Here is a 56,311-nt window from a genome sequence, read left to right on the forward strand (position 1 = left end):
CCCCCCCCCCCCCCCCCCCCCCCCCCCCCCGAGCCCGTCGAGCGAGCGACGCGGAGCGGAAAGATCACGAAGTTGCCCGAGCCCGCGCCGACTGGTCGTAGGGTGGGCCCGTGAGCCCAGCGCAGCCGAACGGCGAGACCGAGTTGACCCGCGGTCGCCACCAGTTCGAGACCCTCTCCTCCCAGGACGTCTACGTCGGCAAGATCCTGGCGTTGCGCGCCGACGAGGTCGCCATGCCCGGCGGCGGGCGGGCCCGCCGCGAGGTCGTCGAGCACCTCGGCGCCGTGGCCGTCGTCGCGCTGGACGAGGACGACCAGGTCGTCCTGATCCACCAGTACCGCTACCCGCTGGGGCGGCGGCTCTGGGAGTTGCCGGCCGGCCTGCTCGACGTGGCGGGGGAGGCCCCGGTGCGCACCGCTCAGCGCGAGCTGGCCGAGGAGGTCGGGCTCGCGGCCGAGGAGTGGTCCGTCCTGGTGGACGTCGCCTCGTCCCCGGGGTTCACCGACCAGAGCGAGCGGGTGTTCCTGGCGCGTTCGCTCAGCGAGGTGGGACGTCCGGCCGCGGAGGGGGATGAGGAGGCGGACCTGGTGATCCGGCGCGTCCCCTTCGACGCGGCGGTGCGGATGGCGCTGGACGGCGAGATCGTGAACGCGGCCGCCGTCGCGGGCCTGCTGGCCGCGCAGGCGGTGCGTGCGGGAACCGCGACGCTTCGGCAGGCGTCGGCGCCGTGGCTCGACCGCCCGACCCGGCTGAGCCAGCGGCTGCACGGTTAGTCCGCGACCGGTGGGGCGCCGCGAACCCGCCGCGGTGGGCGGCTCGCGCCCTCAGGAGGTCAGCGCGCGGCCGTGCGCATCGGTGCTCTCGGTGCTGAGCAGGACGATGCCGTCGACCACGCACCAGATCATGGCGGCGAGGCTGCCCAGTCCGCAGGTGAGCAGGCCGCCGAGGGTGAACAGCAGCAGCTGGCCGACCGCGATCCCGGTGTGGCCCGTGTAGAACCGCCCGATGCCGAACGGCAGCAGGATCTGCAGCAGTCCCGCCGCGAGCCGGGACTTGTCCGACCACACCTGCGGTTGCTGGGGGTGCGGCATCGGGCCCGGCGGCATCGGTCCTGGCGGCATCGGGCCCGCCGCGGACGGGGCGTGCGGTGCCGCGCGGTTCATCGGCCGCGGGTGCGGGAGGTCGGTGAACAGGTCCGCCAGGTCGTTCCAGGTGAGCGAGCGGGTGGCTCGGTCGACCCGTTCCTCGTACTCGCTCAAGCTCAGCCTGCTCAGCGAGTAGTGCTCGCCGAGCGCTTGGATGGCCTGCGCGCGCTCGTGGTCGCCGATGCGCAGCTGGCCGGAATCGTACGGTGAACTCACATTGATCAGATTAGTCGAACCGGGTTCCGGAGCGCTGGGAAACGGCGGGAGAACTGACGTGCGTTCGGAGCAATTCACCTTGGTCCGTTCTCCGCTCCCCGATGCGAACGATCGCGTCCCGGGGGCGAGCCCTAAGCTGCGGCCCGATCGTCCGCGCGCAGAGGAGTGGCTGTGAAGGCCTTCGAGGACCTCCCGGGAGGAGTGGCCACCGCGTGCGCCGGTTTCCTGGACCACTTGGCGGTGGAACGGGGAAGCGCGCGCAGCACGTTGGACTCGTATTCGCGCGATTTGCGCCGTTACGGGAAATACCTGGCCGAGGCCGGGGTGCGGACCCTGCGCGAAGTCGGTGCCGGGCACCTCGCCTCCTTCACCGCCGAACTGCGGGAGGGGACGGCGGAGCACGCACCGCTGGCCCCCTCCTCGGCGGCGCGGGCCCTGGTCGCGGTGCGCGGACTGCACCGGTTCGCGCACGCGGAGGGCTGGGTCGAGACCGACGTGGCCCGCGAGGTCTCCCCGCCCAGTCCGGCGCGGCGGTTGCCGAAGGCCCTGCCGGTGGCCGAGGTGCTCCGCCTGCTCGACGGCGCGGACGGCCGGGACGTGCGCGGGCTGCGAGACCGGGCGCTGCTGGAGCTGCTGTACTCCACGGGCGCCCGGATCTCGGAGGCCGTGGGGCTCGACGTGGACGACCTCGACTCCGACGAGCGCACCGCGCTGCTGCGCGGCAAGGGCGGGCGGCAGCGGCTGGTGCCGATCGGACGCCCGGCGCTGGAGGCGGTGCAGGCCTACCTGGTGCGCGGTCGGCCGGTGCTGGCGACCCGAGGCCGGGGCAGCGCGGCGGTGTTCCTGAACTCGCACGGCGGCCGGTTGTCCCGGCAGAGCGCCTGGAACGCGCTGAAATCCGCCGCGGAAAGGGCGGGGATCGCCGGTTCGGTCTCCCCGCACGTCCTGCGCCATTCCTTCGCCACGCATCTGCTGGAGGGCGGCGCGGATGTCCGGGTCGTGCAGGAATTGCTCGGTCACGCCTCGGTCACCACGACGCAGGTCTACACGCTGGTGACGGTGAACACGCTGCGCGAGGTCTACGCGACGGCCCATCCGCGGGCGCTCCGGGGCGATACTTGAACCCGATGGAGTGGGGCGGCGCGCAATTCGCACGTGCACGGCGAGGCGCGTTGCCGCAGGTAGTGAACGCCACTTAGGCTGCGCTCGATCGGTAAGATCGTCGTCGCCAGACAAGGAGTCCTAGCGCCATGTCGACACCGCAGCCCTCCGCCGAAGGGCGGTCCCGGGGCGCGGTCGACCTGAGCATCGCCCCGCACAAGCCCGCCGCCTCGGGAACCGAGGCCGAGCTGTCGCCGGATGGCAACATCGGCCCGACCGGCCGCCCGCGCAAGCACATCCCGGAACCGCCGCTGCTGGACCGGCACGGGCCCGCCTCGGTGCTGGCCATGTGCAACCAGAAGGGCGGCGTCGGCAAGACGACGTCGACGATCAACCTGGGCGCCGCGCTCGCCGAGTACGGGCGCCGGGTGCTGCTGGTGGACTTCGACCCGCAGGGCGCGCTCTCGGTCGGCCTGGGCGTGCAGCCGCACCAGCTGGATCAAACGATCTACAACGTCATCATGGAGCGGGGGGTCGACGTCCGGGACGTGGTGATGCGGACCAGCGTCGAGGGCATGGACCTGCTGCCGAGCAACATCGACCTGTCGGCCGCCGAGGTGCAGCTGGTCGCCGAGGTGGGGCGCGAGCAGACCCTGCAGCGGGTGCTGTTCCCGGCGATGAAGGAGTACGACTTCGTCCTGGTGGACTGCCAGCCCTCGCTCGGCCTGCTCACGGTGAACGCCCTGGCGGCCGCGGACGGTGTGATCATTCCGCTGGAGTGCGAGTTCTTCAGCTTGCGCGGGGTGGCGCTGCTGATCGACACGATCGAGAAGGTGCAGGAGCGGCTGAACCCGAAGCTGGAGATCAGCGGCATCCTGGCCACCATGTTCGACCCGCGCACGCTGCACTCCCGCGAGGTGATGGCGCGGGTGGTGGAGGCCTTCGGCGACGTGGTCTTCGACAGCGTCATCAACCGCACGGTGCGGTTCCCGGAGACCACGGTGGCGGGGGAGCCGATCACGCGCTGGGCGCCGCGATCCGCCGGTGCGCAGGCGTACCGCTCGCTGGCTCGCGAGGTGATCGCGCGGTGAACGCTCCCGTGCGGCGGGGGAGGGCCGCGTGAGGCGTCGCGCCGAGCTGCCGGGAGCTTCGGAGCTGTTCCGCACCACCGCCGCGCCCGCCGCCGGGCCGCCCGCGCGGCCCGGTCCGGAGGAGCCCCGGGGCGACGCGCGCTCGAGGTCGGGGTCGGGGCGCCGCAAGCACGATGCGAAAATCACCGTGTACGTCTCCGATGAGGAGTTGCTGGCGTTGGAACAGGCCCGGCTCGCGCTGCGCGCTGAGCACGGCATCGCGGTGGATCGTGGCAGGGTCGTTCGTGAAGGGGTGGCCATGCTGCTCGCGGATCTCGATGCGCGCGGTGCGGATTCGGCTTTGGTGCGCGGCTTGCGGCAGGAGGAAGGCGAGTGACCGACTCCGCGTCCGGCGGGGTCGATGCGGTTCCGGTTCTTGAGCAGCCCGCTGCCGACCAGGCGGGCTCCGAACCCGCGCGCACCGGCTTCACCGTGCGGCTGGACAACTTCGAGGGCCCGTTCGACCTGCTGCTGCAACTGATCTCGCAGCACCAGCTCGACGTCACCGAGGTCGCGCTGCACAAGGTCACCGACGAGTTCATCTCGTACATCAAGGCGCTCGGGGAGGGGTGGGACCTCGACGAGACCACCGAGTTCCTGGTCGTCGCCGCGACGCTGCTGGATTTGAAGGCCGCCCGGTTGCTGCCCGCGGCCGAGGTGGAGGACGAGGAGGACCTGGCGCTGCTGGAGGCGCGGGACCTGCTGTTCGCGCGGCTGTTGCAGTACCGGGCGTACAAGCAGGTCGCCGCGCTGTTCGGCGAGCTGGAGGCGGGAGCCCTGCGGCGGTATCCCCGTTCGGTGGCCCTGGAGCCCCGGTTCGAGGGCCTGCTGCCCGAGGTGATGATCGGAGTGGGCCCGCAGCGGCTGGCCGAGATCGCCGCAGCGGTGTTCCGGCCCAAGCCGCCTCCCGAGGTGTCGCTGGACCACATCCACCAGCACCAGGTCTCGGTGCGCGCGCACGCGGCGGTGCTGCGGGTGCGGTTGGCGGAGCTGGGGGTGGCGGACTTCTCGACGCTGGTGGCCGACTGCGAGCACACCGTGGAGATCGTGGCGCGGTTCCTGGCGCTGCTGGAGCTGTTCCGGGAGAAGGTGCTCGCGTTCGAGCAGGAGGATCCGCTGGGGGACCTGGTCGTGCGATGGGTCGGCGGCAGCCTCGACGAAGCGCGGGCCGCGGCCGAGAGCGACCGGCGCAGCGCGAACGACGAGGAATACGGGTGAGGGAAGTGCACGAGGACGCGTCCGGTGAGGCGGCCGAGGTCGAGCGGGGCCGGGAGGCTCAGGCGGTTCCGGACTCCGAGGGGAGAGCGGAGCCGCGGGAGTCCCAGGAGCCGCGGGAGTCCCAGGAGCCGCGGGAGCCCCAGGAGGTGCCGGAGCCCCAGGAGGCCGGGCCCGGTGCCGGAGAGGTGCCGGAGTCCGCCGAGCGGGCACCGGCGGAATCCGGCGCGCGGACGCCGCCGGACCTGACCTCGGACGCGGCCCTGGACTCGGCGCTGGAGGCGTTGTTGCTGGTGGTGGACGTCCCGGCCGGGGAGGAGCTGCTGGCCGACACGCTGGACCAGCCGGTCGCCCGGATCCGCGACGCGCTGCGGCGGCTCGCGGCCGGGTACGAGGAGTCCGCCCGCGGGATCGACCTGCGGCGGGTCGGTGAGGGCTGGCGGTTCTACACCCGCGAGGTCTACGCGCCTTACGTGGAGCGCTACCTGCTGGACGGGCAGCGGGCCAAGCTGACCAGAGCCGCGCTGGAGACCCTCGCGGTGATCTCCTACCGGCAGCCGGTGACGCGCGCGCGGGTCGCCGCGGTACGCGGTGTCAACGTCGACGGCGTCATCCGTACCCTGGTGGGGCGCGGCCTCGTGGAAGAGGCCGGTACCGACCCGGAGACCGGCGGGTACCTGTACTGCACGACGGAGCTGTTCCTGGAGCGGCTCGGATTGTCGTCGCTGAAGGAACTGCCGCCGTTGGCTCCCCTGTTGCCTGAAGTGGATACGATCGACGATGTCTGAACACCGCGCCCCGGCTTCTTCGTCCGCTGCGGACGCGCAGCCGGAGGGCATCCGGCTGCAGAAGGTGCTCTCCCGGGCGGGCGTGGCGTCGCGCCGCGCCGCCGAGGGAATGATCACCCAGGGCCGCATCGAGGTGGACGGCGAGGTCGTCACCGAGCTCGGGCGCCGGGTGGACCCGGAGCGCTCGGTGATCCACGTGGACGGCACCCGGGTCGTGGTGAACGACGACGTGCAGCACCTGATGCTGAACAAGCCGACGGGCATCCTCTGCTCCATGTCCGATGACCAGGGTCGGCCGTGCATCGGCGACTACCTGCGGGAGCGGGACGGCAAGCTGTTCCACGTGGGTCGGCTGGACGTCGACACCGAGGGCCTGCTGCTGATCACGAACGACGGCGAGCTGGCGCACCGGCTGATGCACCCCTCGTACCAGGTCCTCAAGACCTACCTCGCCGAGGTGCCGGGTCCGATCGCGAAGGACCTGGGCAAGCAGCTGCGGCAGGGCGTGATGCTGGACGACGGTCCGGTGAAGCTGGACCGGTTCAGCCTGGTGGACGTCAACCAGGGGCGCGCGCTGGTCGAGCTGGTGCTGCACGAGGGCCGCAAGCACGTGGTGCGGCGGTTGCTGGAGCACGCCGGCCACCCGGTGCAGCGTCTGGTGCGCACCGCGATCGGTGAGGTGCGGCTGAACAACGAGCGTCCCGGCGCGATCCGCAAGCTGGATCGCAAGGAGGTCGGCTCGCTCTACCGCGCCGTCGGCATGTGATCTTCGAAAGCGCCGCGCGACCGGGGGCGTTTTCGCGTGCGTCGTTCAGTGATCGCGATTGCTTCAGTGTCGAGTGAAATTAATCGGTGAAGGCCGGAACACCGAACAGGCCGGGAACCCGCGAGGGGTTCCCGGCCTGATGTCGTGGGGAGTTCGGCCGTCAGGCCTTGGCCACCTTGTTGCGGGAGACCAGCCGCCGCGTCACCGGCTCGACGACGCGCGCCGCCACCGGGCCCAGGATCGCCATCAGCAGCACGTAGGCCGTCGCCAGGGCCGCCAGCTCCCCGGAGACCGCACCGGAGCTCACCGCGAGCCCGGCGATGACGATGGAGAACTCGCCGCGGGCCACCAGCGCCGCGCCGGCGCGCGCCCGGCCCATCTTGCCGATGCCCTGCGAACGGGCCGCGAACCAGCCGGTTCCGATCTTCGTGACAGCGGTGACGATGGCCAGCAGCAGCGCGAAGCCCAGCACCGGCGGGATCTTGGACGGATCCGTGTTGAGCCCGAACACCACGAAGAAGACCGCGGCGAACAGGTCGCGCAGCGGTTCGAGCATCCGGGTGGCGTTCTGCGCGGTGGATCCCGAGATCGCGATGCCCAGCAGGAACGACCCGACCGCGGCCGAGACCTGGAGCTCGGACGCGATCCCGGCGACCAGCAGGGCCGAGCCCAGCAGCCGCAGCAGGAAGACCTCGGGATCAGGGCTGTCGATCAGCGCGGAGACGTAGCGGCCGAACTTCAGCGCCACCACGAGCACGATCGAGATGACGATCAGCGAGATGCCGACGGCCGTCAACCCGCCGAGCAGGCTCACCCCGCCGAGAACCGCGGTGAGGATCGGCAGGTAGACGGCCATCGCCAGGTCCTCGAAGACCAGGATCGACAGCACCACCGGAGTTTCGCGGTTACCGAGCCGCCCCAGGTCGCCCAGGACCTTCGCGATGATTCCGGATGAAGAGATGTAAGTGACGCCAGCCATGGTCAAGGCACCGATGGGGCCCCAGCCCAGCATGAAGGCGACGATCGCGCCGGGTGCCGCGTTGAGCACCAGGTCGACCAGACCCGCCAGCCAGGAGCGCCGGAGTCCCGTGACGAGTTCGCCCGCCGAGTACTCCAGCCCCAGCAGGAGCAAGAGCAGCACCACGCCGATTTCGGAGGCCAGGTGCGTGAACGGTTCGATTCCGTGCAGCGGTATTAAGCCGCCGGTTCCGAACGCGATCCCGCCCACGAGGTACAGCGGGATCGGGGAGATGCCGATTTTCCAGGCAAGGCGGCCGAGTACACCGAGACCGAAGAACACCGCTCCCAGTTCGATGAGGGAGATCGCCGTGTCGTGCAACAGTGTTTCCTCTCGCCCTGTCCGAGTACCTGTTCAGTTGTTCCCCGCACTTGGGCGCACGGGGTCTCGCGCCCGGGAGCGGGGCTCCTGGGCGCTGAGTGCGGACGACCTTGTCCTCCGGGGCGTCAGCCCCGTTCGAGGATTTCGCTCGCGGCCCGGAGGCCTTCAGCGGTGCCGACCACGACCACCAGGTCGCCGGCGCTGAACTCGAAGTCGGGACGCGGCGACGGGTGCACGGTCCCTCCGCGGACGACGGCGACGGTCGACGCCGTCGTGCGGGTGCGCATCTCGGTGTCGCCGAGGGTGCGCCCGTCGTACGGCGAGCCCTCGTTCACCGGGAGCTGCCAGGTGTTGATCCCGGCGACCTCTCGGTGCTGCTCGCTCAGGCGCGCCACCAGCTGAGGGGCGCCGAGGAGGTTCGCGAGGGTGTTGGTCTCCTCGGCGGTGAGACCGGCCGAGGCGGCGACCTTGTCCGGGTCGTCGCTGCCCGAGACGATCAGCTCGAAGCGTCCGTCGCGGTACGTGATCACACCGATCCTGTGCCCGGAACGCGTGTTGAAGTCCTGTTGGGTCCCGAGTCCCGGAAGCGGGGTCACTGTGACGTCCACGTGTTCGAGCCTAATACACGAACTGCTGCCTTCGTGCTGCGCCTCGGACGAACCGGTGACTTTTGGACACGATGGCGGGAGTCGGACGCACCGGGTCAGCGGTGTGCCGCCGTTCGTGGACCAAGTGGGGGTCCGATCGGTGGAGCAGGCACAATGAGTGGTTGGTCCGGCGGTTCCTCGGCCGGTGGCGACTAAGGAGGAGACTCGACGTGGCAGACGCCGAGCTTCGTGGGGTGGTGGCCCTCGACGGCCCCTCGGGTACCGGGAAGTCCACCGTGGCCCGAAAGCTGGCGGCGGCGCTGTCGGCGTCGTACCTCGACACCGGCGCGATGTACCGGGCCGTGACGCTCGCGGTGCTGCGCGCCGGGATCGAGCTCGCGGACGAGGCGGCGGTGGCCGCGCAGGCCGCGGCCTCGCTGCCGGTGATGGGCACGGACCCGGAGCTGCCGACGGTGGTGCTGGGCGGCGAGGACGTCTCGCGGGAGATCCGCGGCCCGGAGGTCACCGGTGCCGTCTCGGCCGTCTCGGCGGTGGCGCGGGTGCGCGAGCTGCTGGTCGAGGAGCAGCGCAGGATCATCCGGGAAGCGCTGGCGGCGCCGGGCGGCGTGGTCGTGGAAGGACGCGACATCGGCACGGTCGTGGCCAGGGACGCGGAGCTGAAGGTGTACCTGACCGCTTCCTCGGAGGCCCGCGCGCGGCGCCGCAGCGATCAGGACGTGGCCGCTGGGCGTTCCGCCGATCTGGCCCGGACCCACGCCGACGTGCAGCGGCGGGACGCGTTCGACTCGGGCCGCGCGGTGTCGCCGCTGCGGATGGCCGAGGACGCGGTGGAGCTGGACACGACCGAGCTGGACGTGGCGGGCGTGCTGGCGCGGCTGGGTTCGATGGTGCGGGCGCGGGGGCTCGCCGCCGGCGTGGAGCCGACGCGGTGAGCGGGCTGGATCTGCCGGAGGGCGCGTCGCGCCGGTTGCAGCGGGCGGCCCGGTGGATCGGGCCCTTCGTGGTGCGGTTGCCGTACCGGTTGCGCGTGCACCACCGGGAGCGCGTGCCGGAGAGCGGGCCGCTGGTGCTGGTGGCCAACCACAGTTCGCTGATGGACGGGCCGGTGCTGTTCGCTACTGTGCCGCGCTCCTCGGTGTTCCTGATCAAGCAGGAGATGTTCCGCGGTCTGCTGGGCCGGGTGCTGCGCGGCATCGGGCAGATCCCGGTGCGCCGGGGCGAGCCGGACCGGACTCCGCTGCTGGCGGCGGTGCGGGTGCTGCGCGCGGGCGGGCTCGTCGGGGTGTTCCCGGAGGGGACTCGCGGTGCGGGTGAGGTGGACAGCGCGCAGCACGGGGCGGCGTGGCTGGCGCGCAGCTCGGGGGCGCGGGTGCTGCCGGTGGCGTGCCGGGGCACGCGCCGTCCCGTCGGACGGGGCCGTAGGCTTCGTCCCAGGGTGGACGTGCTGTTCGGCGAGCCGGTGGTGGTGGCGGCGGCCAAGGGGCGCGCCGGGTTGACGGCAGCGACCGAGCAGGTCCGCGACGAGCTGGTGGGGCTGATCGCCGAACTGGACGGGCTGATCGCCGGGACCACCGGAAATGACGACGTGAGAGGGAAACGAGCGTGACCGAGGAGTCGGTGGGCCGCCCGGACGATGCGGGTGCACCGCTGGACGGCGGCCTGGACGGGACGTGGTCGGACGAGGCCGAGTGGTCTGAGTTCGACGGTGTCGAGGGTGATGAGGACAGCGCCGAGGGCGGTCCGCAGCCGGTGCTGGCGGTGGTCGGCAGGCCCAACGTGGGCAAGTCGACGCTGGTGAACCGGCTGCTCGGGCGCCGGGAGGCGGTCGTGCAGGACATGCCGGGCGTGACCCGGGACCGGGTCGCCTACGACGCGCTGTGGAACGGCCGCCGGTTCACGGTGGTGGACACGGGTGGCTGGGAGCCGAGCGCGAAGGGGCTGCAGGCCTCGGTGGCGGCCCAGGCGGAGATGGCGATGTCCACGGCGGACGCGGTGCTGCTGGTGGTGGACGCCCAGGTCGGGGCGACGGCGACGGACGAGGCCGTGGCCCGGGTGCTGCGCCGGTCGAAGCGGCCGGTGCTGCTGGCGGCGAACAAGGTCGACGACGAGCGGATCCTCGCGGACGCGTCGACGCTGTGGTCGCTCGGGCTGGGTGAGCCGCGGCCGATCAGCGGTCTGCACGGGCGCGGGTCGGGTGACCTGCTGGACGCGGTGCTGGACGTGTTCCCGGACGTGCCGCACGAGCAGTTCGGCACCACCGGAGGGCCGCGCCGGGTGGCGCTGGTGGGCAAGCCGAACGTCGGCAAGTCGAGCCTGCTGAACCGGTTGACCGGTGAGCAGCGCGCGGTGGTGGACGACGTCGCGGGCACCACGGTGGACCCGGTGGACTCGCTGGTGGAGCTCGACGGCGAGGTGTGGCGGTTCGTGGACACCGCCGGGCTGCGCAAGCGGGTGCGCACGGCGAGCGGCACGGAGTACTACGCCTCGTTGCGGACGAAGGCGGCGATCGAGGCGGCTGAGGTGGCGGTGGTGCTCATCGACGCCTCCGAGCCGTTGACCGAGCAGGACCTGCGGGTGATCGGGATGGTCATCGAAGCGGGCCGGGCGCTGGTGCTGGTGTGCAACAAGTGGGATCTGGTCGACGACGACCGCAGGCGGAAGCTCGACAAGGAGCTGGACCGCGAGATGATCCGGGCTCGCTGGGCCGAGCGGGTGAACGTGTCGGCGGAGACGGGTCGTTCGGTGGCGAAGCTGGCGCCGGCGCTGCGGACCGCGCTGGAGTCCTGGGACACCCGCGTGCCGACCGGCAGGCTCAACGCTTGGCTGTCGGACCTGGTTTCGGCGAGTCCGCCGCCGGTGCGCGGCGGCAAGCAGCCGAAGATCCTGTTCGCGACGCAGGCGCACCCGCGTCCGCCGACGCTGGTGCTGTTCACGACCGGTTTCCTGGAGGCCGGGTACCGGCGGTTCGTGGAGCGCCGGTTCCGCGAGGAGTTCGGGTTCACCGGAAGCCCGGTGCGGATCTCGGTGCGGGTGCGGGAGCGCAAGGACGGGCGCAAGGCGCGCCGCTGAACGGACGAGCGGTCGGGTACTGCACGCAGACCAAGATTGCGTTGCCGATAGCCTTCGGTCAGCCCTGTGCGCGAGGGAGGTGACCGGGGGTGCGTGTGGACTCCGCCGCGGATGGTTCCGCGGCGCGGCCGATCCGCTTGGTGCTGGCCGACGACGAGGTGATGTTGCGGCGCGGCCTGCGGGTGCTGCTGGAGCACGCCGGCCTGATCAAGGTCGTCGCCGAGGCGGGCACGGGTGATGAGCTGCTGTCGGTGGTGCGCACGCATCAGCCGGACGTGGCGCTGATCGACGTGCAGATGCCGGGCAAGGACGGGTTGGCCGCGTTGCGGGAGCTGCGCGGTCTGCCGCGTCCGCCGGTGTCGGCGGTGTTGACGACGTTCGATCTGGACGACTACGTGGCCGAGGCGTTGCGCTCGGGGGCGCACGGTTTCCTGCTGAAGGACGCGGAGCCGGACGCCTTGGTGCGCGCGGTGCAGGACCTGGCCGCCGGTGGTGCGGTGCTGGACCCGCGGATCGCGGTGCGGTTGTTGCCCCGATTCCGCTCGTTGAGCGATTCGGCGCACGAGGTGCGGCTGGTGCGGACGTTGTCGGCGCGGGAGCGTCAGGTGCTGGAGCTGCTGGGCGCGGGTCGTTCCAACGCGCACATCGGGGAGCAGCTGGGGTTGACCGAGGCGACGGTGAAGAGCTACGTCTCGACGGTGTTGAGCAAGCTGGGGGCGGAGAACCGCGTGCAGGCCGCGTTGATCGCGCAGCGGGTAGCGGGGACGGGTGAGGGCGAGCGGCGTTGACCGCGTCGGCCCTGCTCGGTTCGCGGCGGGTGCTGCTGGACCTGTTCGCGGTCCTGGTGCCGGCGGGCATGGTGCTGCTGGCGCAGAACGGTTCGCCGTGGCCCTTGGCGACGGGACTGCTGGCGTGCGCCGGGCTGGTGGTGCGGCGCTGGTCGCCGAAGTCGGCGCTGCTGCTGTGCCTGCCGGGGTTGGCGGGTGGTCTGGGCTGGGCCGCGGCGTTCGTCGCGCTGTTCCGGTTGGGGCGGGCGTCCGCGCACACCTGGTGGCTGGTGGCCTGGGTGTCGCTGGCGGCGTCGAGCGCGCTGGCGCCGGTGCTGATCTGGCAGTCGCTGCCCGCGAAGGACGTCGCGTTGACGGTGGCGGTGTCCTTCATCGCGGCGGGCAGCCCGGCGGTGATCGGCACGTTGATCGAGACCCGGGCGGAGCTGACCGAGAGCGTGGCGCGGTTGCGGGAGGCGACCGAGGCGGAGCTGTCGGCCAAGCAGGAGACGGCTCGGGCGGAGGAGCGCGCCCGGATCGCGCGCGAGATCCACGACGCGGTGGGGCATCACGTCACGCTGATCGCGGTGGAGGCGGCGGCGTTGGGCGCGGGCAGCGCGGAGCCGGAGGTGCGGGAGTCGGCGTCGCGGGTGCGGGTGCTGGCCAAGGAGGCGTTGGCGGAGATGCGCTCCGCGTTGGGCCTGGTCTCCGAGGAGCAGGGTTCTGCTGGGGTGCGGGCGATTCCGGAGCTGGTGGCGCGGGCGCGGGAGTCGGGGATGCGGGTGCGGCTGCGGGATGAGCGCCCGGAGGCGGTGCGTCCGGCTCCGGGGGTGGCTCGCGCGGCCTACCGGGTGGTGCAGGAGGCGCTGACGAACGCCTCGAAGCACGCCTCGGGCGCGGAGGTGCTGGTGGAGTTGTCGGTGGAGGCCGAGCGGCTGCGGGTCGTGGTGCGCAACGGTGCTCCGGTGGTGAGCGATCGCGCGGCGGGGATCGACGGCGCGTGGGACGCGGGCCGGGGTGGATCGGGCTTGCCGGGCTTGGCCGAGCGGGTGCGGATGCTGGGGGGCGGCCTCCGGTCGGGCCCGTGCGGTGAGGGTTTCGAGCTGAGCGCGGAGTTGCCGCTGTCGCCGTCCTGATCGGGCGGGAGCGGACCGGCCGCTCCCGCCCGACGGGGCCGGGGTGGTCAGGGCTGGGGCAGGCCGAGGGACGCGCGCAGGAATTCGACCTGGAGCAGCAGCAGGTTCTCGGAGGTCGTCTCGTCGGTGGGCATGTGGCTGACCCCGGGCAGCGACAGCAGGGTGTGCGGTCGGGCGGCGGCCTGCAGGGCCGCCGAGAGCCGCAGCGAATGCGCGGGGAAGACGTTGTCGTCGACGGTCCCGTGCAGCAGCAGCAGCGGCCTGCGCAGGTTCGCGGCGTCGTCGGCGAGGGAGCTGGCCGCGTAGTCCCGCGGGTTGCTGGCGGGGGTGCCGAGGTAGCGCTCGGTGTAGTGGGTGTCGTAGAGCCGCCAGTCGGTGACGGGGGCTCCGGCGATGGCGGCGTGGAACACGTCGGGGCGGCGCAGCACGGCGAGCGCGGCGAGGTAGCCGCCGAAGGACCAGCCGCGGATGGCGACCCGGTCCAGGTCGAGCTCGGGGCGCTGTTCGGCGAGGGCGTGCAGGGCGTCGACCTGGTCCTGCAGCGGGGGTTCGGCGAGGTCGCCGCTGATCGCGCGGTCCCAGGCGGGGCCGCGCCCGGTCATGCCGCGCCCGTCGACGACGACGACCGCGTAGCCCTGATCGGCGAACCACTGGGAGGTGAGGTAGCCCTGCTGGCGGGCGAGGACGCGCTGCGCCTGCGGCCCGCCGTAGGGGTCGAGCAGCACCGGCAGCGGGCCGTCGTCGGCGGTGTGGCCGTGCGGCAGCAGCAGCGCGGTGCGCAGCGCGCGGTCACCGAGGCGCAGCAGCTCGACGTTCGGAACCAGCGCCGGGGTCTCGGGGCGGGAGCTGATCTCGCCGACCACCTGGTCGCCGCTGACGACCTGGAACCGGGTGTGCGGGGAGCCGAGGCCGGAGTGCGCGTGCAGCGCGGTGCCGCCGCTGCGGACGGCTTGGTGCACGCCGGGTTCGGTGCTGATCCGCTCGGCGCCGTCGGCGGTGCAGCGGTAGAGGTGGATCTCGGCGGGGTCGTCGGCGGAGGCGGAGACGAGGACGTCTTCGCCGATGTCGATGATCGAGCGCAGTTGCAGCGATGCCGGGGTCCACGGGGTGTTGCCGACGAACAGGCGGTAGCTGTCGCCGTCGACGCCGATCCGCACGAGGTCGCCGCCGGGGTGCCAGGCGGGCCAGCCGGCCTTGATCTCGATCCAGTGCTCGTCGGTGTCGCGGTGCACCTCGCGGGTGGCGCCGGTGGCGGGGTCGACGGCCAGCACGAGCTGGGTGCGCTGGTCCCGGCTCTGCACCGCGATCAGCGGCGGGCCGTGCCGCGACCAGTGCGCGGTGACGAGGTAGGGATGCGCGGTGCGGTCCCACTCGACGGGAACGGGTGCGGTGTCGATGCCGAGCACGACCAGCCCGACGTCGGCGTTGGCGGTGCCCGCGGAGGGGTAGCGCAGGGTGCGCGGGGGTTTCGCCGGGTCGGCGGGGTCGGCGAGGTACCAGTGCTGCACGGGGGCTTCGTCGACGCGGGTGGCGAGCACGGCGGTGCCCTCGGGCGACCACCAGTGGCCTCGGTAGCGGGCCATCTCCTCGGCGGCGATGAACTCGGCGGCGCCCCAGGTGATCGTGTCGGTGTCGGGCTCGGCTAGCGCGCGGTCGCCGCTGCCGTCGGTGCCGATCAGGCGCAGCGAGGTGCCGGAGAGGTAGGCGATCCAGCGGCCGTGCGGGTCGGGACGCGGGTCGGCGACGGGTTGCCGCGCGGGCAGCTCCCGCACCTCGCCGGTGCGCAGGTCGGCGTGGAACAACCGGCCGGAGACGGTGAAGGCGACCTGGTCGCCGCTGGTGTCCGTGGCGTAGCCGGTGATCCCCGTGGCGCGTTCCCGCGAGCGCTCGCGCCGGGCCTGCTCCTCGTCGGAGACCGCGTCGTCCGCGAGCAGGGTCCGCGGGTCGGCCACCGGGGTTTCGCCGCGATCGGCGTCCCAGCGCCAGAGGGCGTTGCTGCGGTCGGTTCCGCTGGCGGAGCGCAGGAACAGGACGGTCTTCCCGTCGGGGGTGATGGTGAAGGTGCGCGGCACGCCGAGGGTGAATCCCTGGGTGCGCGCGCTGTGGCGGGGGAACGAGGACACGGACGGCATACCTGCACTTTGCCAGCTTTCGGGGCGTTCGCGGCAGCCAGGTCGCGTGGCGTGTCGGTCCTTGACAGCACGCGTTGATCGCGGGCAGCGTTCACCCCGGGTATTCGGTCGATTCCGGTGCGTGTCGAGGAGGCGGCGTGGCGGTCCGCTGGTCCCGGGTGCGGGGTTTGCTGTTCGTGCTGCCGATGCTGCTGGTGGCCGGGGTTCCCGGCGCGGCGGCCGGCTCGCACGGGTCCAGCGACGCGACCTACTTCAACGACGCGGCGTTCCCGGCGGCGGATCCGTTCGTGCTGCGCGATCCGGGCAGCGGCGACTACTTCGCCTACTCGACCGGCGGCGCGGATCCGGGTTTCGAGTTCGCGATCTACCGCTCGCCGGACCTGGTGACGTGGCGGCGGCTGCCCGGTGGGGCGCTGCCGGTCGGTGCCCGGCACGAGTGGGGCCGGGACTGGTTCTGGGCGCCGGAGGTCTACCACAACCCGGCGACGGGCCGGTACTTCCTGTTCTACTCGGCGCGGTTGCGGGAGGGGGTCGCCGAGCACTTCGGTCACGCCGACTTCGAGGAGCCCAGCAAGGTGGGCGTGGCCGTGGCCGATTCCCCGGCGGGCCCGTTCCGCGACATCGCGCCGGGGCCGATCGACTACTACCCGTACGACCCGGACTACCACGACGTGAACCTGCTCATGGACGCCGAGCAGAAGAAGCCGCCGGAGACCCTGGAGGAGGGGCTCACCGCGCCGCTGGGCACCTACGTCCCCCACATCGATCCGAACGTGGTCTTCGACGAGGGCCGGATCTACCTGTTCTTCTCCCGCAACGCCTACCGGAACTGGGTGTGGGACCGGGAGCTGGGCAAGTACGTGGAGGAGTCCAACATCTGCGCGGTGGAGCTGACCCGCGACTGGTGGGACGACCCGGCGGGCGCGACGATGCCGCGGATCGCACCGTCCTACGTGGACGCGAACCGCGATCCGGGGGACTCGCCGGGGGTGCGCAAGGACGGTTTCACGCGGATCCTCGACTACGGATCGGATCCGCAGCCGTGGGAGAACGCGCACGTCCACGACTACGAGGAGTCCGGCGGGGCGCGGAAGGACCGGCGTTGGGCGGAGGGCTCCACGGTGGTGCGGGCGGCCACCGAGGACGGTCGGGCCCGGTACTACCTGACGTACTCGGCGAACAACTTCGCGAGCGCGAACTACGGGGTGGGCTACGCGGTCGCCGACCACCCGCTCGGGCCGTGGCGCAAGAGCCCGGCGAACCCGGTGCTCGCCCAGCGCCCGCGCCAGCACCTGTTCTCCACCGGGCACGGCAGCGTGATCGCCTCGCCGGACGAGCGGGAGCTGTACTACGTCCACCACGGGCGGTCGTCGGCGGAGAGCGAACGGCGGCTGCACACCTCCCGGTTGCGCCTGGACCCGGACCGGGACCGGCTGCGCATCGACGGCACCACCCGCGACCGGCCGGTGCCGTCCGGGGTCGCGCCGTACTCGCTGATCGCGGACCGGACCGAGGTGGGGATGGCCGGTGGGCGCGGCGAGATCGGGTGGCGGGTGGGCACCGCTTCGGGATCGGCGCTGCCGCTGGAGAATCCGTTGAACCGGGTGTGGCCGCGCGTCGCGCCGGGCAGCGGGCTGCGGGTGCGGGCCGAGCCGGACGGGGCGGTGCTGCTGGGCCGGCCGGCGGCGGGAGCGCGGCTGTCGCTGGAGTACCAGCGGCGGCGCGCGGACGGCTCCTACGCGACGGTGCACCAGGGCGGGGACCCGGTGGCGATCAGCGTTCCGGTCGTGCCGCGGTGAAGGCCCGCTGCGCGGAGCGCCCTGGGGCGGGCCGGGTTATCAGCGACGGTGTTAAGAACGTCAGATCGAGTGTGAGGCGCTGACGGCCCGGGTCGTGCGCGGAGGCGGACCGCGGCCGGGCGGTCAGCTCATCGCGACCAGCTGCACCTCGGAGTGCTCCCGCATCGATTCCACCAGCGCCGCGTCGAGCTCACCGGCCAGCAGCACGTGGTCGAAGTCCGAGACGGGCACCAGCCGGTGCAGCGCGGCCCGTCCGACCTTGCTGGCGTCCATCATCAGCACCCGGGTGCTGGCGCACCGGATCATCGCGCGCTTCACCAGCACGATCTCCTGCTCCTGGTGGAAGGTCATCTCGGCGTTCATCGCCGAGGTGGACAGGAACATCAGGTCCACCGACAGGCCCTCGATCATCTCCTGGCAGGGCAGGCCGATGTAGGAGTCGTGGGTGCGGGAGTACTCCCCGCCGATGCTGATCAACCGCACGTCGGTCGTCTCGCGCAGCACCTCGTGCACCTGCCGGTAGTTGCTGACCACGGTCAGCGGGCCGACGTCGACGAGCAGCCGGGCCAGCGCGAGCGCGGTGGTGGAGTCGTCCAGCAGCACCGACATGCCCGGTGAGATCAGCGGGAGCGCGGCGGCGGCCAGCGCCTCCTTCTCCCGGGTGTGGGTGTGCAGCCGGAAGTCCGAGCTGCTCTCGAACACCGTGGAGGGCTGCGCCGAGACGCCGCCGTGGAACTTGCGCAGCAGGCCCCGGCTGACCAGGTCGTCGATGTCCCGGTGCACCGTCATCAGGCTGACCCCGGTCAGCGTCGACAGCTCGGCCGCGCTGGCGAAACCGCCCTCCAGAACGTGATCGACGATCTGCTGCTGGCGCAGGAGGCGGGGGGACTGCTTCTTCGGTGCGGACGCCATGCCCGCCATCTTGCCCGGGCCGCGCGCGTCCGGGGGCCAGGAGGCCGGAAGTCAGTTGATTATCACTGGATGAGTGACATTTAACTACGTGACTGTTAATTTGAACGTCGCCGCTGCCACCTGGGAGGTTCACCGATGACGCAGTCCGACCGCACGCCCGGTGCGCACCGCGCGGTCGTGTTCGACATGGACGGCGTCCTCGTCGAGAGCGAACACCTGTGGGAGCGGATGTGGGCCCGCTTCGCGGCCGCCCGCGGTGCCACCTGGACGCTGGAGCAGACCCGCCAGGTCCAGGGCATGAGCGCTCCGGAGTGGGCGGCGTTCCTGGCCGCCTTCAGCGGGGCCGCGGAATCGGTCGCCGACACCGAGCGGCTCGTGGTCGACGACATGATCGCGGCCCTGGACGCCGGGGAGATCGAGCTGCTGCCCGGTGCCGAGCGCATGGTGGAGGAGGTCTCCGCCCGCGCCCCGATCGCGCTGGCCTCCTCCGCGCCGCGCCGGGTCATCGACGCCGTGCTCGACCGGCACGCGCTGACCTCCGGCTTCAGCGCCACCGTCTCCAGCGCTGAGGTCCCGCACGGCAAGCCGAGCCCGGACGTGTACCTCGCGGCGGCCCGCGAGCTCGGGCCCGCCCCGGCGGACTGCCTGGCGGTGGAGGACTCCGGCAACGGCCTGCGCGCCGCCGCGGCGGCCGGGATGACCGTGCTCGCCATCCCGAACCGGGACTACCCGCCCGCCGCGAGCGCCCTGGCGGTGGCCTCCTTCGTGGCCCGGGACCTCGACGAGGTGCGGGTTCGCCTGCTCGAATCGTTGACGACGCCCGTCGCGGGCTGACGCCACGGACGAACACGGACGAAGGAGTCCAGGAGATGACCAAGGTTCTCGCCGCGGGTGACCGCTTCGTGGACCCGCAGCTGTTCGTGACCGCCCTGACCGAACGGGCCGCGGGGCACGAGCTGACCTTCAGCACGCTCACGACCGGCTGGCCGGTGGAGCCGTTCGGCCCCGTCGGTGGCGTGCGGGAGGCCAGCGGCACCGAACAGCAGGTGCTGGAGGCGCTCGGCGAGGCCGAGGTGCTGGCCACCCAGATGGCGCCGGTGACCGCCGAGGTGATCGGCAAGAGCCCGAACCTGCGCTTCGTCGGAGTGGCCCGGGGTGGCCCGGTCAACGTCGACCTCCCCGCCGCCACCGAGGCCGGGGTGGTCGTCAGCTACGCCCCGGCCCGCAACGCGGCGGCCGCCGCCGAGTTCGCGATCGGGCTCATCCTCGCCGCGCTGCGGCGCATCTCCGACTCCGACGCGGAGCTCAAGAGCGGCAACTGGCGCGGGGACTACTACGCCTACGAGAACGCGGGCGTCGAGCTGGAGGGCTCCACCGTCGGCCTCGTCGGTTACGGCGCCATCGGGCGCATCGTCGCCCGGGTGCTGCGCGCCTTCGGCGCTCACGTGCTGGTCGCCGACCCGTTCGCGGGGCGGGACGAGGCCGACCGGGACGGGGTGCGGCTGGTCGAGCTCGACGACCTGCTGCGCGCCAGCTCCGTGGTCAGCCTGCACGCCCGGCTCACCCCGGAGACCGAGCACCTCATCGACGCCGGGAAGCTCGCGCTGCTCCCCGAGGGCGCGGTGCTGGTGAACTCGGCGCGCGGCGGGCTGCTGGACTACGCGCCGCTGCCGGGGCTGCTGCGCTCGGGCAGGCTCGGCGGGCTGGCGCTGGACGTCTACGACGTGGAACCGCCGCCGGCGGACTGGCCGCTGTTCGACGCCCCGAACGTGATCACCACCCCGCACCTGGCGGGCGCGACCCGGCGGACCGCCGACCGGGCCGCGGCGATCGTGGCCGACGACGTCGCGCTGTTCCTCGACGGCGAGCGACCCCGGCACGTGGCCAACCCGGAGGTCCTCGAGCGGGTGGAAGGCCTCCGTCCATGATCATCGGAGTCGATGTCGGCACCTCGGTGACGAAGGCGTCGCTGCTGGGCCGGGACGGCTCGGCGCGGATCACCCGCAGCGTGCGCAGCACCCTGCACCGCACCCCGGGCGGGCAGGTGGAGCAGGACCTCGACGAGGTGCTGGAGTCGGTGATCACCGTGGTGCGCGCGGTCGCCGCCGAGGCCCCCGGCTCCGTGCAGGCGCTGGCGATCACCGGGCAGGGCGATGGCCTGTGGCTGCGCGACGCCGCGGGCGAGCAGGTCGGGCCAGGCATCTCCTGGCTGGACGCCAGGGCGGCGCCGGTGCTGGACCGCTGGGACCGGGCGGGCGTGCTGCGCCGCGTGCACGACCTCACCGGCGCGGGCATGTTCCCGGGCTCGGCCGGTCCGCTGCTGGCGCACCTGGCCGAGCACGACCCCGGGCGGCTGGAGCGCGCGGCGGTGGCGGGCTACTGCGTGGACGCGATCGTGCAGCGGCTCACCGGGGAGATCACGGTGGACGCCTCGGACGCGTCGCTGCCGTTCCTCGACGTGCCCTCCCGCGCCTACAGCGCCCCCGCGCTGGAGGCCTGCGGTCTCGACGGGTGGAGCGGGTTGCTGGCGGAGCCCGCGCCGCCGGGGGCGCTGTTCGCGCTCGGGGCGAGTCGCGCCGCCGAGCTCGGCCTGCCCAGCGGGCTGCCGGTCTCGGCGGGACCGTTCGACCTGCCCGCCTGCGCCCTCGGTTCCGGGGTGCGCACGGTGGGAGACGCGGCCCTGGTCATCGGGACCACGATGGGCTGCCAGGTGCTGCGGGACGAGGTCGGCACCGATCCCGGCGCGGAGGTGGCGGGCATGTGGCTGGCCACCCCGGAGCCGGACCGCTTCCTGCGGGTGATGCCGGCGATGGTGGGGACCGCGAGCCTGGACTGGGTGCTGCGCCTGGTCGGTGCCGGGGTCGGTGGTCTGGAGGAGTTGCTCGCGGAGAGCCCTGCCGGGGCCAACGGCGTCTCGGCCCTGTCGTTCCTGTCGGCCTCCGGCGAGCGGGCCCCGTTCGTCGAGCCGCACGCCCGGGGCCAGTTCACCGGGCTGTCGTTGGAGACCGCGCCCGCCGACCTGGTGCGGGCGCTGTGCGAGGCGGTGGCCTACGCCGCCCGGCACAACCTGGAGGCGGCGGGGCTGAGCGGAGAGGTCGCGGCCTGCGGCGGCGGCGCGCGCTCGGCGGCGTGGAGCCGGATCTTCGCGAGCGTGCTGGGACGTCCGCTGCACGTCCCGCACGAGGAGGGCGTGGGTGCGCGAGGGGCGGCGATGACCGCCTGGGACGCGCTGGGAGAGCCGGTGGACCGCGAGCGCTGGGCGAGCGCCCGGCACGTGGTGGCACCGGATCCGGCGACGGTGGAGTTCTACGAGCGCGGCTACCGCGCTTACCTGGAAACGATCGAACGGACTCGGCCGGTGTGGCGGTCCGGAGGAGGAGCATCTCGATGACCCGTCTGTACGACGATCCGGCGACGTTCACCGAGGACGCCGTGGCCGGGTTCGTGGCCGCCCACGCCCGGTACGTGCGCGCGGTGCGCGGTGGCGTGGTGCGCGCCCGCCGCGGGCGCCGCGGCAAGGTCGCGGTGATCACCGGTGGTGGTTCCGGGCACTACCCGGCCTTCTGCGGGGTGGTGGGGCCGGGCTTCGCCGACGGCGCGGTGGTCGGCAACATCTTCACGTCCCCGTCGGCGGAGGACGCCTACTCGGTCGCGAAGGCCGCCGACACCGGTGGTGGCGTGGTGTTCTCGTTCGGCAACTACGCCGGAGACAACATGAACTTCGGCCTGGCCGTGGAGCGGCTGCACCGGGAGGGCGTCCAGGCGCACAACGTGGTCGTCACCGACGACGTGGCCAGCGCTCCTGCCACCGACAGCGCCAAGCGGCGCGGCGTGGTGGGCGACTTCGTGGTGTTCAAGGTCGCTTCGGCGGCGGCGGAGGAGGGCTACTCCTTCGACGAGGTGGTCCGCGTCGCCGAGCACGCCAACGACCGCACCCGCAGCCTGGGCGTCGCCTTCGACGGCTGCACGCTGCCGGGCAGCCCGCAGCCGCTGTTCGAGGTGCCCGAGGGCCGGATGGGCCTGGGGCTGGGCATCCACGGCGAGCCCGGTGTGTCCGAAGTGGACCTGCCGAGCGCGGCGGAGCTGGCCCGCACCCTCGTCGACGGCGTGCTGGCGGAGGCCCCCGAGGGCGCCGGGACGACCCGGGTCGCGGCGATCCTCAACGGACTCGGCTCCACGAAGTACGAGGAGCTGTTCGTGGTGTGGAAGACCGCGTCCCGGCTGCTGGCCGAGGCGGGGGTCGAGGTCGTCGAGCCCGAGGTCGGCGAGCTGGTGACGAGCCTGGACATGGCCGGGTGCTCGCTGACGCTGACCTGGTTGGACCCGGAGCTGGAGCGCTTCTGGTGCGCGCCCGCCGATTCTCCCGCCTACCGCAAGGGCGGCCTCGTCGAGTCCGAAGTGGACGACGAGCCCGCGCCGGAGGCGGCGGAGCCGGTGGCGGCCGAGGTCGTCGTGGCCCCGCCGGTCGGCCAGGACACCGCGCGGCGCGTGGTGGCGGCCCTGCGCTCGACCGCGGCGCTGCTGCGCGACTCGGAGGAGGAGCTCGGCAGGCTCGACGCGATCGCGGGCGACGGCGACCACGGCCGCGGGATGTCCCGGGGCAGCGGGGCCGCGCTGGAGGCGGGGGAGCGGGCCGCCGCCGACGGCGTCGGCCCGGCCGCGGTGCTGATGGCGGCCGGGGACGAGTGGGCGGCGCAGGCCGGTGGCACCTCGGGCGCGCTGTGGGGGGCGGGGCTGCGTTCCTTCGGCGACCTGCTGCCCGACGACCGGGAACCCGCCGCGGCCGATCTGCTCGCCGGGGCGCGGGCCGCGCTGGAGGCGGTGCGCCGCCTCGGCCGCGCGGAGCTGGGCGACAAGACGCTGGTCGACGCGCTGGTGCCGTTCGTCGACGAGCTCGGTGCCGCGATCGACGACGGCGACGCGGCGGAGCCCGCGGCGCGACGCGCGGTGCGGGCCGCCACCGAGGCCGCCGAGCAGACCTCCGGGCTGCTGCCGCGCACCGGGCGGGCGCGCCCGCTGGCCGAGCGCAGCCTCGGCACCCCCGATCCGGGAGCCACCTCGCTGGCGATGGTGCTCACCCGGGTCGTGGAAGTCCTGAACGATCTGGAACTCGACGCGACCGAGGGGAAGTGACGGTCATGACCGGACAGCAGCAGGGGTGGCGCGTCGTCGTCGGCTCCGACGACGCGGGACTGGACTACAAGGATCGGCTCAAGGCCGACCTGGAGCAGGACCCGAGGGTGGCTTCGGTGGTCGACGTGGGCGTCGGCTCCGACGAGCACACCGCCTACCCGCACGTGGCGGTGAACGCGGCGCGCAAGGTCGCCGACGGCAGCGCCGACCGGGCGCTGCTGGTGTGCGGCACCGGACTCGGGGTGGCGATCAGCGCGAACAAGGTGCCGGGCGTGCGGGCGGTGACCGCGCACGACAGCTACTCGGTGCAGCGCTCGGTGCTGAGCAACAACGCGCAGGTGCTGTGCTTCGGGCAGCGCGTGGTGGGCCTGGAGCTGGCGCGGCTGCTGGCCTCGGAGTGGCTGGACCTGCACTTCGACGAGCGGTCGGCGTCGGCGGAGAAGGTCGCCGCGATCGGCGAGTACGAGGCGCGGGAGGCGGATTGAGCCGGCTGCTGGCCGAGCAGCGGGCGGAGGTCATCCGCACCGCGCACAAGATGGTCGCCGACGGGCTGGTGGTGGGCACGTCCGGCAACATCTCGCTGCGCTGCGGCGAGCTGGTCGCGGTCACCCCGACCGGGGTGGACTACGAGGCGCTGGCGGTGCCGGACGTCCCCGTGGTGCGGTTGGACGGCACGGTGGTCGACGGGGAGCTCCCGCCGACCTCCGAGCTGCCGATGCACCTGACCGCGTACCGGGACCACGCGGCGCTGGCGGTGGTGCACGCGCATTCGCTGCACGCCACCGCGCTGTCGCTGCTGCGCGACGACGTCCCGCCGGTGCACTACCAGCTCGCGGAGCTCGGCGGGGTGGTGCGGGTCGCCGACTACGCGACGTTCGGCACCGACGAGCTGGCCGCGAACATGTCGGTGGCGCTGCGCGATCGCGCGGCGTGCGTGCTGCGCAACCACGGCACGGTCGCGATCGGTGGCACCCTCGCCGGTGCCTACAACCGGGCGCGGCAGCTGGAGTGGCTCTGCGAGCTCTGGCTCACCGCCCGGCGGGCGGGTGAGCCGCGGCTGCTGGACGCGGCGGAGCTGGAGCGCTCCGCCGCGCGGTTCCGGCACTTCGCCGGGGGTCAGGGTTCCTCGGTGAAGGAGGCGTAGTAGGCGGCTGCCATGTCCTCGCCGCCGTGGCCGGCCCGGGACGCGCGGGCGAACCGGGCGCGGGCCGCGGCGGCGAGGTCCAGCCGCAGTTCACCGGCGGCCTCGGCGATGAGGCCCGCGTCCTTGTGCGCGCCGTCCACGGTGAACGCCGGTGCGAGCTCACCGGAGAGGATCGCCTCGCCCTTGAGGTGCGCGTAGGGCGAGTCGACCGCGCCGCCCGCGATGGCGTCCAGGAACAGCCGGGGGTCGACGCCGAGGGCTTCGGCGAGGGCGATCGATTCGCCCACCGCGTTCGTCAGCGACAGCACCCAGGCGTTCGCGGCCAGCTTGACCCGCGTCCCGTCGCCGCGCGCGGCGTCCTCCCCGAGCCACAGCGTGCGGCCGCCGACGGCGTCGAAGACCGGTCGAGCCCGGTCGCGCACGTGCTCGGGTCCGGCGGCGAGGACGGTGAGCGTGCCCTGCTCGGCGGGCGCGCGGGTGCCGAGCACGGGCGCGTCGACCAGGGTCAGGTCGGCGGCGAGCTCGGCGACCCGGGCGAGCCCGCCGAGCCCGATCGTGGCCATCTGCAACCAGGGCGCGCCCGGGGGCATCTCCGCGGCGGCCTGCCCACCGGCCTCGGTGGTCGCCTCCGCGTCGAGCAGCATCGTGACCAGGACGTCCGCGCCGCGGGCGGCTTCGGCCGGGGTGTCGACGACGGTGGCGCCGTCAGCGGCGAGCCCTTCGGCCCGGGCTCGGGTGCGGTTCCACGCGCGGACCGCGAAGCCGTGCGCGAGCAGGTTGCGCGCCATCGGGGCGCCCATCGTTCCCGTTCCGAGGAAGGCCACGGTCGTCATCGCGTTCCCTTCTGCCTGGCTGCCCGTCCGCGAACCGCCCGGCCTGCCGGGCTGTCCCGCGGCGCCGGTCGCCCTGGCGCGGCGGAGCAGTCGGCGAGGTCACCCCCGACGTGCGTTCCCGGACGGCCGGCGTGGTCCGTCCGCTCCGATTGTCCACGCCCGGCGCGGGCCCCACCGGCCGCCCGGCCGTGGCCCGATCCTTTCGATGCGCGTCGCTTCGGCCACTCGTGCGCCGGGCGCCCGCCCGGCCAGGCTGGGGGTGCGACGAGGACGAGCGAAGGGAGCACCCGTGCGGGAGTGGCGACTCACCCGCGTCCACCGCGGCGAGTTCGGTGAGGTGCGCTGGGACCGGTTGGGCGACGAGGGCGATCCGGTGGTGCTGCTGCACGGCACGCCGTTCTCCTCAGCGGTGTGGTGGGCCGTCGCCCGGGCGCTGGCGACGCGGTTCCGGGTGCACGTGTGGGACATGCCCGGCTTCGGCAGCTCCGGGAAGCACGCCGGGCAGGACGTGTCGCTGGCCGCGCAGGGCCGGGTCTTCGCCGAACTGCTGCGGGCGTGGGGCCTGCGGCGGCCCGCGGTGGTCGCGCACGACGTCGGCGGCGCGGTGGCGCTGCGGGCGCACCTGCTGCACGGCGCCGGGTACGAACGACTAGCGCTGGTGGACCCGGTCGCGCTGGCGCCGTGGGGTTCGCCGTTCTTCCGGCTGGTCGGCGAGCACGCGGCGGTGTTCGAGCAGCTTCCGCCCGCGTTGCACGGGGCGCTGGTGCGCGAGTACATCGCCTCGGCGAGTCATCGGGGTCTCCGCGGCGACGTGCTCGACGCCCTGGCCGCACCGTGGTCGGGCGAGGCGGGGGCGGCCGCGTTCCACCGCCAGATCGCGCAGGCCGACCAGCGGCACACCGACGAGATCCAGCCCCGCTACGGCGAGCTCGACCTGCCGGTGCTGGTGTGCTGGGGCGCCGAGGACGCCTGGATCCCGGCGCGGCGTGGCCGCGAACTCGCCGCGCTCGTCCCGGGCGCGCGGTTGCGGCTGATCCCGGGCGCGGGCCACCTGGTGCAGGAGGACGCGCCCGCCGAGCTGAGCGCCGCGCTGCTCGACTTCCTGGGCAGTCGTTAACGCGCCGGTCATCGTGCTTCGACCAGCGGAAACATCGCCGGTTCAGAGTGGGGGCATGACTGCTGCGAGGGAACGCGGAAGCCGCGGAACGCGCGAGGTGCTCGAACTGGCGGTGCTGTGCGCGGTGGCCGGGGTGGCGCACCTCGTCCTCGCCGGGGCGAGCACCGTCGACACCGGCTCCGGCGTGCTGTTCGCGATCGCGGCCCTGCTGGCGGCGGCGGCCGCGGTGCGCCACCTGGCGCGGCCGCGTCCCGGGGCGGCGGAGGAAGCCGGGGCCGGGGCGTCCGGAGGTGACCGGCGGCTGTGGCGGCTGCGGGCATCGGTGACCGACCGCCCGGGCAGGCTCGCCGACCTGGCCTCCGGCCTGGCGGGGCTCGGCGGGGACATCCGCACCGTGCACGTGCACCCGGTGGCGGACGGCGCGGTGGACGAGGTGCTGGTGCACGTGCCCGCGCGGGTCGGTGAGCGCGAGCTGCGGCGCGCGGTCGTCGCGGCCGGCGGGCGCGAGGTCACCGCCTGCCCCGCCGACGTGCGCGAGCTCGACGACGTTCCCACCCGGACCCTGCACCTGGCCGTCGAGCTGGTCAGCGGTCGCGGGGAGCTGGTGCGCGCGCTGCGCGGGATCCTCGGCGCGGTCGAGGTCCGCTGGCAGGAGCACCCGCCCCCGGGCACCGATGCGGACGGGCTCGCCGGGGCGGCGCTGAGCCTGGCCGCGCCCGATGGCGGAGTGCTGGTGCTGGAGCGGCCCGGGGCCGCCTTCACCCCGGCGGAGTGCGCGAGGGCCGCGGCGGTGGTGGAGCTGGCGTCCGCGTGCCTGGCGCGGCCGCGACCCGAGGTCACCGAGATCGACACCGTCCACGGCGCGCTCACCGTGCGGGTCGCCGATCGGGAGGACGTGGACCTGGTCGCGGAGTTCCACGCCCGCTGCTCCACCGCCGCCCGCTACCGGCGCTACTTCGGTCCGGGCCCGACGGCGGGGGACGGGTTGCGGCGGCTGCTGACCCCGGCGCTCGGCCGGACGCTGCTGGTGCAGCGGGCGGGCGGGGAGGTCGTGGCGATGGGGAACCTGATGCGCGACGGGTGGGAAGCGGAGCTCGCGCTGCTGGTGCGCGACGACTGGCAGCGGCGCGGCATCGGTTCCCGGCTGGCGGCCGAGCTGGTCGGGCAGGCCGAGGCGGACGGGGTGCGCGCGGTTCGGGCTCACACCCACGTGGACAACACGGCGATCGCCCGCACGCTGCGCGCGGCGGGCCTCAAGCTCGTCGGCGTCCCCGAACCGGGGGAGTGGAGCTGGTCGCGGACCTTCGCCGCCGCCCGCTGATCACCAGGCGCGGTCGGTGGCGGCGACCAGCAGCTCGGTGAGCATGGCCCGCACGTGGCGCGGCACCCGCATCGCAGCCAGCGCCTGCCGGGCGGTGTCGGCGTGGCGGGTGATGAGCTGTTCGCACTCGGCCAGGGCACCGCTGTCCACGATGATCGACTGCGCGCGCCGCACCTGCTCGTCGTCGAGGTCCCCGGCGGCGAAGGCCTGGTCGATCTCGGCGAGCTGCGCGGCGTCGGCGCGGCGGCGAGCGGTGGCCAGCAGCACGGTGGGCTTGCGGGTGCGCAGGTCGTCGCCGACCGGCTTGCCGGTGACGGCCGCGTCGCCGAAGGCGCCGAGCACGTCGTCGCGCAGCTGGAACGCCTCGCCCAGCGGCAGCGCGTAGCCGGTGTAGGAGTCCAGCAGGTCCGCGTCCGCCCCGGCCAGCAGGCCGCCCAGGTGCAGCGGGCGCTCGATGGTGTACTTCGCGGTCTTGTAGTGGATGATCGTGCGCGCCCGCTCCACCGAGTGCGTGGACCGGGCCTGCTCGGCGACGTCGAGGTACTGCCCGAGCACCAGTTCGGCGAAGGACTGCGCCACCATCGGCTGCACCGCCGCCAGCCGCTGCGGCGGCAGCCCGCTGGAGCCGAGCAGCTCGTGGAACCAGGCCAGGCACAGGTCGCCGAGCAGCAGCGCCACCGAGGTGCCGAACAGTTCCGAGGAACCCCGCATCGCCTCCGCGTGGTGCAGCTGCGCGTGCTGGCGGTGCAGCGAGGGAGCGCCCCGGCGGGTGTCGCTCTCGTCGATGATGTCGTCGTGGATCAGCGCGAAGGCGTGCAGCAGCTCCAGCGCGGCGGCCGCGGCGATCACTCCCTCGTCCTCGGCGTCGCCGCCCGCCCCGCGCCACCCCCAGTAGCAGAACGCCGGGCGCAGCCGCTTGCCGCCGATCAGGAAGGAGCGCAGGGTGTCGATCGCCGCGGCCCACTGCGCGCGCCCGGTGTCGTCGGCGGCCATCGCCCGGTAGCGGTCCTCCTGCATGTCGAGGAAGCGGGAGAGGGCCGCGTCGACCCGCTCGCGCACGTCGTCGACGTCGACCGGGTGGGTCGTGGCGGGGATCGTGCTGGTCATCGCGGTACTCCCTGGGGCGGGGAGCCGGGGCTCCCGTGAACTTGACCTCTGCCACGCTAGGGTTCGCGGCTCGATCGGGCATCGGCCGTTGCGCTCGTGATCACCTCGCCCGAACGGTCGGTCGTCCGGCCCGTTCCCGGCCGTTCGGCCGAGGGCCCGGCGCGGTCGGCTCCCGTCCCGGGCTCGTCCGGGTGGGCTCGGGACGGGGCCGCCGACCGCTGGCCTGCGGGGGCTAGACGAGCATCCCGGCGATGGCCGCGCTCATCAGGTTCGCCAGCGTGCCGCCCGCGATCGCGCGCATCCCCAGCTCGGCGATGAGCGGGCGCCGAGCGGGCACCAGGCCGCCGAGCCCGCCGAGCAGGATCGCCAGCGAGGAGAAGTTCGCGAACCCGGTCAGCGCGAAGGTGATGATGATCGCGGTGTGCGGGGAGAACGACGCCGCCTGCGGACCGAAGTCGCTGAACGCGACGAACTCGTTGAGCACCAGCTTCTGCCCGACGAAGCCGCCCGCGACGACCGCGTCGTCCCAGGGGACGCCGATCAGCCACATGACGGGGGCGAACACGTAGCCGATGAGCTGCTCGAAGGTGATGCCGTCGAGGCCGACCAGGCCGCCCAGCGCGCCGAGGATCAGGTTGAGCAGCGCGATGAGCGAGACGAAGGCGAACAGCATCGCGCCGACGTTGAGCGCGAGCTTGAGGCCGTCGGAGGCGCCGGTGGCGGCCGCGTCGATCACGTTGCGGGGCTTGCCCTCGACCGCTTCCTCGGCCACCACCGGTTCGGGCCCGCCGGTCCCGGCCTCGGCCGCCTCGGTCTCGGCGGTCTTGGACTCGGCGGTCTCGGTCTCGGCCGGAGCGGTGGCGCCCTCGCCGTCCTGATCGGACCGGCGGCCGGATCCCGCGTCATCGCTGGTGATCGGCGCCGACTCCGGCACGATGATCTTCGCCATCATCAGCCCGGCGGGCGCGGCCATGAAGCACGCGGCGATGAGGTGGTCCAGGTTCGCGCCCATCAGCGCGTACCCCACCATCACCGAACCCGCCACCGTGGACAGCCCGCCGACCATGACGGCGAAGAACTCCGAGCGGGTCATGCCCGCCAGGTACGGGCGGATCACCAGCGGCGCCTCGGTCTGCCCGAGGAAGATGTTCGCGGTCGCGTTGAGCGATTCCGCCCGCGTCGTGCCGAGCACCGCCCGCAGCCCCCCGCCGACGACGCGCACCACCTGCTGCAACACGTTCCAGTGGTAGAGCACCGCGGTGATCGAGGCGACGAACACGATGATCGGCAGCACCTGGAAGGCCACCACCGTCGCGCCGTTCGTCGGCATCACCGGTCCCAGCAGGAAGTCGATGCCCTCGCTGGAGGAGTCGATCACCCGTTGCACCCCGCCGGACACCGCGGCGAGCGCTTGCTTGCCGGTCTCCCAGCGCAGCACCACGAACGCGAACACGAGCTGGATGGCCAGCGCGCCCAGCACGGTGCGCGGGCGGATGGCCCGGCGGTCGGTGGACAGCGCGAACGCGATCAGCAGCAGCCCGACCATGCCCGCCGCGCCCCAGAGAAACTGCACGTGCCCCGCCTTTCCTCGATGCGAACTCGCGGAATGCTCGCATCTCGGCGGATCTCGCCCGCGACCGCCCGGACCACGGGAAAAGTGGCAACGCGGGCGGTGGGGCCGGGGCGGTCAGCGGTCTTCGATGCCGCGCTGCTCGTCGGCTCGGCGGGAGCGGCGGGCGGCGATCCGGATGCACCGCATGCACGGCATCCCGGTCGATTCCTCCACCAGCGCGGGATCCAGCGGCATCCCGCACAACGTGATCAGCACGCCGCGCGGGGTCCAGGTCGCGGCGTGCACGACGCGGGCTCGTTCGCCGACGACGCCCGCCTGGTACCGGACGTTGAGCACGGCGGGTTCGGGGGGCGGACCCTGGTCGGCCTCGACGATCTCGGGCAGGTCCGCGGTGCCGGGTTCGGGACGGCAGTCGTGGAAAGCAGGCATTGTTCTCACCTGACTTGCTAGCGGTGGGTGAGCGCTTCTTCTGTCAAGTTACGGCCGACTCACTCGGGGGAGTGACAGCTATGTGACAGTGCGACAAGAAAGTGCTCACTCCAACGTGTGTCACCTAGTCTGGTGGTCTCGTGTCCCCACGTGGAAGGAGTCCCGTGCCACGGCCCGATCAGGGACTGGCCCTCGGCGAGCGGGTCGCGACTGCCCGCAAGGTCGCGGGACTCAACCAGCAGGCCCTGGCCCAGCGCGCCAACTACAGCATCAGCATGCTCCGAGCGGTGGAACAGGGCCGCGAACCCGGCTCCCCCGCCTTCGTCGCCGCCATCGCCCGCGCCCTGGGGATCGAGGCCGAGGAGCTCTACGGCCAGCCCTACCGGGAGACGCTCGACGACGACGGCGGTGTCCCCTCCGGACTGACCGAGCTGCGCACGCTGTTCGCCGAAGGCCGCTACGCCACGCCGCTCGAACCCGGCCCCCTCGACGAACTCGAAGCGGACCTCGCCCGCGTGCGGGAACTGCGCCACTCCGACCGGGCGCGGCAGGCGGTCGAGCTGACGCCCGCGCTGCTGCGCCGGATCAGCGGTGCCATCGCGCAGGCGAGCACCGACTCCGCGCGCGAAAAGGGATACCGCCAGCTCGCGCAGACCTGCGGCAACACCGCGCAGCTGCTCTACCGGTTCGGCTGGATCCCGCTGGCCGCGCAGGCCGTGGACCGGATGGAGGTCGCCGCCGAGCGCAGCGACGACCCGCTGCTGGCCGCTCACGCGGTGCAGCACCGGGCGCTGATCCTGATGTCCTGCGCGGCCTACGACACCGGCGTCCAGCTGGTCGAGCACTCGCTGCGCCTGCTGGAGTCCAGGCCGGACAGCGAGGAGGTGCTGGCGCTGCGCGGATCGGCGCACCTGCGGGGCGCGATGATCGCCGCCCGCGCCTGCGAGCTCGACCGCGCCCGCGAGCACATCGGCGAGGCGCGCGCGCTGGGGGCCAGGCTCGGCCGGTCCTCCACCGCCTACGACACGAACTTCGGGCCCGGCAACGTGGAGATCCACGACGTCGCGGTCTCGCTGGAGGGCGGCGATCCGGGCCGGGCCGCCCGGGACGGCTCCGAACTGGTGCTGCCCGACGACCTGCGGGCCAACCGCGTCGGGCACCACTGGCAGGACGTCGCGCGCGCCTGGGTCCTGGCCGGGGACCACGGCAACGCGCTGCGCGCGCTGAACAACGCCCGCCGCGCCGCCCCGCAGCAGACCCGCTACCACCCCCAGGTCCGCGAGACCGCCCGCGCCATCGCCATGGCCGAGCGGCGGAAGTCGGACAGCATCGCCCACTTCACCAACTGGCTGGGCCTGAAGGTGTGAGCTGCTCGCGCCGGAGCGCCGAGCACCGCCGGGGCGGACCGGCACCCGAGCGCGGCTCGCCCGGCGGGTGCCGCGGGCCGGTTCCCGGGTGCGGGAGGACCAGGAATTCGGCGGCCTGCCTCCGGGGCGTCGACGTGGGCAGAGTTCTTCCCAGCGGTCGCAGCGGCCGCGGATCGGGAGGAGCGAACATGAGCAAGGTCATCGTGATCACCGGGGCGAGCAGCGGGATCGGGGAGGCGGCGGCCCGGCTGCTGGCCGCTCGGGGCCACCGGGTGTTCCTCGGCGCGCGCCGCGAGGACCGGCTCGCCCGGCTGACCGAGGAGATCACCACCGCGGGGGGATCCGCCGCGCACCGGCGGCTCGACGTCACCGACCTCGACGACGTGCGGGCCTTCGTCGAGGCCGCCCGCGCCGAGTTCGGCCGGGTCGACGCCATCCTCAACAACGCCGGCGTGATGCCGCTGTCGCCGCTGGCGGCGCTCAAGGTCGACGAGTGGAACCGGATGATCGACGTCAACGTGCGGGGCGTGCTGCACGGCATCGCCGCCGCGCTGCCGGTGTTCTCCGAGCAGGGCGGCGGCCACGTCATCAACGTCTCCTCCGTCGGCGGGTTCCAGGTGAGCCCGACGGGCGCGGTGTACTGCGCGACGAAGTTCGCCGTGCACGCGCTCTCCGAGGGCCTGCGCCAGGAGTCGGACGGTTCGGTCAAGGTCACCGTGATCTCGCCGGGGGTCACCGAGTCGGAGCTGCCCGACAGCATCACCGACGAGACGGCGCGGGAGGAGATGCGCACCTTCCGGGCGCTGGCGGCCCCGGCCTCGGAGATCGCCGAGGCCATCGCCTTCGCGCTGGAGCGCCCTGCCGGGGTGGACGTGAACGAACTCGTGGTGCGCCCGGTGGCCGTCGCCGCGTGATCACCGGCCGGGAGGCCACCGAGGTGCTCCCGGCCCCCACCGGGCACCCTGGGGGGATGGTCAGCATCAAGGACGTCGCCGAGCGCGCCGGGGTTTCGGTGGCCACCGTCTCCAACTCGCTCAACCGCCCGGACCGGGTCTCGGTCAGCACCCGGGCCCGGGTCCTGGCGGTGATCGAGGAGCTCGGCTACGTCCGCAGCGAGTCCGCCCGGCAGCTGCGAGCCGGGCACAGCCGGATGCTTGCGCTGCTGGTGCTGGACATGGCCAACCCCTTCTTCGTCGACGTCGCCCGCGGCGTGGAGGCCGTGGCCCGCGAGGAGGGGCTCGGGGTGATGCTGTGCAACTCCGGGCAGGACCCGGAGGCCGAGGCGCTGTACCTGTCGCTGTTCGCCGAGCAGCGGGTGCGCGGGGTGCTGGTGACGCCCGCCGACGTCACCGGCGCGAACCTGGACTCCCTGCGGCGGCAGGGCATTCCGTCCGTGTTCGTGGATCGCAAGGTGAGCAGCGAGCAGGCCTGCTCGGTGGCGGTGGACGACGTGGCCGGCGGGGCGCTCGCGGTGCGCCACCTCGTCGAGCGAGGACATCGGCGGATCGGGTTCCTCACCGGCCCGGCCTCGCTGCCCCAGTGCCGGGACCGGCGCGCCGGGGCCCTCGCGGCGCTGCGGGAGGCCGGGCTGGACGAGGAGGCGCTGAGCGTGCTGGAGGTCCCCGCGCTGGACGTGGCCTCCGGGCGCGACGCGGGGGAGCGGCTGCTGGGCCTGCCGTCCGCCCCCACCGCGGTGTTCTGCGCCAACGACCTGCTGGCGCTGGGTCTGCTGCAGGCCCTGTTCGCGGCGGGTGTGCGGGTGCCGGAGGAGGTCTCCCTCGTCGGCTACGACGACATCGAGTTCGCGGCGGCGGCCGCGGTGCCGCTGACCTCGGTGCGCCAGCCCGCGTTCCGCATCGGCCGCAAGGCCGCCGAACTGGTGCTCGACGAGACCGACCGCGATCGCGCCGCCGGGCACGTGCACCAGCAGGTGATCTACGAGCCGGAGCTCGTCGTGCGCCGGTCCAGCTCCCCGGCCGCCCGGTAGGAGCGGTCCCGGCGGGCTGCCCGGCGCCGGAGCGCCCCGTCGCCGGAGCGGACCGCGCGCGGTGCGGCGGTGGCCGTTCCGGTCCCGTCCGCGCGGTGCGCGCTCGTGTGGCGGCGGCGGAGGCCGCGCCGCGGGGGTGAACGTCGTTCGCGCTCGGACGTCCGGCCCTGCACCGGACACCGCCGAAAGGGTTGATCGAGACCGCGGAATTGCGAGCGCAGAGTAGCTGGATTCGGTTGACCTCCACTCGTTCGGGCAATTCCCGGGTGATTCTTCCTCGGCCTTCGGGAAACCCGCGTGGCGGCTATTCGCCAAACCGGTCCCCGCGTTCCACTGGAGACGTTCAATCGGAGGATCGGAACCGCCGTTCCGAGGTCGCAGAATTCATTCGGAGGATCCATGCGGTGCAGACTGGGGGTCGCGCGAGCCGTCGCGGTGACCGTTGCCATCGGAACATCCGCGATCGGAGCGCCCGCGTTCGCCGCGCAGGCGGATGGCAACTACGTGGCGGTCGGGGACTCGTTCGCCTCCGGCACGGGTACCAGGGACTACTTCGAGGACAGCGGGAACTGCTTGCGCAGCCCGAAGGCCTACCCGCAGCTGCTGGCCGACGCGCAGGGCGCGGCCTCGTTCACCTTCCTCGCCTGCTCGGGCGCCACCACCGACGACCTCAACGCGGACCAGCTCGGCTCCATCCCGTCGGACGCCACGCTGATCACCGTGCAGATCGGCGGCAACGACATCGGTTTCGCCGGGGTCATCCAGAACTGCTTGCTCGGCACCGACGAGATCTGCGACGGAGCCGTCGCCGACGGCGAGGCCAAGGCCCGCGACGAGCTGCCCGCCAAGCTGAAGTCCACCTACGAGGGGATCCGCTCCGCCGCGCCGGACGCCGAGGTCGTCGTGGTCGGCTATCCGCGGATCAACGAGCTCGGCGACTGCGCCATCCCCGGTTACACCGACGCCAAGCGGGACCGGATCAACGCGGGCGCCGACGTGCTCGCCGAGGTCATCTCCGAGGAGGCGGAGTCCGCCGGGTTCGACTTCGCCGACCCGCGCTCGGCCTTCGACGGGCACGGGGTCTGCGGCAGCCCGGAGTGGATCAACGGGCCGAGCACGCCGCTGCAGGAGTCCTTCCACCCCAACGTCGACGGTCACTCCGAGGGCTATCTCCCCGTGGTCCAGTCCGTCACCGGCTGATCGAGCGTTCCCCGCACCGCCCCGCCCAGGGGCGGGCGGCGCGACCTCAGCGGTCCCGCGGCAGGGGCCGCTGAGGTCGCGGCGAAGCGGGTCCGGCGCTCGCCGCACCCGGTCGCGCCGACGCGCTCAGCGGCTCAGCTGGCTGCGGCGGACCGTGCTCAGGCCGCCGTCCTCGTCGGCCCGTTGCAGCGCGACCACGGCCTGTTCGCCGTCGGTCCGCAGCAAGCCCACCATGTTCCCGAAGTACGGCCCCGCCGACTTCGACCAGCTCAGCGGCAGCGGCGGCACTCCGGCCCGTCGCGCCAGCCCGCGGAACAGCGCGGCCAGCGCTCGCGACCAGGCCACCCGCAGCGGGGCGGTCAGGTGCGCGGGCGTGGCGTTGTGCAGCGGCGAGCAGGTCACCTGCACCACCCGCGACCGCGGCGCCGGGTCGAACCCGGCCTCCGCCACGTAGCTGTGGTGCACGTCCCCGGACAGCACCGACACCGAGGCGGTGCCCGGCCGGTCCGCGGCGGCCCGCAGCAGCTCGGCGAGCCGGTCGAAGGAGGCCCGGAACGCCGCCCAGTGCTCCAGGTCGCCGACCTGGCGGATCCGCTCCGCGAGCTTCGGCCAGCGGCCGCCCGCGCAGGCCGCCTCGTTCCAGGACTGCAGGTGGTGCACGGCGTGCGGCAGCAGCCAGGGCAGCGAGGACGCGAGCACCACGTGCCGCGCGGTGTCCGCCGGCCCGTCCTCCTCCAGCTGCTCGCGCAGCCAGGCGAAGTCGGTGTCGGAGACCATCGCGCGGCTGCCGCCCTCCAGGATCCGGCCGGCTCTGGTGTCGAGCACGACGATCCGCAGCGCGCCCAGCTCCCGCCGGTAGCTCCACCGCACGTCCTTGTACCGGCGGCGCGTTCCGTCCTGCGCGCGCAGCTCGGTGTCGGACGCCGCCGCGAACTCGCGCAGCACCGGCAGCGCGTCGCCCTCGCGGCCCGCCGCCCGCACCGCCCGGTAGGTCGGGTCGGCGTCGAGCTGGTCGGGGCTGAGGTTGCCGACGTGCTGGTACACCCAGTACGCGACGAGCCCGCCGAGCAGGCGCTCGCGCCACCACGGCTGCTCGGCCATCGCGGTGCGCCACTCCAATGAGGTGTTCCAGTCGTCGCGCACGTCGTGGTCGTCGAAGATCATCATGCTGGGCACGGTGGACAGCAGCCACCGCACCAGCGGGTCGCTCCAGCCGTACCGGTAGAGCGCGGTGTACTCCTCGAAGTCCGCGACCTCCTGCCCCGGCGGCTCGGTGAGGTCGCGCCGGGCGCCGATCTCCCGCCGCACCTGCGGCGGGGTCTGGTCGGCGTAGACCTGGTCGCCGAGGAACAGCATCGAGTCCGGCCAGTCCCGCTCCGGCAGGTCCATCAGCCGTCGCGCGCAGGACTCCAGCGCGTCCGGGCCCAGCGACCGGCGGCGCCGGGCGTCCTCGGTCGGGCCGAACCGGCAGGAGCCGAACAGCAGCCGCGCGTCGGCCCCGCGCGGCACGGTGCGGATGCGGCTCGCCGGGTGGGTGTCGCCGGCGGGCGGCCACACCACCGCGCCCTCCACCCGCACCTCGTAGGGCGTGGAGCTGCCCGGCTCCAGTCCGCGCACCGCGACCAGCGCGTAGTGGTGCCCGCCGACCTGGAACGTCTCGGCCCGGTGCCCGAGCACCTCGACCGCGCAGGGCTCGTCCAGTTCCAGCCACACGGTCGCGGAGGTGTCGTCCGCGTAGCGGAGGATCGGTCCCAGCACCACAAAGGTCACGCGCATTGCATACCGCACCGGGAGGTGCGGGTGGAAGCGGTCTCGCTCGCGGAGTCCGGCCGGTGCCGCTCCGTGGTCGGCGCGCCGGCCGGTTCCGCCGATCGCGGGGAGCTCACCCGCCCGAACCGGCCCCGCGCCCGTGCGGGAATCCCCGATGGCCGACGGCGAGTCCTGGGCTTGCGCCACCCGGAACGGTTACCGTGGGGGCTGCGCGACGCGCCGGACTTCCGAGCTGGCCGTGCCGGTCCCAGGGCGCCACCTGACCGGGCACGGCTGAGCCGGACGGCCACCAAGGGAGAGGCGGTGCGAGCCGTCTCGGTCGTCCGGGTGGAAAGGCCCGCTGACTCCAGGGTCAGCGGGTTTTTCGCCGTTCAGGGGCGGCTGCGCTCGGCTGCGGGCGGCCGCCGCCCGTGCTGAGCTGGCCCGGTGGCCGGGGACGAGGTGTCGGAGTCGCTGCTGCGGGAGCTCTACCGGGGCGATCCCGCCGAGTTCGTCGCCGAGCGCGACCGCCGCGCCCGGGCGGCTCGCCGGGAGGGCGCGCCGGAGCTCGCGGAGCGGATCGGGCGGCTGCGCAAGCCCACGACCGCGGCCTGGGCGGTGAACCGGCTCGCGGCGCGGCACCCGCGCCGGGTCGGTGAGCTGGTGGAGCTGGGGGAGGCTCTGCGGGCGGCGCAGCGGGAGCTGCGCGGTGACGAGATCCGGCGGCTGGACCAGCGGCGCGCCGAGCTGGTCCGCGAGCTCGGCGACCGGGCCGCCGCCGAGGCGGAACGCGCGAACCGGGGGCTGGGCGAGCAGGCGCGGCGGCAGGTGGAGTCGACCCTCGCCGCGGCCGTCGCCGAGCCGGAGGCCGGGCGTCGGGTCCGGGCCGGGGTGCTCGACGGCGCGCTGGAGCACAGCGGTTTCGGACTGGACGAGTTGTCCCTGGCGGCGATGCGCGTGGCCGCGCGGGACGGGCGGAAGCGCTCCGCGCGGCGTGCGCGCGGCTCCGCGCCGACGGCCCGGGAGCCCGCCCCGGAACCGGAGCAGAAGCGGAAGCGGAAGGCGAAACCGGGACCGGAGCGCGAGCCGGCGCGGAGGAGGGAGCCGGAGCTGGCGTCGAAACCGGAGCCGAAACCGGAGCCAGCGCCGAAGCGGGAGCCGGCGCCGAAGCGCGGCCGCGAGCCGCGCAGGCCCCCCGAAGCGCCCCGCGCCGGGCGGGACGACCCCGCCGAGCGGCTGCGCCGCGCCGAGGAGGAGCTGCGCGGTGCCGAGCGGGATCGCGACGAGCAGCGCCGCCGCCGCGACGAGCTCCGCGCCGAACTGGACGAGGTCTCCACCCACCTGCACGAGCTGACCAGGGCGGTCGCCCGCGCCCGGCGCCAGCGCGACCGGGCCGCCCGCGACCGCTCCGAGCGGTGAACCGGGAATCGCTGAACGGGCGCAGCGGCGCCGCCGGACGGGCGACCGCCAGGCACGCTCCGCGACCGCCCGGCGCCCGGCCACCGCTGCTGACAGGCTGGCCGCGTGAGGTACCGGTGGTGGCGGGTGGCGGCCGCGCTCGTGGTGCTCGCGGCGGTCGCGGCGCTGGTGTGGGCGAACCGCGAGGAGCTGCCCCGGGCGGGCCGGGCGCTGGCCGGGGCCGACCCGGCCCGGCTGGTCCTCGCGACCGGGGTGTGGCTGGTCTGGATCGCGAACTGGGTGCTGCTGCACCTGGCGGCGCGGCGGCTCACCGGCGCGGGCGGCTACCGCGAGTTCCTCGTGCTCCTTCCGGTGACCGTGTCCTCGCTGGCGCTGAACCTCGCGGTGAAGTCCGGCAACCTCGCGGGCGTGGCCGCGTTCGGGCTCGACGCCCGACGGCGCGGCGCGGAGCAGGGCCGGGTGACCGGTGCGTACCTCGCGGCGGCGCAGACCGCCGAGGTCGGCTTCGTGGTCACCCTCGCGGCCGGGCTCGCGGTGGTGTGCTGGGACGGCAAGCTGGAGCGGGCCGAGATCGCGGCGACCGTGCTGTTCTCGATCGGTTTGCTGGCCCGGGTGGTGGCGTTGGTGGCGGCGGTGCGCAGCCGCGCGGTGCTGCGCAGGTTGTGGACCTGGCCGGGGCGCAGCTGGGACCGGCTGCTGCGCCGCCCCGAGCGGGAGCGCGGCACCGAGGCGGCCGACGAGTTCGCCGCGGCGGTGGACGCGATCCGCGCCCGCCCGGTGGCCGCGATCCCGGCGGTGTGCTTCGCCGTGGCGATCGACCTGCTGGGGGCGGCGGTGCTGTGGGCCTCGCTGGCCGCGGTCGGCGCCGGGGACCGGCCCCTGGTGGCGCTGGTGGCCTACGCGGTCTCGACGCTGTTCGGCATCGTCGGCGTGCTGCCGGGCGGGCTCGCGTTCGCGGAGGTGGGCGCGGCCGCCGCGCTGGCGTCGTACGGAATTCCGGTGGGCGTGTCGGCCGCGGCGGTGCTGGTGTTCCGGACGTTCGTGTTCTGGTTGCCGCTGGCGCTGGGCGGATTGCTCGCGTGGCGCCTGCGGTCCTCACCCGGATAGCCGAATTCCTCGCGCAACGAGGTGCGCGGATGACCTCGGGGTGATCTTGAAGTGGGCTCGGCACTTATCATGTCCGCGCGGTCGGGCTGGGCCGATCGCCGAGGGGTGGACGGAGTTTCGTGCGCGGGGTCGACTACTACGAGCTGCTGGGCGTGGAGCGGACGGCGTCGGCGGCCGAGATCAAGTCCGCGTACCGGACGCTGGCGCGCACCATGCATCCGGACGTCGGTGGCACGGCGGGCACCTTCCGGTTGTTGCAGCAGGCCTACGAGACGCTCAACGATCCGATCCGCCGCGCCGACTACGACAGCGGCCCGCCGGACGCGGGCCCGCGGCCGGAGCGGTCCTCGGAGCGCCCGCGCTCGCCTTCCCGGCGCTGGGTGTACCGGGAGGGCAGGCGTCGCGATTTCGGCGAGGACCCAGAGTTCGTCCCGCCCGCCCCCGACCTCGATCCGGACGACATCCCGTGGTGGGACGAGGTCGATCCGGCGGAGCGGGTGGTGTACCTGCCGGTCACCGCCCCGGATCGCGGGCCGGCGCTCGCGCTGGCCGGTGGGTGGGTGCTGCTCGCCGCGACCGGGCTGCTGGTCGGGTTGAGCGGCGTGCTGCTCGGCGCGTGGCTGGCCCTGCTGGTCTCGGCGGGCGCGGTGGTCCTGGTGCTGCTGCGCAGGCTGCTGGAGTCGCACCGCACGAACCGGTTGTTCGAGGCCGAGCACCGGGGCGTCGTGTTCGGCGCGACCCCGCGGGAGGAGGTCGCCGCCGACGAGGCCGTCAAGCGGCGCTCCGCGGAGCTGATCGCCGACCACCTGACCCGGCTGCCCGGGGTGCGGATCTTCCACGGGCTCGCCTGGCCGGGGTCGGTGTTCGCCGACGTCGACCACGCGGTGCTGTGCGGCCGGCGCCTGGTGCTGGTGGAGGCGAAGCGCTGGCTGCCCGGCCACTACGAGGTGGACGAGGACGGCGCGGTCTGGCGAAACGGCCACGTGTTCCGCGGCGGGACCACCCGGCTCGACGAAGGAGTGGTCGCCTACGCGGCGCTGCTGCCGCAGGTCGAGGTGCGCGGGGTGCTGCTGCTCTACCCGAACCGCGCCGGGGAGATCACGGTCGGCGAATCGGACGAGGGCGCACCGGTGGAGCCGCTGACCCCGGAGGAGTTCGTGACCGAGATCGGCGGGTGGCTCGCCGCCGAGCCCGCGGCCGTGGACCGGGACGCCTTCGAGATGGTGCTCGCCCAGGTGCTCGCCGGCTGACGCCCTGATCAGGCGAAATTCTTCGCGGTGTGAGGTGCCGTTCGTTGCCGGGTAGCCGGTGACCGGGAAGTCTGGAAAGCACCTGTGCCCGAGCCCCAGCCCAGATTCGAGGTCGCACGCGATGGTCACCACCGATTCGACCGCCTCCGGTCAGCGCCCCGCTCTCCTGAGCGGCCGACGCGGCTGGGCCCCGCAGCTGTCGGTCTACGTGTTCATCCTGGCGCCGTTCCTGGCACTGCTGATCGCGGTTCCCGCGATGTGGGGCTGGGGGATGACCTGGTGGGACCTGGGGCTCGCGGCCGGGTTCTACCTGGTCACGATCCTCGGGGTGACCGTCGGCTTCCACCGGTACTTCACCCACGGCGCGTTCCGCGCGAAGCGCTGGCTGCGGATCGCGCTGGCGGTCGCGGGCAGCATGTCGGTGCAGGGACCGGTGATGCACTGGGTGGCTGACCACCGCAGGCACCACGCCTTCTCGGACCGGGAGGGCGATCCGCACTCGCCGTGGGCGTTCGGCACCTCGCCGTGGGCGCTGGCGCGCGGCTTCTGGCACGCCCACATGGGGTGGCTGTTCGAGCGGGACCTGACGAACCGGGAGCGGTTCGCCCCGGACCTGATGGCCGACCGCGACATCGTGCTGGTGCACCGGCTGTTCGCGCCGCTGACGGTGCTGAGCCTGGCGCTGCCCGCCGCGGTCGGCGGGGCGGTGACCGGCACCTGGTGGGGCGCGTGGACGGCGTTCTTCTGGGCGGGCCTGGTGCGGGTGGCGTTCCTGCACCACGTCACCTGGTCGGTGAACTCGATCTGCCACATCATCGGCGAGCGGCCGTTCAAGAGCCGGGACCGGGCGGCGAACTTCTGGCCGCTGGCGCTGCTGAGCATGGGGGAGTCCTGGCACAACCTGCACCACGCCGACCCGACCTGCGCCCGGCACGGGGTGCGGCGCGGGCAGATCGACGTCTCGGCGCGGGTGATCTGGATGTTCGAGCGCTTCGGCTGGGCGACCCACGTGAAGTGGCCGACCTCGCGCAGGCTCGCCCGGCTGAGCCGGGGCGCGGCGGACTGACCGCGCTCCCGGTTCCGGTCGGCACCGCCCCCATTTCCCGAGAAATCGCCCCCACCCGCCGCGCAGGGGTGCGCAATTTCTTGAGAAATCGCGGGCCCGTGGTGTTGGTGCTGGTCAGGCGTTGCGGGTGTGGTGCGAGTTGATGCGGGTCCGGTGCGGGAGGCGGGGGTGCGCCGGGGCCGGGCGTTCGGGGAGCTCGCCGGGAGGCCGGGCGAGCGATGTCCCTAGGATGAGGGCCTCATGAGCGCCACACTCGTCGCCAAGGAACTCGCCGCCGGGCACGGCGACCGGGTGCTGTTCTCCGGACTCGATCTCGTCGTCGCCCCGGGCGACGTGGTGGGCCTGGTCGGGGTGAACGGCGCGGGCAAGTCCACGCTGCTGCGGATGCTCGCGGGCCTGCTGCCCGCCAGCGAGGGCGCGGTGCACCTGAGCCCGCCGACCGCGACGATCGGCTACCTGCCGCAGGAGCCGGATCGCGTCCCGGGTGAGACGGTGCAGGCCTTCCTCGACCGCCGCACCGGGGTCGCCACCGCGCAGCGGGAGCTCGACGCCGCGACCGAGGCGCTCACCGAGGAACGTCCCGGCGCCGATGACGCCTACAGCTTCGCGCTGGACCGCTGGCTCGCCCTCGGCGGTGCCGATCTGGCGGAGCGGGCCGAGGGCGTCGTCGCCGACCTCGGGCTCGACGTCGCCCTGGACCAGCCGATGACGAGCCTCTCGGGCGGCCAGGCGGCCCGCGCGGGGATGGCCTCGCTGCTGTTGAGCCGCTACGACGTGTTCCTGCTCGACGAGCCCACCAACGACCTCGACCTGGAGGGCCTGGAGCGGCTGGAGCGCTTCGTCGCCGAGCTGCGCGCCGGAACCGCGCTGGTCAGCCACGACCGCGAGTTCCTGGCCCGCACCGTCACCCGCGTCGTGGAGCTCGACCTCGCCCAGCAGCAGGTCCGCTCCTTCGGCGGCGGGTACGCCGCGTACCTGGAGGAGCGCGAGGTCGCCCGCAGGCACGCCCGCGAGCAGTACGAGGAGTACGCCGACACCCGAGCTTCGCTGGAGTCCCGCGCCCGTTCGCAGCGCTCCTGGATGGAGAAGGGCGTGAAGAACGCCCGGCGCAAGGCGGGCGACAACGACAAGGTGGGCCGCAAGTTCCGCAGCGAGGCCACCGAGAAGCAGGCCTCGAAGGCCCGCCAGACGGAGCGCCTCATCGAGCGCCTCGACGTGGTGGAGGAGCCGCGCAAGGAGTGGGAGCTGCGGATGAGCATCGCCGCCGCGCCCCGCTCGGGTTCGGTGGTGGCGACCCTGCACGGCGCGGTGGTCCGCCGGGGCGAGCTGACCCTGGGCCCGGTGGACCTGCAGGTCGACTGGGCGGACCGGGTGGCGATCACCGGCGCGAACGGCGCGGGCAAGTCGACGCTGCTGGCGGCCCTGCTGGGGCGGCTGGAACCGGACGAGGGGCGCGGATCGCTGGGCTCCGGGGTCGTGATCGGCGAGGTCGACCAGGCGCGCGGGCTGTTCTTCGGATCCGAGTCGCTGCTGGACGCCTTCGGCGCGCAGGTCCCGGACCAGCCGGCCTCCGAGGTGCGCACGCTGCTGGCGAAGTTCGGCCTGGTGGCCGCGCACGTCCTCCGGCCCGCTCGCACGCTCTCGCCCGGGGAGCGGACCCGCGCGGCGCTGGCGCTGCTCCAGGCGCGCGGGGTGAACCTGCTGGTGCTCGACGAGCCGACGAACCACCTGGACCTGGCCGCGATCGAGCAGCTGGAGTCGGCGCTGGCCGAGTACGCGGGAACCCTGCTGCTGGTCACCCACGATCGCCGGATGCTCGACGCGGTCCACGTGACCCGCCGCTGGCAGGTCGTCGACGGCCGCGTCGCGGAGCTGTGACCGCGTTCGCCGCCGCGAGGAGGACGTTCACCTGAGCCGCCCCGGCCGGGAACCCGCCGCCGCCCGGGGCACGGGCGGTTCGGCGGCGGCGGGTCCGGCCGCCCGGCCCGTCGGGGCACGTGGGCCGGGCGGAGTCCCGGCTCGCTCGGGGGAGGCGGGGGGAGCGCCGCGAGCCGGGAAGTGCGTCAGGCGATGAGGGTCGGCAGGGTGCCTACGGCGGAGGGGCAGAGAGCCCGGCCCAGGTGACCCGGGTTCGGCCTGGCGCGGCGCAGGTGCGCCGGTCCCCGGACGAGGTGGCCGCAGAGGCAGCGCAGCGGTCTTCCAGGAGTCCGCTGGAGACGATGCCATCGTCCGTCCGCCGGGCCGCACGCCCAGGGGGTGCCGGTGTCGCCGACGATGCGGAGCGCACCGAGACCGCGCGGCGGTACCGCGACTCCCGCGCACAGTCCAGGCAGGACGCCGCACAGCGGATCGCAGGTCCGCTGATCGGCAGCCCGCACCGCGTCCGCCGCTTCGCGCCGGTCCCCGCCTCGTGGACCACGCCGTCCGGCGTGGTGGATGAGTACCAGCTCACCCATACCCACCTCCTCGCACTCTCGGTGAAAACTCGTACACTCTGTGTCGTTGATCAGGATGTGTAGCACGCTAACTCTGAGCTGATCAGAATGGCGATTCCCTGGAAGTGTGAACGTGAGGACGGTGTGATGGCAGGCGCTCGTCAGCTCCGATTGGGCCAGATCCTCCGCGATCTGCGGATCAAAGCGGGCTTCGATCAGCAGGCGGCGGCGGAGCGCGTGGGACGCAACCGCTCCAGCGTCGGGCACTGGGAGTCCGCGCGTTCCCGACCCGGACGCAGCGACTTGGACGTGCTGCTGACCTTCTACGGGGTGGACGACGACACGAGGGAGCGGATCCAGCAGCTTCGCGCTGACAGCGGGAAGGGCGGGTGGTGGACGCTCTACCAGTTGCCTGCTTGGTTCACCCCGTACGTCGGTTTCGAAGCTGATGCGATCGAGGGATTCAACTTTGAGACCAATGTGGTCCCGGGTCTGCTTCAAACTCGGGCGTATGCCCGCGCCATTCACGAGTCCGGGCGGATGACGTTGGATTCCGCCAGCATCGACGAGTGGGTGGAGGCGCGGATGCAGCGGCAACAGCGTCTCGCAGAGGAACATCCCCTGGTGTTGAACGTGGTCATCGCAGAGGAGGCGTTCCACCGGGTCATCGGCGGCCATGAGGTGATGGCTGAGCAGATCCGTGCGCTGATCGACGCCTCCCGCCGCCCGAACGTCGATTTGCGGGTGGTTCCGCTGGATGCCGGTGGTCATCCTGCGTTGCCGGGCGGCTTCATGTTGCTCCGGTTCGAGCAGCACGCCGACGTCGTGTTCGTGGATACCGCTCTGAGCGGTCATATCGTCGATAACCCAGCTGAAACCGCAGAATTCGGGCGGGTGTTCTCGGTACTCCAGAACATCGCATTATCCGCCGACGAGACCACCACTCTGCTCGCTACACTCGCCGGGAAGTACTCCGAGGTGTAGGGGGACGGGTGTCCGGGTGCAGTTGGAAGACGTCGTCGCGTTCGACGCAGGGTGGTCAGTGCGTGCAGACGGCGGGTACGCGCGGCGCCGCTCTGATCAGGGATTCCAAGCTGGGCGGGTGCTCGCCGGTCTTGAGCGTGGCGCCCGCGGCGTTCGACCGGTTCGTGAGCGCGATCAAGTCCGGCCGGTTCGAGCGCTAGCGATCACCGGCCCGCAGGGCTGATCCGCGCCGCTGTCGCCGATTCCCGGACGCGCGAGGTCCGCGCCCCCCGGCTCGGGAGGCGCGGACTCGCGGGCCGGTCAGGCGCGCGGCGTGGCGGTGTCCCGCAGGCTGGCCCACCCGGGCTCGACCTGGGACCACGAGCCGGTGCCCGAGAGCACCGCGATCTCCGCGGTGCGCAACTGGTGCGGGGCGCCGGTGAGGACCGCGACCAGGTCCTCCAGACCGGGGTTGTGGCCCACCAGCAGCGCGGTCCCGGCCTCGTCGGGAACCTCGTTGAGCACCGCGATGAGCTCCCCGGCCGTGGCGCCGTAGAGCCGCTTGTCGTGCCGGGTCTCGGCCTTGCCCGTCACGCCCGAGATCAGCTGCCAGGTGCGCCGCGCCCGCTTCGCGGGGGAGCAGAGCACGAAGCCGATGTCCGGGACCTTCTCCGCCAGCCACCTGCCCGCTTCGGGAGCGTCGCGCTCACCGCGTTCGGTGAGCGGTCGTGCGAAGTCGTCCTCGACGTCGTCCGGCCACGCCGACTTCGCGTGCCTGCACACCACCAGAGTGCGTGTCATCGCCACCGTTCCTCATCGTCGTGGTCACCAGAGTAGTGGCCGGATCACCACGACGACGCCCCTCGAACCGGCCTCGCGGTGCCACCACCGCTGGCCGCGCGCCCACGAGGTGCCGATCTCCGTCGTGTTCTCGCCAGTGCGGCCACCGCCGTGCCGCGCTCAGCCGTCCAGACGCACCGGGAGGCGGCGCGGGCCGTTGGAGATGAACGACTCCGAGGGCTCCAGCCGGTCCGCGGGCACGGCGAGCTCCAGCTTCGGGAACCGGTCGAACAGCGCGGGCAGCGCGACGTGCGCCTCCAGGCGGGCTAGCGCCGCGCCGAGGCAGAAGTGCTGGCCGAAGCCGAAGGCGAGGTGGTCGCGGGCCCCGCGCCGCGCGTCGAACCGGGCGGGATCGGCGTAGTGGCCGGGATCGCGGTTGGCCGCGGCGTAGGAGGCGAGGATCGCGTCGCCCCGCCCGATCACGGTGCCGTCGCCGAGCTCGATGTCGGTGGTGGCGAACCGCAGCGGCACGTTCGCCAGCGCGGGCTGCCAGCGCAGCGTCTCCTCCACCACGTCGTCCCAGCCGATCTCCCCGGCGCGCAGCGCGGCCAGCTGCTCCGGGTGGGTGGTGAGCGCGACGACGGCCTGGCCCAGCAGGTTCACCGTGGTCTCGTGACCGGCGCCGATCATGAGGATCAGCGTGTCCGCCAGCTCCCGCTCGCTGAGCCGGTTCTCCTCCTCGTCGCGGGCCGCGAGCAGCCCGCTGGTGAGGTCGTCGCCGGGCTCGCGCCGCTTGGCCTCGATCAGCTCGGCCAGGAACCGGCCCATCGCCTGCGCGGTCGCCGCGGTCTCCTCCGGCGTGGCCGAGGTGCGGAACACCTCGTCGACGATGCGCCGCAGCTCCCCGCGCAGCTCGGCGGGCACCCCGAACAGCTCGGTGATCACCGCGATCGGCAGCGGGTAGGTGAACTCCGCGCGCAGGTCGAGCTCGCCCTCCGGCGCTGCCGCGAGACCGTCCAGCAGCCCGGCGGTGATCTCCTCGACGCGGGGGCGCAGCGCCTCCACCCGGCGCGGGGTGAACGCCTTCGACACCAGCCCGCGCAGCCGCTTGTGATCCGGCCCGTAGGCGGTGAACATGTTGTCCACCCCGACCCAGGAGATCAGCGGCCAGTCCGCGGGCACCTCACCGTCGATCCACGCCGGCCAGTGCTGCCGCGGGTCCTTCGACACCCGGGGATCCCCCAGCAGCCCGCGCAGCTCGGCGTGGTCGGTCACCACCCAGGCGGGGATGCCGCCCGGCAGGTCGACCAGGGCGGCCGCGCCGTGCGCGCGCAGCCGGTCCGCCTCCCCGTGCACGTCGGCTCCGGCCGGGTCGAGCGCTGCTACCGGGCACTGCGATGGGGGCATTCGGATCCTCCTGAGGTGGGGTCGGCGAGCGAGGACACCGCTGGGAAGCGCACCGGGAGGGCGGTCAGGGCCCGGTGGAACGGACCCGGCCGCCACCGCAGCGGCTGCTGATCATCCAGCTCGACTTCGGGAACGTAGTCCAAAAGCGTCTCCAACGCCACGGTCGCGATCAGCCGCGCGGGACGGCTCGCCGGGCAGGTGTGCGGGCCCGCGCTGAACGCCAGGTGCGCCCGGTTGCCGGTCGGCACCTGCCCAGCGGGCTGCAACGCCGGGTCCGTGTTGATCGCCGCCATCGAGATCACCACGGGCTCGTCGGCGGGCAGCAGCACCCGCCCCAGGTACACCGGATGGCGCGGGTAGGTGATCGCGTAGTTCGTCAGCGGGGTGAACTGCCACAGCACCTGGTCCAGCGCCTCGTCGAGCGCGACGCTGCCGGTGGCGACCGCGTCGGCGACCCGGCGCTCGGTGAGCAGCAGGTACAGCGCGTTCGCGATCCAGTTGCCCAGCGGCTCCGCGCCCGCGCCCATCGTGATGATCAGCTGGTGCAGCATCTCGTCGTCGTCGAGGCCGTGCGGGTGCTCCAGCATCCGCGTGGTCACGTCGTCGCCGGGGCGCGCCCGCTTGTAGCGGACCAGGTCGGTGACGCTTGCTTCGAGGTACTGGTTGGCCAGCTGCGGGTCGGTGCCGTCCCAGAGCGCGGCGATCGCGGCCACCATGTCCTGCGCGATCTCCGCCGGGCAGCCGAACATCTGCTGCAGCACCAGCATCGGCAGTTGCGCCGCGAACTCCCCGAGCAGGTCCGCGTGGCCCCGCCCGGTGAAGCGGCGGATCAGCTCGATCGAGCTGGACTGCACGAACCGGCGCAGCTGGGCCGGCTTGACCAACGCGAGGCTGTTCTCCACCGGCGGCCGCAGCCGCGCGTGCCGCTCCCCGTCGGCGAACAGGGTGTTCGGCCGCCACGACATCATCGGCAGCACCGGCGAATCCGGCGGCGCGGTGTCCTGCCAGCGGCGCGAGTCCTTCACGAACACGTGCGGGCTGCGCAGCACCTGCAACGCCGTCTCGTAGTCCACCACCAGCATCGCGGGCACGTCCGGCGCCAGCCGCACCGGGACGATCGGGCCCCGCGCGCGCAGCTGCGAGTAGACGTGCTCCGGCTCGGCGGTGAAGTCCTCGCCGTAGAGCGGGATGCGGTCGTTCAGGTCGGAGTTGACGGGTTGGGGGGCGGTCATGGGGGCTCCGGGCTCGGAATGTCGGGGGACGAGATCAGGAACGGCGGGTCACAGCCGCGCCGTCGGGTGCGCGGCGTGCCTGCCGGAGGACGTCAGCAGGTGCTCGACGAGGTCGATCAGCACCCGGGTGCACGAGGCGGGGTCGCGCGCGTCGCAGATGCCGACCGGGGTGGACGGCTCCGGGTCGAGCGCCTCCCGCAGCTCCTCCACCTGGTAGCTCGGCGCCGCGTCGAAGGCGTTCACCGCGATCGCGTAGGGCACTCCCATCTCCTCCACGCGATCCATCACCTCGAACGAATCCGCCAGCCGGCGGGCGTCGGCCAGCACCAGCGCACCCAGCGCGTTGCGCGCCAGCGTCTGCCACAGGTAGGCGAACCGCTGCTGGCCGGGCGTGCCGAACAGGTACAGCACCAGCTGATCGTTGAGGGTGCGGCGGCCGAAGTCCAGCGCCACCGTCGTCCGGGTCTTCGCCGGGGTGTGCCGCAGGTCGTCAACGCCCTCGCTCGCCGAGGTCAGCGACTCCTCGGTGTGCAGCGGCGTGATCTCCGACATGGTGTCGACGAAGGTGGTCTTGCCGACCCCGGCCGGGCCCACCACGAGGATCTTCGCCGAGCGGCGCACCGTCGGGGCGACGTAGGCCGACTCAGGCGGAGGTGTCCAGTCGGCGGAGTCCATCGAGCACCTCCCGCAGCAGATCAGGACTGGGCACCGGCTCCGGGCGGACCGCCGAGGCGGGCGCCAGGTAGCCGTCGTCGATCAGGTCCGCGACCACGACCAGCGCGACCGTCAGCGGCAGCGCGGTGTGCGCGGCGATCTCGGCCACCGCCAGCGCACCGCCCTGGGCCACCTGCACGATCCGGCGGCGATCCGGATCGAGCTCGGGGACCGCGCCGAGCGGGACGGCCCGCACCAGCGCGGCCGGTTCCACCGGTTGCTCGGCCCGGGCGCGGCCCCGGGTGAGCACGTAGGAGCGCACCAGCTCCGATTCGCGCCGGTGCGGCCCTGGGCTCACGGTCGCCGCCCGGCGGCGGTGCGCGCAGCCGTACCCATCTCCTGCCCCAGCCTCTTGGCCGTCATCCGCATCTCCGTGGACACCACGCCCAGGTCGGCGTCCGCATCGGTCACCAGCACGAGGTACGACTCCTCGCCGAACGGTTGCAGCAGCTGGTAGCCCTGCTCGTGCTGAACCAGCACCTGCTCGAACCCGGCGGTGGGGTAGCCGAGCGGTTCCATCCCGTGCCGCGCGCACGCTTGCAGCGGCGAGCTGACCGCCGCCCAGCGCTCGGCGTCCGCCTGGTCGAGATCTCCGTTCTTGACCAGGAGCATCCCGTCACCGGACACCGCGATCGCCGCCCGGATGCCGGAGTGCTCGACGAGGTCGTCGAGCACCCAGCTCCGGTCGGGCTTCGGCGCCGTCGGGGCCGTCTCGGTCATGCGTCTGCATCCCTTCTGGAAGTGGTGGAGGGGTCGTGCTCGTCCGCGGCGGTGAACACCGCCGTCGAGTCCTCGGTGCTCCGAGCGCGGGTGGCCCGCTGGAGGCCGCGCAGGCCCTGGGCCGCGTCGGTGGTGCGCCGGTGCGCGCCGTCGGCGATGGCCTGCACCGGGGCGGCGTCCTCGGGCGCGGACAGGTCGCCGGAGCGGGTGACGGTGCGGCGCGAGCGCTTCGGCAGGCCCGCGGCGGTCGTCGCCGGTTCGGGCTGGCGGTGCCGGGGGTTCTCCGGCGGCCGGGAGGCCGCGGGCTCCGGCAGGGCGGAGGGAGCGGCCGGGGGCTCGGCGGCGGGCGGGTCGAGCTGCTGGTCCAGCGTGGTGAGCAGGTTGTGCGGCACCAGCAGCACCGCGCGCAGCCCGCCGCGGCTCGACGCGGCGTCCAGCCGCACGGTGAAGCCGTAGTTCGCCGCCAGCACGCTGCACCCGGCGAGGCCGGTGCGCGGCGGGTTGCCCAGCTCGGTCAGCTCGATCTCGGAGACCCCGCGCGAGAGCAGGGCGTTCGCCCGGTTCAGCGCGTCCGGTGGGATGCCGACCCCGCCGTCGTGGATCTCCAGCGAGACCCCGTGGTACTCGGCCGTGATCAGCACGTCGACCGGCGCGGTGGGAGGGGAGGAGCGGGTCGCGTTGTCCAGCAGCTCGGCCAGCGCCGCGCTCACGGGCTCGACCACGCGGCCCAGCACCGCCGTCGTGGTGTCCCGGGTGGAGAGCCGGACGCGCTCGTAGTCGTGGATGCGGGACTGCGCCGCGCCCACCAGCCGCGCGATCAGCTGCGGGCTGCGCTGCTGTCCCGGCGGGGAACCGCACAGCACCGTCACCAGCTGCGCGCGGCGCTGCGCCTGGGCGAGCAGGTGGTCGATCGGGAGCAGGTCCTCCAGCACTTCGGGGCCGTGGGTGCGCTGCATCGACTGGATCCGGTCCGCGGCGTTGTTCGTCAGCGCGAGGATGCGGCGCATGGTCCCGCCCAGCGCCTCCTGGGCGCCCTGCACGACCTCGCGGCGGAACTGCTCGTCGGGTTCGACGGTCACCGGGGGCTCCGCCGGGACCACGTGCGCTGGTTCCGGGTACCGCTCCGGCTCGGGTGCGGGGAGCGGCGGTTCGGTCTCGAACCCCGGTCGGGGTTCCGGTGGCGAGGCCGACCACTCCTCCATCTCCTTGTGCTGTTGGCGCAACCGAGCGCTCAACAGCGCCACCGCGGCCCCCAGCAGCACCACCAGAACCACCAGGCCGCCGAGTATCCACCCTGTCGTCTGTTGCATCGCGTCCTCATCCGTCCCGCGGCACCGCGCGGGTCCTCGGCCGTACCAGCCGGCACGTGGTCCTGCCGCACGCAAGACCACGGCGCACGCGGGCCACCGTAGCGAATGATGATCACATTGCGTACTGTTGTCCGGTTTTCACGCGATCAACTTCGGAATTGTGATCGGTGCTACTCCGCGCGGGCGACGAACAAGACCGCCGGTCACCCGTTCGGCCGTGCGGATGGCCTTTCTTCCCGCATCTCCCGCCGATCGCGCGGAAAGGACCGGCGAAGGCCGGTGGAGCCGGTGCCGGGGTCGGGAGGTCGATCTTCATATGATGTCGGGGATGCCGACATCCCCCGTTCACCCCACGTCCTCCCCGGGCGCGAACCCGTACGTCCCCGACCTCAGCACCGACTGGTACCGGGGCATCGCGGGAGCGGGCGCGGCCAGTCCGGAATGGCTGCGGGCGTTCAGCGAGTTCTTCACCGAGGCCGCGATCATCGGATTCCTCGCGGCCTTCGCGGCGCTGATCTGGCTCGCGCGGCGCCGAGACCACCGCGCCGCCGCCGGAGCGGCGCTGACGGTCGGCGTGACCGCGCTCGCCTACGTGGTGAGCGAGGTCGTCAAGTCCTTCGTGCAGGAGGACCGGCCGTGCCGCGTGGTCGCGCACGCGCAGGCGATCGCGACCTGCCCCGAGTTCGGGGACTGGTCGTTCCCCAGCAACCACTCCACGATCGCCGCCGCCTCGGCGGTCGCGATCTTCTGCGTCCGCCCCGCCTGGGGCCGGATCGCGCTCGTGGTCGGCGTGCTCACCGGGCTGTCCCGGGTGTTCGTCGGCGTGCACTACCCGCACGACGTGCTGGTGGGCCTGCTGCTGGGCGGGCTCGTCGCGGCGCTGCTGCCGTGGCTGGCCGGACTGCTCTCCCCGGTCGTGGCCGGAGCCCGGCGCACTTCGATCGGGGTGCTCGCCCTCGGCCCCGGACCGGACGACGAGGACGCCACGGTGCAGCTGCCCGTGGTCGAGGACGCGACGGTGCGGCTGCCCGCGGTCCGCGAGTCCCGGCCCCCGGTGATGCGGGAACCCCGACCTCCGGTGATGCGGGAACCCCGGCCTCCGGCGGCGGGGGGATCCCGGCCTCCGGCGACGCGGGGGCCCCGGCCGCCCGCCGTGCGCGACCCCCGCCGGTGACCGCCGCTCAGCCGACGGTGGTGCGCAGAGCGGGGAGCAGCTCGCGCTCGGCGAACTCGAAGAACCCGTCCTGGGTCTCGTCGCCACCGATCTGCACCAGCGCCACGTCGGTGTAGCCGCAGTCGCGGAACTCCGCGAACGCCGACACGATCGGCCCCGCGTCGGGGCCGCACGGGATGCTCGCTGCCACGTCCTCCGGCCGCACGAACTGCGTCGCCGCCGCGAACCCGGCCGGCCCGGGCAGGTCGGCGTTCACCCGCCAGCCCCCGGCGAACCAGCGGAACTGCTCGTGCGCGCGACGGATCGCGGCGTCCCGGTCGCGGTCCCAGGAGACCGGCAGCTGCGCCACCTTGCGGTCCGCGCCCCCGGCCCGGTCCCAGCCTCGGCACAGCGACTCGTCGGCGTCCGTGGAGATCATCACGTCGGCCAGCGGCGCGAAGCGGCGGACCGACCGCGGACCGGAGACCGCGATCCCGATCGGCACCCGCTGCTCGGGCAGGTCCCACAGCCGGCCCGCGTCCACCCGGTAGTGCCTGCCGTCGTGGTGCACGATCCCGCCGCCGAACAGCTCGCGGATGATCCAGACCGCCTCCTCCAGCATCTCGTGGCGCACCCGCACCGGCGGCCAGCCGCGCCCCACCACGTGCTCGTTCAGGTTCTCCCCGGCGCCGAGGCCCAGCGTGAACCGGCCGTCGGAGAGCAGCCCGACCGTCGCGGCCTGCTGCGCCACGACCGCCGGGTGGTAGCGCAGGATCGGCGCCGTCACGTAGGTCATCAGCTCCACGCGCTCGGTCACCTGGGCGACCGCCCCCAGCACGCTCCACGCGTGCGGCGAGTGCCCCTGCGCCTCCAGCCAGGGCGAGTAGTGGTCGCTCATCACGGCGAAGTCGAATCCCGCCCGCTCGGCCAGCGGCGCGTGCCGCACCAGCTCGCGCGGGCCGGACTGCTCGGTCATCAACGTGTACCCGATCCGAACCATGCCCCCAGGCTGGCAGCGCCGACCGCTGAACGCGCTCCGAGCGGTGGGCCGGGAGGGGAACCGGGGCTAGGCTCGGATCATGGTCGGATCCCTGCTCGGCAACGAGGTCCAGCGCGTCGAAGATCCCGAACTGCTGCGCGGTCGCGGCAGCTACGTGGACGACCTGCCGCTGGAAGGGGTGCTGCGAGCCGGGTTCGTGCGCTCGCCGATCGCGCACGCCGAGATCACCTCCATCGACGTGTCCGCGGCGCGCACCGCGCCCGGCGTGGTCGCCGCGTGCACCGCCGCCGACCTGGACCTGCCGGTGCTCAAGCCGTTCATCGAGCTCGGCGACTTCCCCCGCCGGCCGCTGGCCACCGACCGGGTGCGCTTCGTCGGGGAGGCCGTGGCCGTGGTCGTCGCCGACAGCGCGGCAGCCCTCGCGGACGCGATGGAGCGGGTCGACGTCGAGTACGAACCGCTGCCGGTCACCGTCGATCCCGAGCGCGCGATGGACCCGGACTCGCCCCGGCAGTTCCCCGCCCACGGCTCCAACATCGCCGACGGTGCACGGGACGCCGCCGGGGCCGACGTGCTCGCGGGCGCGGACGTGGTGGTGCGCGCGCGGATCGAGAACCAGCGGCTCGCGGTCGCGCCGATGGAGGGCGGCGCGTTCGCCGCCGTGCCCGGCGGGCCCGAGCAGGACTACGAGATCACCGCCTACGCCTCCACCCAGATGCCGCACGCGCTGCGCTCCGGGCTCGCCGCGGCGTTCGGCTGGGAGGCCGAGCGGGTCCGCGTGATCGCCCCGCACGTCGGCGGCGCCTTCGGCGGCAAGGCGGGCGCCGCCGCCGAGCACCTCGCGGTCGTGGCGCTGGCCCGGTCGCTCGGCAGGCCCGTGAAGTGGGTGGAGACCCGCTCGGAGAACATGGTCGCGATGCCGCACGGGCGGGCCCAGGTGCAGTTCGCCGAGCTGGGCCTGACCAGCGAGGGCCGCATCGTCGGCCTGCGGGCGCGCGTCATCGGCGACGCCGGGGCCTACGCCGGGTTCGGCGGGGCGCTCGCCCTCGGCCCGACCCGGCTGATGTCCCAGGGCGTGTACCGGATCCCGGCGCTGAGCTACGACGGCGCGGCGGTGCTCACCAACACCACTCCCGTCGGCGCGTTCCGCGGTGCCGGGCGGCCCGAGGCGGCGGCGATGCTGGAGCGGGTCGTGGACATGGCCGCCGTCGAGCTCGGTCTCGACCCGGCGGAGCTGCGCAGGCGGAACTTCCTGCGGCCCGAGGAGTTCCCGCACACCACGCTCACCGGCGCGAACTACGACAGCGGCGACTACGACCGGGCGCTGACCGAGGCGCTGCGGCTGGCCGGGTACGAGCAGCTGCGCGCCGAGCAGGCCCGCAGGCGCGCGGCGGGGGACCCGCGCGCGCTGGGCATCGGCCTGAGCACCTACGTGGAGATCACCGGGGGCGGCGCGGGCGAGTTCGCCGCCGTCGAGGTCCGCGAGGACGGCGCCACCATCAAGGTCGGCACCTCCGCCCACGGCCAGGGCCACGCGACGGCGTTCTCGATGATCGTCGCCGACGTGCTGGGCCTGCCGCTGGAGTCCGTGGAGTTCGTCCAGTCCGACACGGCCACCGTCCCGCGCGGCGGCGGAACGGGCGGTTCCCGCTCGCTGCAGGTCGGCGGCAGCGCCGTGCGCACGGCCGCCGAGGTGGTGCTGCGCCGCGCGCGCGACCTCGCCGCCGACCGGCTGGAGGCCGCGCCCGAGGACCTCGAACTCACCGGCGGCGGGCTCGGCGTGGCGGGTGTGCCCGGCGTCGAGCTGAGCTGGCCGGAGCTGGTGCGCGCTGCCGAGGAGGACGGCGACCCGCTGGCCGCCGACACCGACTTCGTCCCGGGGGGCGCCACGTTCCCGTTCGGCGCGCACGTCTCGGTGGTGGAGGTCGACACCGAGACCGGGTTCGTCACCCCGCTGCGGCACATCGCCGTCGACGACTGCGGGCGCGTCGTCAACCCGACCATCGTGCGCGGGCAGCAGCACGGCGGCGCGGTGCAGGGGATCGCCCAGGCGCTGTGGGAGCACATGTCCTACGACGAGGACGGCAACCCGACCACCGCGACCTTCGCCGACTACGCGATCCCCTCCGCCGCCGACGTCCCCGCGCTGGAGGTCGCGGGCACGGTGACCGAATCCCCGCACAACCCGTTGGGGGCCAAGGGGATCGGCGAGTCCGCGACGGTCGGTGCCACCCCGGCCGTGCAGAACGCGGTCATCGACGCGCTGAGCCACCTCGGCGTCCGCCACCTCGACATGCCGCTCACCCCGCAGCGGGTCTGGGAGGCCGTGCGCGACGCCCGCGCGGGCACCCTCCCCGATCCGTGGCGGGAACCGCCGCGCGCCTTCGCCGACCTCCCGCCGCGCCCCGGCGGCGTCCCCGCCGACGCCGACGAAGCGGTGGTGTGAGCGGCCGGAAGCACTGCTGGGCCCCGGATGGCGTGCGGTGAGCGCTGGCAGCGGTCCGCGCGGCCGGGATCCGGCCCTCGGCGCGGGCGACGTTCCCCTCCGCCGGGGTCAGCGGGTCCCGCCGGGCGGTTCAGCCGCCCGGCGGGACGCCCGGGTCAGCGGAAGTCCTTGGCCCAGGTCGCGGTGTGCATGGCGCTGCGGACCCGCCAGCGGTTGATCGACTCGT

At 73.6% G+C, this 56,311-nt stretch carries 53 protein-coding genes (1 of these 53 cut by a window edge); 34 read left to right on the top strand and 19 right to left on the bottom strand.

Features of this window, described 5'->3' with window-relative positions; translation table 11 throughout:
* Positions 1-110 precede the first annotated feature (110 nt).
* Positions 111-773 carry an NUDIX domain-containing protein gene (locus ACL03H_RS20985; RefSeq protein ID WP_412813002.1) on the top strand — a complete coding sequence of 221 codons (663 nt, stop codon included), beginning with the start codon at positions 111-113 and terminating at the stop codon, positions 771-773.
* A 51-nt stretch (positions 774-824) separates the two neighbouring features.
* Here ACL03H_RS20985 and ACL03H_RS20990 read toward each other — a convergent pair whose 3' ends face one another.
* Complete coding sequence (locus ACL03H_RS20990) at positions 825-1,361, bottom strand: DUF1707 domain-containing protein (RefSeq protein WP_412813003.1); 537 nt, start codon at positions 1,359-1,361, stop codon at positions 825-827.
* Between the two features lie 171 nt (positions 1,362-1,532).
* On the opposite strand from ACL03H_RS20990, the gene xerD reads away from it, so the two are divergent.
* From xerD to ACL03H_RS21020, 6 genes are all read left to right on the top strand, one after another.
* Entirely contained in the window at positions 1,533-2,483 is a 951-nt protein-coding gene (gene xerD, locus ACL03H_RS20995) for a site-specific tyrosine recombinase XerD (RefSeq protein WP_412813004.1), read from the top strand.
* A 128-nt stretch (positions 2,484-2,611) separates the two neighbouring features.
* Positions 2,612-3,553 carry a ParA family protein gene (locus ACL03H_RS21000; RefSeq protein WP_412813005.1) on the top strand — a complete coding sequence of 314 codons (942 nt, stop codon included), beginning with the start codon at positions 2,612-2,614 and terminating at the stop codon, positions 3,551-3,553.
* A 28-nt stretch (positions 3,554-3,581) separates the two neighbouring features.
* Entirely contained in the window at positions 3,582-3,929 is a 348-nt protein-coding gene (locus tag ACL03H_RS21005; RefSeq protein WP_412813006.1) for a hypothetical protein, read from the top strand.
* Complete coding sequence (locus ACL03H_RS21010) at positions 3,926-4,810, top strand: segregation and condensation protein A (protein ID WP_412813007.1); 885 nt, start codon at positions 3,926-3,928, stop codon at positions 4,808-4,810. The genes ACL03H_RS21005 and ACL03H_RS21010 overlap by 4 nt, the downstream gene beginning before the upstream one ends.
* Positions 4,807-5,595, top strand: coding sequence for an SMC-Scp complex subunit ScpB (scpB, locus tag ACL03H_RS21015; RefSeq protein WP_412813008.1), 789 nt, complete (start codon positions 4,807-4,809; stop codon positions 5,593-5,595). The genes ACL03H_RS21010 and scpB overlap by 4 nt, the downstream gene beginning before the upstream one ends.
* Complete coding sequence (locus tag ACL03H_RS21020) at positions 5,588-6,361, top strand: pseudouridine synthase (RefSeq protein ID WP_412813009.1); 774 nt, start codon at positions 5,588-5,590, stop codon at positions 6,359-6,361. The genes scpB and ACL03H_RS21020 overlap by 8 nt, the downstream gene beginning before the upstream one ends.
* Before the next feature lie 160 nt (positions 6,362-6,521).
* Here the strand turns inward: ACL03H_RS21020 and ACL03H_RS21025 are convergent, their stop codons facing one another.
* Together ACL03H_RS21025 and ACL03H_RS21030 are read right to left on the bottom strand one after the other, a co-directional pair.
* Positions 6,522-7,700, bottom strand: coding sequence for a cation:proton antiporter (locus ACL03H_RS21025; protein WP_412813010.1), 1,179 nt, complete (start codon positions 7,698-7,700; stop codon positions 6,522-6,524).
* A 125-nt stretch (positions 7,701-7,825) separates the two neighbouring features.
* Positions 7,826-8,308 carry a cation:proton antiporter regulatory subunit gene (locus tag ACL03H_RS21030; RefSeq protein ID WP_412813011.1) on the bottom strand — a complete coding sequence of 161 codons (483 nt, stop codon included), beginning with the start codon at positions 8,306-8,308 and terminating at the stop codon, positions 7,826-7,828.
* A 209-nt stretch (positions 8,309-8,517) separates the two neighbouring features.
* On the opposite strand from ACL03H_RS21030, the gene cmk reads away from it, so the two are divergent.
* From cmk to ACL03H_RS21055, 5 genes are all read left to right on the top strand, one after another.
* Complete coding sequence (gene cmk / locus ACL03H_RS21035; RefSeq protein ID WP_412813012.1) at positions 8,518-9,240, top strand: (d)CMP kinase; 723 nt, start codon at positions 8,518-8,520, stop codon at positions 9,238-9,240.
* A complete protein-coding gene (locus ACL03H_RS21040; RefSeq protein ID WP_412813013.1) occupies positions 9,237-9,914 on the top strand; it encodes a lysophospholipid acyltransferase family protein in 678 nt (225 codons plus the stop codon). The genes cmk and ACL03H_RS21040 overlap by 4 nt, the downstream gene beginning before the upstream one ends.
* Positions 9,911-11,377 carry a ribosome biogenesis GTPase Der gene (der, locus tag ACL03H_RS21045; RefSeq protein WP_412813014.1) on the top strand — a complete coding sequence of 489 codons (1,467 nt, stop codon included), beginning with the start codon at positions 9,911-9,913 and terminating at the stop codon, positions 11,375-11,377. The genes ACL03H_RS21040 and der overlap by 4 nt, the downstream gene beginning before the upstream one ends.
* 89 nt (positions 11,378-11,466) lie before the next feature.
* The gene (locus ACL03H_RS21050) at positions 11,467-12,165 is read left to right on the top strand and encodes a response regulator (RefSeq protein WP_412813015.1); all 699 of its coding nucleotides are present in this window, start codon (positions 11,467-11,469) and stop codon (positions 12,163-12,165) included.
* Positions 12,162-13,280 (top strand): sensor histidine kinase, encoded by a 1,119-nt coding sequence (locus ACL03H_RS21055; protein WP_412813016.1) that lies wholly within the window; start codon positions 12,162-12,164, stop codon positions 13,278-13,280. The genes ACL03H_RS21050 and ACL03H_RS21055 overlap by 4 nt, the downstream gene beginning before the upstream one ends.
* A 47-nt stretch (positions 13,281-13,327) precedes the next feature.
* Here the strand turns inward: ACL03H_RS21055 and ACL03H_RS21060 are convergent, their stop codons facing one another.
* Entirely contained in the window at positions 13,328-15,412 is a 2,085-nt protein-coding gene (locus tag ACL03H_RS21060; protein ID WP_412813017.1) for a S9 family peptidase, read from the bottom strand.
* 137 nt (positions 15,413-15,549) lie between these two features.
* Here ACL03H_RS21060 and ACL03H_RS21065 point away from each other — a divergent pair, with 137 nt between their 5' ends.
* On the top strand, positions 15,550-17,211 hold the full coding sequence (locus ACL03H_RS21065; RefSeq protein WP_412813018.1) for a glycoside hydrolase family 43 protein: 1,662 nt from the start codon (positions 15,550-15,552) through the stop codon (positions 17,209-17,211).
* A gap of 123 nt (positions 17,212-17,334) precedes the next feature.
* Here ACL03H_RS21065 and ACL03H_RS21070 read toward each other — a convergent pair whose 3' ends face one another.
* Positions 17,335-18,123, bottom strand: a complete 789-nt coding sequence (locus ACL03H_RS21070; RefSeq protein ID WP_412813019.1) for a DeoR/GlpR family DNA-binding transcription regulator — start codon at positions 18,121-18,123, stop codon at positions 17,335-17,337.
* A 135-nt stretch (positions 18,124-18,258) separates the two neighbouring features.
* Between ACL03H_RS21070 and ACL03H_RS21075 the strand changes: the two genes are divergently transcribed.
* From ACL03H_RS21075 to ACL03H_RS21100, 6 genes are read left to right on the top strand one after another with little or no spacing between them, the layout of a single operon-like run.
* Entirely contained in the window at positions 18,259-18,957 is a 699-nt protein-coding gene (locus tag ACL03H_RS21075) for an HAD family hydrolase (protein WP_412813020.1), read from the top strand.
* 35 nt (positions 18,958-18,992) lie between these two features.
* Positions 18,993-20,051, top strand: coding sequence for a 2-hydroxyacid dehydrogenase (locus ACL03H_RS21080; protein WP_412813021.1), 1,059 nt, complete (start codon positions 18,993-18,995; stop codon positions 20,049-20,051).
* A complete protein-coding gene (locus ACL03H_RS21085; RefSeq protein WP_412813022.1) occupies positions 20,048-21,514 on the top strand; it encodes an FGGY family carbohydrate kinase in 1,467 nt (488 codons plus the stop codon). The genes ACL03H_RS21080 and ACL03H_RS21085 overlap by 4 nt, the downstream gene beginning before the upstream one ends.
* On the top strand, positions 21,511-23,256 hold the full coding sequence (locus tag ACL03H_RS21090; protein WP_412813023.1) for a dihydroxyacetone kinase family protein: 1,746 nt from the start codon (positions 21,511-21,513) through the stop codon (positions 23,254-23,256). The genes ACL03H_RS21085 and ACL03H_RS21090 overlap by 4 nt, the downstream gene beginning before the upstream one ends.
* A gap of 5 nt (positions 23,257-23,261) precedes the next feature.
* A complete protein-coding gene (locus tag ACL03H_RS21095) occupies positions 23,262-23,741 on the top strand; it encodes a ribose-5-phosphate isomerase (protein ID WP_412813024.1) in 480 nt (159 codons plus the stop codon).
* Positions 23,738-24,400, top strand: a complete 663-nt coding sequence (locus ACL03H_RS21100) for a class II aldolase/adducin family protein (RefSeq protein WP_412813025.1) — start codon at positions 23,738-23,740, stop codon at positions 24,398-24,400. The genes ACL03H_RS21095 and ACL03H_RS21100 overlap by 4 nt, the downstream gene beginning before the upstream one ends.
* On the opposite strand, the gene ACL03H_RS21105 is transcribed toward ACL03H_RS21100, so the two are convergent.
* On the bottom strand, positions 24,373-25,323 hold the full coding sequence (locus ACL03H_RS21105; protein ID WP_412813063.1) for an NAD(P)-dependent oxidoreductase: 951 nt from the start codon (positions 25,321-25,323) through the stop codon (positions 24,373-24,375). The genes ACL03H_RS21100 and ACL03H_RS21105 overlap by 28 nt on opposite strands.
* A 199-nt stretch (positions 25,324-25,522) precedes the next feature.
* Between ACL03H_RS21105 and ACL03H_RS21110 the strand changes: the two genes are divergently transcribed.
* Together ACL03H_RS21110 and ACL03H_RS21115 are read left to right on the top strand one after the other, a co-directional pair.
* Positions 25,523-26,350, top strand: coding sequence for an alpha/beta fold hydrolase (locus ACL03H_RS21110; protein WP_412813026.1), 828 nt, complete (start codon positions 25,523-25,525; stop codon positions 26,348-26,350).
* A gap of 55 nt (positions 26,351-26,405) precedes the next feature.
* Positions 26,406-27,671 (top strand): GNAT family N-acetyltransferase, encoded by a 1,266-nt coding sequence (locus ACL03H_RS21115; protein ID WP_412813027.1) that lies wholly within the window; start codon positions 26,406-26,408, stop codon positions 27,669-27,671.
* Here ACL03H_RS21115 and ACL03H_RS21120 read toward each other — a convergent pair whose 3' ends face one another.
* From ACL03H_RS21120 to ACL03H_RS21130, 3 genes are all read right to left on the bottom strand, one after another.
* Positions 27,672-28,778 carry a polyprenyl synthetase family protein gene (locus ACL03H_RS21120; protein WP_412813028.1) on the bottom strand — a complete coding sequence of 369 codons (1,107 nt, stop codon included), beginning with the start codon at positions 28,776-28,778 and terminating at the stop codon, positions 27,672-27,674.
* A 232-nt stretch (positions 28,779-29,010) separates the two neighbouring features.
* Positions 29,011-30,351: a NupC/NupG family nucleoside CNT transporter gene (locus ACL03H_RS21125; protein ID WP_412813029.1), complete on the bottom strand. Its 1,341-nt coding sequence runs from the start codon at positions 30,349-30,351 to the stop codon at positions 29,011-29,013.
* Positions 30,352-30,465: 114 nt separating this feature from the next.
* Complete coding sequence (locus ACL03H_RS21130) at positions 30,466-30,780, bottom strand: hypothetical protein (RefSeq protein ID WP_412813030.1); 315 nt, start codon at positions 30,778-30,780, stop codon at positions 30,466-30,468.
* 164 nt (positions 30,781-30,944) lie between these two features.
* Here ACL03H_RS21130 and ACL03H_RS21135 point away from each other — a divergent pair, with 164 nt between their 5' ends.
* The 4 genes from ACL03H_RS21135 (at position 30,945) to ACL03H_RS21150 (ending at position 35,334) form a co-directional block, all read left to right on the top strand.
* The gene (locus ACL03H_RS21135; RefSeq protein WP_412813031.1) at positions 30,945-32,147 is read left to right on the top strand and encodes a helix-turn-helix domain-containing protein; all 1,203 of its coding nucleotides are present in this window, start codon (positions 30,945-30,947) and stop codon (positions 32,145-32,147) included.
* A gap of 188 nt (positions 32,148-32,335) precedes the next feature.
* Positions 32,336-33,061, top strand: a complete 726-nt coding sequence (locus ACL03H_RS21140) for an SDR family oxidoreductase (protein ID WP_412813032.1) — start codon at positions 32,336-32,338, stop codon at positions 33,059-33,061.
* A 56-nt stretch (positions 33,062-33,117) separates the two neighbouring features.
* Complete coding sequence (locus ACL03H_RS21145; RefSeq protein ID WP_412813033.1) at positions 33,118-34,134, top strand: LacI family DNA-binding transcriptional regulator; 1,017 nt, start codon at positions 33,118-33,120, stop codon at positions 34,132-34,134.
* 399 nt (positions 34,135-34,533) lie between these two features.
* Positions 34,534-35,334, top strand: coding sequence for an SGNH/GDSL hydrolase family protein (locus ACL03H_RS21150; RefSeq protein WP_412813034.1), 801 nt, complete (start codon positions 34,534-34,536; stop codon positions 35,332-35,334).
* Between the two features lie 126 nt (positions 35,335-35,460).
* On the opposite strand, the gene ACL03H_RS21155 is transcribed toward ACL03H_RS21150, so the two are convergent.
* On the bottom strand, positions 35,461-37,104 hold the full coding sequence (locus tag ACL03H_RS21155) for an alkaline phosphatase D family protein (RefSeq protein ID WP_412813035.1): 1,644 nt from the start codon (positions 37,102-37,104) through the stop codon (positions 35,461-35,463).
* Between the two features lie 426 nt (positions 37,105-37,530).
* On the opposite strand from ACL03H_RS21155, the gene ACL03H_RS21160 reads away from it, so the two are divergent.
* The 7 genes from ACL03H_RS21160 (at position 37,531) to ACL03H_RS21190 (ending at position 45,544) form a co-directional block, all read left to right on the top strand.
* The gene (locus ACL03H_RS21160) at positions 37,531-38,502 is read left to right on the top strand and encodes a hypothetical protein (RefSeq protein ID WP_412813036.1); all 972 of its coding nucleotides are present in this window, start codon (positions 37,531-37,533) and stop codon (positions 38,500-38,502) included.
* Between the two features lie 105 nt (positions 38,503-38,607).
* Positions 38,608-39,609, top strand: coding sequence for a flippase-like domain-containing protein (locus tag ACL03H_RS21165; protein WP_412813037.1), 1,002 nt, complete (start codon positions 38,608-38,610; stop codon positions 39,607-39,609).
* Between the two features lie 119 nt (positions 39,610-39,728).
* Entirely contained in the window at positions 39,729-40,859 is a 1,131-nt protein-coding gene (locus ACL03H_RS21170) for a J domain-containing protein (protein WP_412813038.1), read from the top strand.
* 121 nt (positions 40,860-40,980) lie between these two features.
* The gene (locus tag ACL03H_RS21175) at positions 40,981-41,925 is read left to right on the top strand and encodes an acyl-CoA desaturase (RefSeq protein WP_412813039.1); all 945 of its coding nucleotides are present in this window, start codon (positions 40,981-40,983) and stop codon (positions 41,923-41,925) included.
* Between the two features lie 240 nt (positions 41,926-42,165).
* Positions 42,166-43,803 carry an ABC-F family ATP-binding cassette domain-containing protein gene (locus ACL03H_RS21180; RefSeq protein WP_412813040.1) on the top strand — a complete coding sequence of 546 codons (1,638 nt, stop codon included), beginning with the start codon at positions 42,166-42,168 and terminating at the stop codon, positions 43,801-43,803.
* Positions 43,804-44,468: 665 nt separating this feature from the next.
* Positions 44,469-45,344: a helix-turn-helix domain-containing protein gene (locus tag ACL03H_RS21185; protein WP_412813041.1), complete on the top strand. Its 876-nt coding sequence runs from the start codon at positions 44,469-44,471 to the stop codon at positions 45,342-45,344.
* An 8-nt stretch (positions 45,345-45,352) separates the two neighbouring features.
* The gene (locus ACL03H_RS21190) at positions 45,353-45,544 is read left to right on the top strand and encodes a DUF397 domain-containing protein (RefSeq protein ID WP_412813042.1); all 192 of its coding nucleotides are present in this window, start codon (positions 45,353-45,355) and stop codon (positions 45,542-45,544) included.
* Between the two features lie 100 nt (positions 45,545-45,644).
* On the opposite strand, the gene ACL03H_RS21195 is transcribed toward ACL03H_RS21190, so the two are convergent.
* From ACL03H_RS21195 to ACL03H_RS21225, 7 genes are all read right to left on the bottom strand, one after another.
* Positions 45,645-46,124 (bottom strand): SixA phosphatase family protein, encoded by a 480-nt coding sequence (locus ACL03H_RS21195; protein ID WP_412813043.1) that lies wholly within the window; start codon positions 46,122-46,124, stop codon positions 45,645-45,647.
* Positions 46,125-46,283: 159 nt separating this feature from the next.
* Positions 46,284-47,510, bottom strand: coding sequence for a cytochrome P450 family protein (locus tag ACL03H_RS21200; protein ID WP_412813044.1), 1,227 nt, complete (start codon positions 47,508-47,510; stop codon positions 46,284-46,286).
* Entirely contained in the window at positions 47,486-48,742 is a 1,257-nt protein-coding gene (locus ACL03H_RS21205; protein ID WP_412813045.1) for a cytochrome P450 family protein, read from the bottom strand. The genes ACL03H_RS21200 and ACL03H_RS21205 overlap by 25 nt, the downstream gene beginning before the upstream one ends.
* A 48-nt stretch (positions 48,743-48,790) precedes the next feature.
* On the bottom strand, positions 48,791-49,417 hold the full coding sequence (locus ACL03H_RS21210) for a GTP-binding protein (RefSeq protein WP_412813046.1): 627 nt from the start codon (positions 49,415-49,417) through the stop codon (positions 48,791-48,793).
* A complete protein-coding gene (locus ACL03H_RS21215) occupies positions 49,386-49,754 on the bottom strand; it encodes a DUF742 domain-containing protein (protein ID WP_412813047.1) in 369 nt (122 codons plus the stop codon). The genes ACL03H_RS21210 and ACL03H_RS21215 overlap by 32 nt, the downstream gene beginning before the upstream one ends.
* Positions 49,751-50,176, bottom strand: a complete 426-nt coding sequence (locus tag ACL03H_RS21220) for a roadblock/LC7 domain-containing protein (protein WP_412813048.1) — start codon at positions 50,174-50,176, stop codon at positions 49,751-49,753. The genes ACL03H_RS21215 and ACL03H_RS21220 overlap by 4 nt, the downstream gene beginning before the upstream one ends.
* Positions 50,173-51,486: an ATP-binding protein gene (locus tag ACL03H_RS21225; RefSeq protein ID WP_412813049.1), complete on the bottom strand. Its 1,314-nt coding sequence runs from the start codon at positions 51,484-51,486 to the stop codon at positions 50,173-50,175. Before ACL03H_RS21225 ends, ACL03H_RS21220 begins: the two co-directional genes overlap by 4 nt.
* 328 nt (positions 51,487-51,814) lie before the next feature.
* Between ACL03H_RS21225 and ACL03H_RS21230 the strand changes: the two genes are divergently transcribed.
* A complete protein-coding gene (locus ACL03H_RS21230; RefSeq protein WP_412813050.1) occupies positions 51,815-52,660 on the top strand; it encodes a phosphatase PAP2 family protein in 846 nt (281 codons plus the stop codon).
* A gap of 7 nt (positions 52,661-52,667) precedes the next feature.
* Here ACL03H_RS21230 and ACL03H_RS21235 read toward each other — a convergent pair whose 3' ends face one another.
* Positions 52,668-53,639 (bottom strand): TIGR03557 family F420-dependent LLM class oxidoreductase, encoded by a 972-nt coding sequence (locus ACL03H_RS21235; protein ID WP_412813051.1) that lies wholly within the window; start codon positions 53,637-53,639, stop codon positions 52,668-52,670.
* A 79-nt stretch (positions 53,640-53,718) separates the two neighbouring features.
* Between ACL03H_RS21235 and ACL03H_RS21240 the strand changes: the two genes are divergently transcribed.
* The gene (locus ACL03H_RS21240; protein WP_412813052.1) at positions 53,719-56,085 is read left to right on the top strand and encodes a xanthine dehydrogenase family protein molybdopterin-binding subunit; all 2,367 of its coding nucleotides are present in this window, start codon (positions 53,719-53,721) and stop codon (positions 56,083-56,085) included.
* A 155-nt stretch (positions 56,086-56,240) separates the two neighbouring features.
* Here the strand turns inward: ACL03H_RS21240 and ACL03H_RS21245 are convergent, their stop codons facing one another.
* Positions 56,241-56,311 carry the end of a sulfatase family protein gene (locus ACL03H_RS21245; protein ID WP_412813053.1) on the bottom strand. Its footprint extends 1,372 nt past the window's final position, so only the last 71 of its 1,443 coding nucleotides appear in the window; its start codon lies beyond the right edge, outside the window; the stop codon is at positions 56,241-56,243.

The organism is Saccharopolyspora antibiotica (assembly GCF_047200635.1).
Lineage (GTDB): Bacteria > Actinomycetota > Actinomycetes > Mycobacteriales > Pseudonocardiaceae > Saccharopolyspora_C.

Bases quoted from the DNA above. Each gene is read 5' to 3' on its own strand.
- ACL03H_RS21180 (WP_412813040.1), top strand. From the start codon at position 42,166: ATGAGCGCCACACTCGTCGCCAAGGAACTCGCCGCCGGGCACGGCGAC.
- ACL03H_RS21185 (WP_412813041.1), top strand. From the start codon at position 44,469: ATGGCGATTCCCTGGAAGTGTGAACGTGAGGACGGTGTGATGGCAGGC.
- ACL03H_RS21205 (WP_412813045.1), bottom strand. From the start codon at position 48,742: ATGACCGCCCCCCAACCCGTCAACTCCGACCTGAACGACCGCATCCCG.
- ACL03H_RS21200 (WP_412813044.1), bottom strand. From the start codon at position 47,510: ATGCCCCCATCGCAGTGCCCGGTAGCAGCGCTCGACCCGGCCGGAGCC.
- ACL03H_RS21240 (WP_412813052.1), top strand. From the start codon at position 53,719: ATGGTCGGATCCCTGCTCGGCAACGAGGTCCAGCGCGTCGAAGATCCC.
- ACL03H_RS21235 (WP_412813051.1), bottom strand. From the start codon at position 53,639: ATGGTTCGGATCGGGTACACGTTGATGACCGAGCAGTCCGGCCCGCGC.
- ACL03H_RS21095 (WP_412813024.1), top strand. From the start codon at position 23,262: ATGACCGGACAGCAGCAGGGGTGGCGCGTCGTCGTCGGCTCCGACGAC.
- ACL03H_RS21000 (WP_412813005.1), top strand. From the start codon at position 2,612: ATGTCGACACCGCAGCCCTCCGCCGAAGGGCGGTCCCGGGGCGCGGTC.
- ACL03H_RS21145 (WP_412813033.1), top strand. From the start codon at position 33,118: ATGGTCAGCATCAAGGACGTCGCCGAGCGCGCCGGGGTTTCGGTGGCC.
- ACL03H_RS21175 (WP_412813039.1), top strand. From the start codon at position 40,981: ATGGTCACCACCGATTCGACCGCCTCCGGTCAGCGCCCCGCTCTCCTG.
- ACL03H_RS21120 (WP_412813028.1), bottom strand. From the start codon at position 28,778: ATGACCAGCACGATCCCCGCCACGACCCACCCGGTCGACGTCGACGAC.
- ACL03H_RS21080 (WP_412813021.1), top strand. From the start codon at position 18,993: ATGACCAAGGTTCTCGCCGCGGGTGACCGCTTCGTGGACCCGCAGCTG.
- ACL03H_RS21060 (WP_412813017.1), bottom strand. From the start codon at position 15,412: ATGCCGTCCGTGTCCTCGTTCCCCCGCCACAGCGCGCGCACCCAGGGA.
- ACL03H_RS21020 (WP_412813009.1), top strand. From the start codon at position 5,588: ATGTCTGAACACCGCGCCCCGGCTTCTTCGTCCGCTGCGGACGCGCAG.
- ACL03H_RS21090 (WP_412813023.1), top strand. From the start codon at position 21,511: ATGACCCGTCTGTACGACGATCCGGCGACGTTCACCGAGGACGCCGTG.
- ACL03H_RS21195 (WP_412813043.1), bottom strand. From the start codon at position 46,124: ATGACACGCACTCTGGTGGTGTGCAGGCACGCGAAGTCGGCGTGGCCG.
- ACL03H_RS21210 (WP_412813046.1), bottom strand. From the start codon at position 49,417: ATGGACTCCGCCGACTGGACACCTCCGCCTGAGTCGGCCTACGTCGCC.
- ACL03H_RS21230 (WP_412813050.1), top strand. From the start codon at position 51,815: ATGCCGACATCCCCCGTTCACCCCACGTCCTCCCCGGGCGCGAACCCG.
- ACL03H_RS21085 (WP_412813022.1), top strand. From the start codon at position 20,048: ATGATCATCGGAGTCGATGTCGGCACCTCGGTGACGAAGGCGTCGCTG.
- ACL03H_RS21150 (WP_412813034.1), top strand. From the start codon at position 34,534: ATGCGGTGCAGACTGGGGGTCGCGCGAGCCGTCGCGGTGACCGTTGCC.
- ACL03H_RS21075 (WP_412813020.1), top strand. From the start codon at position 18,259: ATGACGCAGTCCGACCGCACGCCCGGTGCGCACCGCGCGGTCGTGTTC.
- ACL03H_RS21220 (WP_412813048.1), bottom strand. From the start codon at position 50,176: ATGACCGAGACGGCCCCGACGGCGCCGAAGCCCGACCGGAGCTGGGTG.
- ACL03H_RS21070 (WP_412813019.1), bottom strand. From the start codon at position 18,123: ATGGCGTCCGCACCGAAGAAGCAGTCCCCCCGCCTCCTGCGCCAGCAG.
- ACL03H_RS21115 (WP_412813027.1), top strand. From the start codon at position 26,406: ATGACTGCTGCGAGGGAACGCGGAAGCCGCGGAACGCGCGAGGTGCTC.
- ACL03H_RS21225 (WP_412813049.1), bottom strand. From the start codon at position 51,486: ATGCAACAGACGACAGGGTGGATACTCGGCGGCCTGGTGGTTCTGGTG.
- ACL03H_RS21130 (WP_412813030.1), bottom strand. From the start codon at position 30,780: ATGCCTGCTTTCCACGACTGCCGTCCCGAACCCGGCACCGCGGACCTG.
- ACL03H_RS21140 (WP_412813032.1), top strand. From the start codon at position 32,336: ATGAGCAAGGTCATCGTGATCACCGGGGCGAGCAGCGGGATCGGGGAG.